Here is a 57,671-nt window from a genome sequence, read left to right as displayed (position 1 = left end):
TCACTCCCCGCCCAGAAGACATCGAGGTGGCCGCTGGTGCGGGCGACGGCCGCGAGGCCGGTGCCGGATGCGGCGGGTACGGGGAAGGAGGCGGCGATGGGGAAGGCGCCGTGGTCGTACCAGCCGAAGCCGGTCTGCTGGTCCCACCAGTTGCTCCAGATCTTCCCGTCGCTCCCCGCCCAGAAGACGTCCAGGTGTCCGGAGGTTCGGGCGACGGACGTCACCGCGGTGCCGGAGGCGGCCCGCACCGGGAAGTCGCGGGCGATGGGGAAGGCGCCGTGGTCGTACCAGCCCATGCCGCCGCCCTGGTCCCACCAGTTGCTCCAGATCTTGCCGTCGGTCCCCGCCCAGAAGACGTCCAGGTGACCGGCGGTCCGGGCGGTGGAGGCGATGCCCGTCCCCGGAGCGGCGGGAGCGGGGAACTCGCGGGCGATGGGGAAGGCGCCGTGGTCGTACCAGCTCATCCCGCCGCCCTGGTCCCACCAGTTGCTCCAGATCCTGCCGTCCGTGCCCGCCCAGAAGACGTCGAGATGGCCGGAGGTCCGGGCGACGGAGGTGACCCCCGTGTCGTGGGCCGCCGGTACCGGCCAGTCCCGGGCGATCGGGAACGCTCCGTGGTCACCCCAGCCCATTCCGGCCTGCTGGTCCCACCAGTTGCTCCACACCTTCCCGTCGGAGTTCACCCAGAAGACGTCCAGGTGGCCCGAGGTCCGTGCCACCGAGGTGACCCTGTCGGCGGGGAGCCTGGGCAGCAGCGTCTGTCGGATCCGGCGCTGGCACACCGCGCAGAACGGCCGGCCCAGCACCCGCATCCGGCAGTCGTACTGCGGCCGGTACGCCGCGCAGTGGTAGTAGTCGGCCCCCTCGAACGCGCCGACCGTGGCCTCGCCCACCGGGTTCGGCTGGGGGTCGCACACCGCACAGTTCGCGTTCCTCGTCGTCGGCATGGCCGTGGCCGGGGCGACCAGGTCCCGCCACTTGTTGGTCGCCTTGTTGGCGTCGATGGTGACGTTGGGCTGCGCCGGCTCGACCGGCGGATGGGTGTTGCGGTCGGTGTCGACCCCGCAGCCGAGGTAGTACTCGTACTCGTCCGCGAGCCCGAACGCGGTGTGGCCCATCTCGTGCAGGCCGATCTCGTTGGCGTTGGGCGCGAGGGAGAACACCGCGACCGACCCGCCGGAGCCGCCGTACACGGTGGAGTTGACGATGACCATCACCATGCTCCACTGCGGCACCTGCTGCCCCGCCACCGTCAGGGCGGTGCTCGCGTTGACCGTCAGCAGCCGGCGCGTCCCGTTGTTGCAGAACGCCGCGTCGAAGTACGTGTTCGGCGCCGCCCCCGTGCCGCCGCAGGCCGTCGGGTCGTCCGCGCCGCTGTCGGCCGAGCGGACGTCCACCCGGTAGACGTTGATCGCCGGGCGGAGGGCGGTGAAGGGCGCGGTGGCGAACAGGGTGTCGACGAAGCTCTGCGCGTGCCCGGCGAACCGGCCGAGCTCGGCGCTCCGGTAGCCGTCGCCCATGATGACCAGGTTCCAGCGGGCGTTCGCCGGACCGTTGTCGACGATCTTGGTGGTGCCGACGACCGCTCCGTCCCCCGTACCCATCTCAGCGGCCCCCCTCGTGTGGTCCGTCGGTTCCGTCCGTGTCGCCGGTGTCGCCGGTGTCGCCGGTGTCGCCGGTGCTGTCCGGGGCGTTGGTGCCGCTCGTGCCTTCCGCGGCGTCCGTGGAGTCCGTGCCGTCCGCTTCCGCGTCAGGTCGCAGGGCGAAGCGCGCCACCTCGGCCGCGGGAGCCAGGGCCGGCCCCGGGGCGAGCGGGCTGCTCACCAGCGCGACGTGATCGGCTTCCGCGAGCTCGGGGACCAGCACGGCGAAGGCCCCCTTCGGCTCCTCCACCGGCACCCGGGCGAGCGAGCGCTCCGGGTCGTCGGAGAACACCTCGGCGTCGTGCCGTACCGGCGGGTGCATGACGCGCCGGTAGAGCGGCTGGTGCCGCGCGTCCCGGATCTCCACCCAGAAGCCGGCGGCATCGGGGCGCTCTGCTTGGCCGGTGTCTCCGGCGGGGCCGGTGAGATCGTCACCGGGCGGAGGCGCCGCCTCCACCCGCTGCCGGGAGACGAGCCGGATGTCCGACCCCTCGTACTCGAAGATCAGCCGGACGGCGGCCGGGCCGGCCGGTCCTGAACCGGTGTGCTGTGCGGGAGTCACGGTCGTTCATCCCCACTTCCAGGGCTCTCGGGGCTGCCGGGGTGGTGTCCGGGACGATTCCCGGTCACGGTTCGGGCGCCAGACGGCGAACGCCGAAAGGCGCGTGCCGACGGGCGAACGTCGAAAGGCGGGCGACGGGCGTCGGGCGGGGCTCGGGCACCCGGGGCGCCGACGCGCACGGAGGCGAAGAGGAATCGAGAGGGAAAGAGGGAGAGGAAGCCCCCGGGAAGGGGAGGGAGGGGCGTCGCCCCTTCGGCCCTTCGCGGACGGCGCGGGCCCGTCCACGACCGGACGGGCGGAGGGCGGGACCGGCGCGCCACGCGTAGGAGGACGGGGGACCGGCCACGTCACACGACCCGCACCCGGCCCGCGCACCGCTCACGCCCCGACGGTGCCGCCCGGGGATTGCCCGGCGCCGCCACTCGTCATGGTGAGGGCGCTCGGGCACCCGCGCAATACCCCCGAACGAGTGATGCGGGGCGGGCGCGAGAGGCCCGGGTGAGGGCGACGGGAAGGTGCCGGGCGGGAGCCCGGTCTCCGCCCCGCCGCCCTGGATGATCGGCTGCTCTGTTCTCGTGGCGACTTGGTGACTTCCGGCTGGTGACTTTTGGCTGGTGTCTTCCGATCGGTGTCTTCGGATCGGTGTCTTCCGGGGCAGGTCGCTCCGCTTCGGGGGGCGGACCTGCCGGTGCCGGACCGTGGATCCGGTGCGGGCCCGCTCAGCAGCGGCGGCGGCGCAGGCCGGCCACGCCCACTCCGGCCGCCACCGCCGCCAGGGCCAGGGCGCCGCGGTGGCGGGAGGCCCACGGCTGGACGGCCCGGACGACCGTCTTGTCGTCGAAGAGGCCGTGGGCGCCGAAGTCGTGGCCGCCCTCGTCGTCCTCCGGATGCCAGAGGTTGACGGGCAGGCCCTCCTCCGAGGGCATCGACGTCTGCTGGGCGGAGAAGCCGGTCCTGGCGAGGTAGCGGTCCAGCAGGCCCGGCGCCACCGCGTTCGCGAGCAGGGTGCCGACGGTGCTGCCGCCGACCCAGTACTCGCGCCGGCGCGGGTGGTCCGCCGCGTAGACGACGGCCCGGGCGGCGACCTCCGGCTGGTAGATCGGCGGTACGGGCTGGGGGCGGCGCGGCATCCGGGAGAGCGCCCAGCGGAACTGCGGCGTGTTCACGGCCGGCAACTGGACCATCGTCGTCCGCACCCGGCTGCCCTCGTGCAGCAGCTCGCAGCGCAGCGACTCGTTCATGCCCTGGATGGCGTGCTTCGCGCCGCAGTAGGCCGACTGCAGGGGGATACCGCGATAGGCGAGGGCCGAGCCGACCTGCACGATCGTGCCGTGGTCGCGGGGCAGCATCCGGGAGAGGGCGGCCTGGGTGCCGTACACGTACCCCAGATAGGTGACCTCCGTCGTCCGCCGGAACTCGTCGGGCTGGATCTCGACGAAGGGCGCGAAGACGGTGGCGAAGGCGTTGTTCACCCAGACGTCGACCGGCCCGAACTCCTCCTCGACCCGGTTGGCCGCCTCCCGCACGGCCTGCGCGTCGGCCATGTCCACGGGGATGGCCAGCGCCCTCCCCCCGGCCTTCTCGACTTCCCGGACGGCGGCGTCGAGCCCCTTCCGTCCGCGTGCCAACAGGGCGACGCTGTCTCCGCGAGCGGCGAACGCCCGGGCGGTCGCCCGCCCGACTCCGCCGCTCGCTCCGGTCACCACGACGACTTTCGGCCTCCTGCGGATACTCACCGCCGCCGGGTACCCGGCCGGGCGGGCCACAAACGGGCCACGGCCGGGGAGCGCTCCGTCGACCCGGCCGACCTGCCCGACGGCTGCGACCGGCCCTGATGACAGCTCCGCCCACATCTGCCCGCCTCTCCGGCTCCCCGCCCACGCCTGTCCGCCTCCCCGCTCGTCCGAGGTGCGAGGCGTGCCGGGTCCGCCATGCTCGGCGTATGCGAAGCCACCGCGCACCGACACTCGCCCTGCTCGTCGTCGCCGCCCTGGCGGCCGCGCCCGTACCGTCCGCACCGGGCGCGAGCGCCGCCGGTCTCCCGGGAGCGGGAAGGGATGTGAGAGCCGAGGGGCCCGCGCGGGCCGAGCCCGCCGCCGTGAAGGGAGCGGCGGACGCCGGGCCGGTGGAGCGGCTCTACGGTTCCGAGAACCGCACCTTCCCGACGACCCGGCGGGAGGTGGCCCTCACCTTCAACGCGGCCTGGGACGAGTCCGGTCTGGCGGACGTCCTGCGCACCCTCGACCGGCACCGGGCGCCCGCCACCTTCTTCCCCACCGGCCGGTTCGCCGAGCGCCACCCCGACGCCGTACGGGCGATGGCCCGGCACCACGGCATCGGCAGTCACTCGCACACCCACCCGCCCTTCTCCCGTCTCACCCGCGCGGAGGTGGAGGAGGAGGTGACGTCCGCCGACCGCGCCCTCCGCGCCACGGGCGTCGTCCCGCTCCCCTTCTTCCGCTTCCCCTACGGCGAGACCACCCCCCGGACGATCGCCCAGGTCAACTCCCTCGGCCTCGCCGACATCGAGTGGACGACCGACACCAAGGGCTACCTCGGCACGGCCGGGGGAATGACCGTCCGGCAGGCGGTCAAGCGCGTCGCCGACGTCCTTCGTCCCGGCGCCATCATCCAGATGCACGTCGGCTCGGCCGACGGCTCCGGCGAGGTCCTGGACGCGGAAGCGCTGTCACAGATCGTGGACTTGGTGCGGGCTCGCGGGTACGAGATCGCCGACCTGGGGGCGTTGGCGCGGGGAGCGTGACGGAAGGGTGTTGTTCCGGGTGTGGTCGGCTGTGCCCCGGCGGTCAGAGGCCGTGACCGCCGCCGTCTCGCGGACCAAGCGCGCGGTACGCGGCCTGCGTGGCCGCGGCGCCGCCGCCGTCCACCCGGGAACGCGGACTACGCGGCGGGACGCGGCGCGCCCTCGTGGAGCGTTCGGAGGAACGCCCGGACCAGGGAAGAGCTGCCGGCGCGAGGCCAGATGGGGGCGTACTCGATGCGAGGGAGGTGGGGGAAGGGCAGCCAGACGACGTCGGGGCGGCCGTGGTACTGCTCGGCTCGCGCGGACGCGAAGGTGACGCCCTTGCCCGCGCCGACCATGGCCAGTGCCTCATGCCAGTGCCGGGCCGCGAAATGGGGGACCGGCACGCCCGAGGGCGTCCGGCGCGGAAAGTGGTACTCCTGCCAGTACGCGAGCGTGGCCGCGGCGAAGGTGATGAGGGTGGCGGCGGCCAGGTCCTCCAACGTCACCGCCGGGCGGCGGGTGAACGGGTGCTCGTGGTGGGCCAGCAGCCGGCGGTCCTCGGCGATGAGGACCGGACCGACGGCCAGGTCGTCCTCCGCCACGGGCAGTTCGGTGACCTGGAGGTGCACCTGGCCGCTGCGGATCGGCCCCAGGGGGTCGGAGAGCTGGATCTCCTGGATCCGGACCTCCGCGTCGGGACGGTGGGCGGCGAACCGGTCGGCGGCGGCGAGGACGAACTCGGCCGCCATCGGGCTGGAGTAGCCCACCCGCAGCACTTCACGCGTCCCGCGCGCCGAGGCCGTGGCGTGGGCGACGGCCCGTTGTATCTGCCGGTAGGCGGGCAGCAGGTCGTCGCGTAGTTGCTCACCCACCGGGGTCAGGGCCACCTTCCGGCTCGTGCGCTCGAACAACGGCGCCCCGATGCGGCGTTCCAGCCTCCGGATGGTCTGACTGACCCGGCCCTGAGCGAGCCCGAGCCGCTCCGTGGTGCGCCGGAAGTGGAGTTCCTCGGCCAGCGTCAGGAAGGCCTCCATCTCATGCCGTTCCACTGCCGTCCCCCTGAGTGTCCTCGATTGGTGAGCGTGACGCACCGATCGTAGGTGATCTCGCTGTTGATCATGGTCGGGCGGGCGGGGAGAGTGGAGGACCAGGGGGGATTCGCGACGGCGAACCAAGGCGTGGCCACGCGTCGTACACACGCGTACCGCGAACCGGCGACATTCCGCCGCCTATTCCGGCGCGTGAACGGAGTGCCGTCACGCCCCCCGCCCGGAAAAACCACAAAGGGCTCGCCGCCTCGCATGCGAGGGCGGAGCCCGTATCGGCCAGAGGGAAACAATGAAACGCAAGATAGCGAGTGCGGTGGCTTCCGTCGGCGTCCTCTTCGCGACGGCGTCCACGGTGTCCGTCATCACGGCGGCTCCCGCCTCGGCGGTGACGGACCAGTGCGTCAGCTACCTGCAGAGCAAGAACTACGTGCCCACGAGCGAGCGGGTCGGGGGCTGTTACACGGGCGGGCACTTCAGCGGCGACCAGAGCAAGTCCATCAGTTTCCAGGCCTGCCAGTTCACGCTGCGGGGCTCGGGAGTGAGCTACTCGGACGCCATAACGGCGTGTAGGTACGCCCAGGCCAACGTCTGACGCGCTTCCGGTACGGCTCACCGGCGCCCGGCCGGCGTCGAGTTCGCACACCGAATTCGGGTCGGCCGGGGCTCCGGCGTTCCGGGCACCGGACACGCCTTTCGAGACCCCTGCGCCGACCCGAGCGGACAACGTATTCAAATGAAAACGCAGGAAACGTCTTGAAGCGCAGACACAGAAGAAAACCATGGGCCGCGACCACTCTCCTCGCGGCCTCCGGAATGCTGCTCACCCTCGTGCAGGCCCCGGCGTGGGCGGACGCCCGGCCCGAGGACGACCTCCCCGCCCGCTCGGCCGCCGCGACGGCGGACCACCCGGACGAGGTGGCTCCCGCCCAGCGCGAACGGGTGCTGGGCAAGAACTGGAAGAAGACCGGTGACCGGGCGTGGACCACCACCTCGGACGCGGACGGCTTCCACCTGCTCGTCGCCGACGCCCGTCAGGGCTACTCCTGGCGCACGGCCGCCACGCTGCGCGAGCCCGGCTTCGACACCGACGCGTGGATCGGCAACGCCTGTGTGACCGGCTCCGGCCGCAGGGCCGTCGTGGTGTACGCGCCGCGTACGTTCACCAACAAGAGCGACCTGTTCGCGCGAGGCGCGTTCACGGCGGTGGTCGACCTGGAGACCGGGGACGTCGACAAACTGCAACTCCGGTCCACCCTCGCCTACTTCAACCCGGGCTGCGGTGCCGACGAGACCGCCGTCCTGACCCAGAGCGGCGACGAGAAGCTCCCCCGTACCCGGCTGGTGCGCCTGGACGCCGCGACCGGCAGGCTCGCCGCCCCGGTCGAGACGCCCGGCCAGGTGACGTCGGCGGTACCGGTGGCCGGCGGAGACGTGGTCGCCGCACACCGCGACGGAGTGGTGAAGGTGGACGGGCACGGCAAGCGCACCCGGCTCGCCGCGGCCGACGGCTTCCCGTTCCAGCTCGCGCCGGACGCCGACGGCGGCGTGGTCTACATGGACCGGACCGGACGGGACACCGCGCGCTTCAACCGCCTGCCGGTGGCCGGCGTCCGCGCACCCGGTGCGCGCGGGACGCGGCCCCAGGTGCTGGCCGAGGGGCCGCTGACCGGAGTCGACCTCACCAGGGGCGCGGGCGGCAAGGTGTACCTCACCGGCAAGCTCGACAAGCTCGCGGCGAAGCTGCCGGCCTCCGTCGAGCCGCTGCGGGGCGTCCCGGCGGACGCCCGGGTCTCCACGCGCGGCAAGGCGGTGCTGACCAGGACCGTCTTCGCCGACGGCAAGGACCCGCGGGTGAACACCGCCACGACGGCGCGCCCGGCCGCCATCGACATGACGGTGCGTGACACGCGCGAGCGGGTGTCCTTCACCGTCGCCCCGGCGAACAGGACCGGCGCCAAGGCGGCGGAAGGGCTCACAGCCTCGCCCGCCCTGGGCACGCCGGACGCACAGGCCCCCAAGCGGGCGCGGAAAGCGGCCGTCCGTTCGTCGGCGGTCGCCGAGGGCCCGGACCAGCGGTACTGCGCGGTCCCGCGCAACGACCCCGCCAACCAGGCCATGCAGCCCAAGCCACGGCAGGTGGAATGGGCCGTCGACCAGGCGGTCATGGGCACCCTTGACCAGAACATCAGCCGCCCGGCCAACTGGAAGAACCTGGGGATGCCGGCCTACTCCCCGCAGAAGCTCTTCCCGAAGGTCGAACTGGACGGTGGCGGCCACGTGCCGGCGCAGGTGATGCTGGGCATCACCGCCCAGGAGTCCAACCTGTGGCAGGCGTCCCGCGTCGTGGTTCCCGGCGCGACCGGCAACCCGCTGGTCGGCAGCTTCTACGGGCAGAAGTTCAAGCCCGGGCAGGGCGAAAGCGTCTGGGACATCCACTGGGACAAGGCCGACTGCGGATACGGCGTCACCCAGGTCACCGACGGCATGCGGCTCGCCGGCAAGGAGAAGCCGGGGGAGACGGCCCTTCCGTACCAGACCCAGCGCGCCGTAGCCCTGGACTACGCCACCAACATCGCCGCGGGACTGCGGATCGTCAGCGACAAGTGGAACCAGATACGCCGGGCCGGCATGACCGCCAACAACGGCGACCCCAAGCGGCCGGAGAGCTGGTTCTACGCGCTGTGGGCCTACAACTCCGGTTTCTACCCCGAGAGCGACAAGGGCAAAAACGCCGGCGCCTGGGGCCTGGGCTGGGCCAACAACCCGGCCAACCCCGTCTACAAGGTCAACCGCATGCCGTTCATGGCCTCCGGCGCGCGGGACGCGGCCCATCCGCAGGACTGGCCGTACCAGGAGAAGGTCCTCGGCTTCGCCGCCTACCCGCCGGACGCCCTGGAGGCACCGGGCAAGCTCGTGGCCGCCTTCCGGGCCGCCTGGTGGATGTCGGACTCCGCGCGCAACGGCCTCAAGCCCCTGGTCAGCGACTTCTGCAAGAAGGACAAGAACGACTGCGACCCCGGCAGGATCGCCTCCAGCGAGGGACAGAACGGCCCGGGCGCCTGCACGCGGGACGACTTCAAGTGCTGGTGGCACGACTCCGTCGAGTGGCACAAGCCGTGTGCCGAGATGTGCGGGAACGAACTCCTGCGCTTCGACTCCTCCTACAAGGAAGAGGCCGACGGCACCGCCTACCAGCCCGAATGCGGCACCGCGCACCTGCCCAAGGGCGCACTCGTCGTCGACGACGTCCCGGACGGCACCCCCATCGTGCGGCCCGGCTGCTATCCGATGAAGCAGAACGGCTCCTTCAGCCTCGACTTCGCGTCCGACTCCGCGAAAGTCGACTTCCAGCAGATCGGGGGAGGGTACGGCGGTCACTTCTGGTTCGCCCACACCCGGAAGGCCGGTGACGAAGGCGGCCGGATGAAGGTCACCGGCACCTGGAAGTTCGACGACCCGCTCAACCAGTGGGGCCGTGTGCTGGTGCACACCCCGGACCACGGCGCGCACACCCGGCAGGCGCGTTACGACATCCACACCGGCAAGGCGACGAAGTCCCGGGTGATGCCCCAGCGCACACAGAAGAACGCCTGGGTGTCCCTCGGCGTCTTCGAGTTCGCGGGCACGCCCAGGATCTCCCTCGACTCGGAAACCCCGGACGGCGCCGGCGAGGAGGACATCGCCTTCGACGCCGTGGCCATCGAGCCGCTGCCGGGCAAGCCCCGGAACGTGGTCGTCGCCCTCGGCGACTCGTACTCCTCGGGCGAGGGCGCGTCGGTCTCCGGCGGCGGCGATTACTACCCGGAAACCGATGTCGACGGCAAGAAGGGCGACCCCTGGCGCGACGCCTGTCACCGCTCGCGGTACGCGTGGTCCCGTCAGGCGTCCCTCGCCGACTCCGGGAAGTCCATCGGCGAGCGCGCCGACGATCTGGACCAGAGCATGGACTACCACCTGCTCGCGTGCTCGGGCGCGAAGACCGAGAACGTCCTTCCCGGCGGGAAGTCGCAGCACGGCGAACTCCCGCAACTGGACCAGGGATACCTCGACGACAGCACCACGCTGGTGACCATGTCCATCGGCGGCAACGACGCCGACTTCAGCAAGGTCTTCAAGGCCTGCCTGATCGGGACCCCGGTCAACTGCGCGGACACCCGGTCCGGCGGGAAGACCTACCGGGCCGCGGAGCGGGAGCTGATCCACGACACGGTCCGGCCGGCCATCGCCACCACCCTGAAGAAGATCCACGAACTGGCGCCCAACGCCCGGATCGTCCTCATGGGCTACCCGCCGCTCATCAGCGGGGACGCCAAGTGCCTGCACTGGACCTCGCCGACGGGCCCGCTGGGCGGCGATTTCGACATCAACGCCGACGAGGCGAAGTGGCTCAACGAGGTGGCCGTCGACCTCGCCGAGCAGATGGAGGGCGCCGCCAAGGACGCCTTCCAGCAGTCGGGCGCTCCGGTCTACTTCTCCAACCCCGCGAAGTTCTTCCAGGGGAAGGCGATCTGCGGCGATCCGGAAACGATCCACGGCATCGTGACGGACAAGACCCCCGGTGACGATCCCGACCAGCCGGTTTCGGCCCAGTCCTTCCACCCGAAGATCGCGGGAGCCCGGCTCTACGCGGACTCCCTCGAGGGGACCCTCCGGTCCATGGGGCTGTAAGGCCCGGGCCTCGCCCGGACGACGCGACGCCACGGCGGCGGGCCGCCCCGCAGGGGGCACGGCCCGCCGCCGCGGCCTTCGCCGCTCACGCCCCGGGGAACCCCGCCGGTGGCCGCCACTCGTGCTCCAGGATCGCGTGGACGACGGAGTCGCGCCACGCGCCGTCCACGAAGAACTGCTCCCGGATCCGGCCCTCCTCCGTCAGCCCCGCCTTCGCCAGGGTCTTGCCCGACGCGACGTTGGACGGGGACCGGGTCGCCCAGATCCGGTGCAGTCCCAGGTGCCGGAAGCCGAGCGCGCACAGCAGGTGAACCGTTTCCGTGCCCAGGCCGGCGCCCCAGGTGTCCGGGTGGAGCATGAAGCCGATGGTGGCGGCCTTCTCGGAGAACGGGTCCAGGTCGAGGTCGGCCCGCCCGACCAACCGCCCGTCGGCCGAACGGACCACGCCGAGCATGTAGACGGCCCGCGGCACCACGTCCGCGTGCGCCGCCGCCCGGGACACCGAGCCCGCGACCTCCTCCCGCGTCTGCGCCCGGCCCCTCATGTGCCGTGCGACGTCGGTGTGGCCCTGGACGGCGTACAACGCGTCCAGGTCGGTACGACGGATTTCACGGAGGCGGAGCCGGGAGCCGGTGACGGTGATCGGGTGCATGGAGGAAAGGTAGCGGCGAACGCCCGCCGGGTCGCTCCCATTTCCGCGGGTCGACCGTGCGGTGCGGGCCGGCGGGCGTACGCGGCCCCCGGCCGCCCCCGGCCCCCCGGTCACCGCCCGAAGCGCGTCAGCCGCGCGTGCCCCCGCCCAGGGAGCTCAGGTCGTGCGCGTAGATGCCGACCGCGTGGGCGATGACGTCGATGTTGGTGTCGAACGCCTTGAGGTCGAGGTTCGACAGGTTGTCGCCCTTCGCGTGGTAGTTGGGGTCGTACGCGACGCCGGCCGTGCCGCCGAACTTGGCTGCCTGTTCCTTGGTCTTGATGCCCTCGGCGCCGGTGAAGGTGCCGCCGGCGGGAATGCCGGTGGCGATGAACGGGCCGTAGTCGGAACGGCCGTCGAAGTCGGTGCCCTCGTGCGGCTTGCCCTTGCGGTCGAGGTAGCCGTTGATCAGCTTCTCGATCTCCGCCGAGCCCTTGGGGCCGGCGCCGGAGCCCTTGTGGTCGGAGTCGTCACCGTCGTAGACGAGCTGCGCCGGGTTGGGCGAGGCGATCATGTCGAAGTTGAGGTAGAGGGCGATCTTCTTGCGGTCGGCCTCGGACAGCTTCGCCACATAGTGCTCGGAACCCAGCAGACCCAGCTCCTCGCCGGACCACCAGGCGAAACGGACCTTGTTGGTGGGCTGCTGACCGCTGCGGCGGGTGCGGTCCGCGAGCTTGAGGGCGACCTCCAGCAGGCCGGCGGAGCCGGACCCGTTGTCGTTGATGCCCGGGCCCTCCGGGACGGAGTCGAGGTGACTGCCGAGGGCGACGACGTGGCGCGGGTCGCCGCCGCGGGTCTCGGCGATCACGTTCGGGGTGCGGTGCTTGATGTGCTTCTGCTGAATGTTCAGGTCGACCCGCACCTCACCCTTGGCCACCGCCGCGGCCAGCGCCTCGCCGTCGGCCAGGGAGATGCCGGCCGTGGGCACCTTGCCCTCGGCCGGGCTGCCGAACGACGGCTTCGCCACGCCGGTCGCCGCGTTGTTGTAGATGATCGTGCCGACGGCGCCCGCCTCCGCGGCGGCCTTCTGCTTCTCCGCGAACGTGCAGCCGCCGCGCTTGACGAGCGCGATCCGGCCGGTGAAGGCACCAGCGGCGTAGTCGTCGGCCGTGCAGCCGGGGGTGGCGTCCACCCGCGCCGCCGCCAGCGCCGCGCGCAGGCCGGACTGCGGCGTCGACGGCGAGAACCTCGCCGCCGCGACCTTCAGGTCCCGGGCGTCGGGGGAGACGACGGACAGCTTCTCCGTCAGCGTCTTCGCCTCCCAGACGTCGAACCACTGGTACGAGACGCGGTAGCCGGCCTGCCGCAGCAGCCGGTGGACGTACGCGGCCGACGCCTCGTGACCGGGCGTGCCCGCGGCCCGGTTCCCGCCGTTGGCCTCCGCGATGCGCTGCAGCGCCCGCAGATGGCGGTACGCGCCCTTCGCCGACGCGTCCCGCTCCAACTGTCTCGCGAGCCGTTCGGCCTTCTGGTGCCGGCCGGCCGGTCCGTCGGCGGGCCGGGCGTCGGCCGGGGCGGCGGAGAGCAGCACGGGGGCGGCGACGGCGGTGGATATGAGAGCGGCCAGTGCTTTACCGCGACGGTTGCGGAGAGGGAGACGCACGGGGGAGGGGTCCTTTCTCGGGACGGAAGGGTTTCGGGTGGGCGGGCGGGCGGTCCGGATACGTCGTGGGCTGATGCCCGGCGCTCGACGTCACCCGGGTCGGGGTCGGGCGGATCGTGGCGGATCGGATCGGTCGGATCGGTCGGATCGGACAGGACGGTGTGACGTCTCCCCACGCGGCGCGTGACGCGTGGGGAGACGTGGTGGTACGGACCTTAAGGAGGTCCACCTGGCCTACGGGAGTCCTCGTCGGCATCCGACACAAGATCGCCACATGCCGGTCATGCGGCGCGGGCGAAGGCCGTCGGTTGCCGGAGTCCCGGCGCACGGAGGAATGGTCACGGTGCGGCCGACGGTCCGAACGGGCTTGGCGCGCCGGGCAGTCGGGGCGGCCGGTGGCGCGGGCCCGGACCGGCTTCCTTCTCTTGGGCACGCGCCCGGGCCGGGCCCCGCGTCGGCCGGCTTCCGTCGGCCGGCTTCCGTCGGCCGGGATCCGCCAGCCGGGATCCGTCGTTCGGAAGCCGGCTCCCCGGCGCGGCGGCACCGGGCAGGAGACGTCATGCCGTCGTGCGGTCGTGCCGGGGAGCCGTCGTGCTGTCGTGCCGTCATGCCGCTGTGCTGTCGTGTCGCCGTGCCGAGGCTCGACGGGTCCTCGTCACGGCCGGGCGGGGACGGCGGTGTGCCCCCGCCCGGCCCCGCCGCGGCCGCTTCACCGGCCGGACCGCCTCGGGAGGTCCTCCGCGTCACGGACGCGCCGCCCCCGAGGCGACCGCCTCACCCCGCCTGAGCCTGGTCGTACAGCGTCTTGGCGACGTCGCCGAAGTACGGCCCGAACATGGTGTTCGGCAGGAAGGTGTAGCCGAAGCTGTTCACCGACGCCTGGAGGCCTGTGCCGGTGGCCTCGTCGAACGAGGTGAACCAGGGGCCGCCGCTGGAGCCGCCGGTCATGTTGCAGGCGAGGCCGTGGTCCTTGGTGAGGAGGAAGTCCTTGCTGGTGTTCCCGCTGCAGTGGATGAGCTTCGTCCCGTCGTACGGCGCGGCGGCCGGGAAGCCGAAGGAGTACATGGGCTTGTTGTAACCGCCGTTGAAGTCCAGCCCCTGGCCGCCGACGACCTCCGTGAGCCGCTTGCCGTCGAGCGGGCCGACGACGGCGGCGCCGACGTCGTTGTTCATGTCCTCGCTCGCCGTCCACTGCGGGGTGGAGAGCGTCTTGGTCGCCGCCCAGGTGCCGTACGGGGCCTGTCCGTCGTGGTAGCCGGGGACGAACGTCCAGTTGGTGTGCCAGTTGCCCTGGTACTTGACGCAGTGCCCCGCGGTGATGACGGTGCTCCGGTTGCCGCTGGTGACCGCGTCGCCGGAGCAGGACGCCGTCCGGCCCTGCATGGTGAAGAACACCCGGCCGGACGTCTTGAGCACCGCGCCGCCGCCCGTCCACGGGCCGCCGGCCTGCGGGAAGGAGCGGACGGCGGCCGGGGCGCGGGTCGTGGCGGCGGGGGTGGGGGCGACGGTGGTGTGCCGGCCGCGGTCCGGCACGAGGGCGGACGCGCGTGCGGCGTGGCCGGTGGTGACGTCGAGCGGGGTGGCCGACCGCATCCGTTCCGGCGTCCAGAAGGCGGCGGCCTGCTGCCGCGCCTCCGCCGAGGCGGCCTGCGTGTGCTCGGTGTCCGGCGGGGGCGCGGCCCCGGCGGCGCCGGTCCCGAGGCCGGGTACGGCCAGGGAACAGGCGGCCAGCAGTGCGCCCGTGGCGATGACGGTCGTGCGGGGGTGTCGTCTCACGCGTACTCCCTCTGCCGTGGCCGGCGCGCGTGCGCGGGCCGTGTGGGGGCCGGGCCGGGGATGTGCGGCCCGGGCAGACGAGCGGTGCGGTGCGACGTGCGGGTGCTGTGTGCGGGTGCTGTGTGCGGGTGCTGTGCGCGGGTCCTCCGTGCGGGTGTCCCGTGCGGGTGTTCCGTGCGATGAGCGGCGTACGACGTGCGATGTGCGGTGGACGAGCGCGTGGCGGACGTGCGGTGGTGCGTGCCGCGTTCGCCGCCCGGCGACCGGTGGTGCGTTTCGCCGTGCGGTGTCCGTGGGCCATGTGACACCCGGCGGCCTGTGTGTGGTGCGGTGCGACGTGCGCCGCCGAGTCGTTGCGGTGGGCCGTGGCGCGGAGGCGTCCGAGAAGGTCACGTCGGAAAACCCCGGGACGCCCCTGCCGGAGGAACCGATGAGGACGTGCGTCGGCAAGCGTGCCACGAGCCCGCCCGGTTTGACAGGGGCGCGTCAAGTCAAAGTGTCGCCGTTCCCGGCGGCGCCCGAGGCTTTTCCCCGACCCGCCCTCAGCCGAGGTCGAACGCGTTGGGCAGCCCCAGGCGCAGGCGTACCTCGTCCTGCCGTTTGGCGGCCTCCAGCTCCGGTGCCCGGTAGAGCGGCGTGACCGTGCAGCGCTTCGCTGCCGAACCGTCCTCGTCGAGCAGGGCGTTGACGGCCGCCCGGGCCGACGCGTTGGCGCCCTCCATCGTCGCCAGGTCGATGTCCGTGGCCACGTAGTCGCCGGCGAGGAAGAGGTTGGGGATCGCCGTCCGGGCCTCCGGGCGGTTGCCCCAGGTGCCCACGGGGTGGATGAGGAGCTGTTCGTCGTTGGTGACTTCCGGGCCGCCGAGACGGACCGCCGGGTCGAGGAACCAGGAGTGCAGCGCCGAGTCCCTGAGCACCGTCCGGCCGGTGTCGTTCAGACTCGCCTTGAGCTGCGCCCACACCTCGCGCGCCACCTCCTCCCGGGTGCACTGCTTGGCGGTCCGCCCGTAGAGGATGCCCGGCTTGTCCCACTCCGAGACGTCGCAGGACAGGCAGTCGGCGACCGTACCGTCCCCGTAGTCCCGCTGGACGTCCCGCCCGCGCCAGAACTGCGCCTGGGACACGGACGTGATCGACCACGGCGAGTCGATGTGGTTGACGTGACCGTGGATCACCGGGGTCGGTTCGGTGAGGTAGAACTGGATTCCCGTCATCCAGTCCGTCCGGAGCGCGTCGCAGCGCGCCAGTCGCGGGTCGGCCGCCCGTACCTCCGCGTTCCAGGTCGTGCGGGCGTGCTCGACGGGCATGGCGGAGACGAAGTGGTCGGCCGTGACGGTCCGTCGCGTGCCGCGCGCGTCCCCGAGTACGGCCTCGGCGATGCGTCCGCCGGCCGGCCGCAGGTCACGCACCTCCCATCCGGTGCGGAACTCCACCCCGAGCGACGTCAAGTGCGTCACCCACGGGTCGATCCACGCCTCGTTGGTCGGGGCGTTGAGCAGCCGGTCGGGCGGGCCGTCCGCGCCCCGGCCGAGCAGGTTGAAGAGGAAGGCCTCGGCGCAGGTCGCCACCGTCTTGGCGCTCGCCACCTCGGCCTTGGTGGCGACGATGTTGCGGGTCAGGCCGATGCACAGCAGCCGCTGGTAGTCCGCCGACATGCGCGCCGCGCGCGTGAACTCCCACCACGGCGTACGCTCCCACTCCGTGCGCCGCCGCCGCTCGCAACTGGTGAACCAGACCAGCAACCGGCCCGCGAAATAGGCGATCTCGCGGGGCGGGACGCCGGTGAAGGTCTCCAGTAGGGCCGTCAGCGCGCGCCGGAGTTCGTCCGGGGTGAGGACCGGCGGCGGAGTGCCGGGGTTGGCGAACGGGAGCCGGATGTCCTCCCGGCCGGTGCGCGCGATCAGCATCTCGCCGGGGGAGAGGAGGTTGTCGTGGCAGCCGTTGCGGTTGCCGGGGAACGGGATGCGGCGGAGGGTGTCGGGCAGGTTGTGGTAGATCCCGGGGATGAAGCGGAAGCCGTGCTCCCCGGGGAGGGGTCTCCGGCCGCCGCGCGCGCTGCCCGGCACGTCCATGCTGCGGGCCTTGCCGCCGAGCGCGTCCTTGCGCTCGTACACCGTCACCCGGTAGCCCCGCTCGGCCAGTTCGTGCGCGGCGGTGAGGCCGGCGACGCCGCCGCCGAGCACCGCGACCGTCCGCCCGCCCGCCCCCAGGCGCCCGGCTCCCCGCCCGGCGGAGCCGGGTCGCGGCGACGCGGCCGCGGCCCGAGCCGTACCGCCGAGCGCGGAGACCGCGGCGGCGGCTGTGACGCCGCCGATGAACACTCTGCGGGTGTTGCCGGTGTGCTGCGCCGGGTCGGTCGCGTCCGTCGCGGCGGTCGGGGCCGCCGGGACGGACGTGTGCGTCGCGGCGGTCGTGCGCGTCCCGGCGGTCGGGTACGGCGTGACAGTCGGGTGTGGTGTGACGGCCGGGTGCGGGGTGACGGCCGGATGTGGTGTGACGGCCGGGTCCGGGGTGCCGGACGCGATCACCGCGTCGGCCACTCCCGTTCCACCCACCGCATCCATCGTGTCCATCGCACCCACCGCATGTACCGGAATGGTCATACCGGTCGCGCCAGTCTCACCGGTCACACCTGTCGTATCGGGTAAGTCGGCCGCACTCGCCATACCCGCCGCACCCGTCGCAGCCGCCCCGTCCACTGAGTCCACGGACATCACGCCCTCCTGCCCCTACCGTCGGTAACCCTTGTGTGGCGCAGGAGCATAAGGGCGCCTTTCCGTTCCCGACCCCGGCCGGACGCCAACCGCCGCCCGTCCACGGCAGGATGGCCGGAACCCACCGTCGGGGTGATTGAAAGGCCCCTCCGGCGGCCTCGACCATGGAGGGGACCGGTGACGGGCGCGAGTGCCCGGGGAACCGGGCGGGAGGCAAGTCTGTGGGACTGCGTATCCATTTCGGCAGTGACGACGTCGTCCGCACGCGGCTGGCACAGACGCCGGACCCGATGTGGGAGGTGCTGCTGAGCCTGCACATGCTCCAGACCACCGACGGGCCGCTGGTGTTCGACCAGTGGCGCCGTGACGTCCGGGGCCGACTGGACGCCGGGGCGCGGCGGCTGCTGGCGCTGGCCCCGCCGCGCGGCTACTCGCCGGACTTCCTCACCCCGGCGGCCGGCGCGGGCGGCCTCGACCTGGGGATCAGCGCCCTGATGTCCACGCCCCGCGGCAGGTTGCGGGACGACCTCACGCAGTTCGCCGTCTCCCACGGGCAGGTGCCGCCCTGGATGCGCGGGCTCGCCGACGGCGACCTGGACGCGGTGAAGGGGCTGGGGGAGGCCGTTCGGTCGTACTACCGGGTGGCCCTCGCACCCCACTGGTCCCGGGTGCGTGCCGAGGTCACCGCCGACCTGGCCGCGCGCGCCCGGATGACGCGGACCGTGGCCGACCTGCCGTCCGGCGCCTTCGATCACCTGTTGCGGACCCTGCACCCCACCCTGGAGTGGTCACCGCCGGTACTGATCATGCACGGCCCGCACGTCGAGGGGGACCTCCACCTCGACGGACGCGGGCTGTTGCTGCTCCCCTCCTTCTTCTGCTGGCGGAAGCCGACGGTGCTGCGCAGCCGCGACCTGCCGCCGGTCGTGGTCTACCCGATCGAACACACCCCGTCCCAACTGACCGTCGTGCGGGAGGCGCCCGGGCGCCGCCAGGGGCTGGTGGCGCTGCTCGGCCGGACGCGGGCGGTGCTGCTGGAGGCCGCCGCCGAGGGCCGTACCACCACCGAACTGGCCCGCACGGCGGACATCGCCGCCGCCACCGCGAGCCACCACGTGTCCGTCCTCCGCGAGGCGGGCCTGCTGATCACCCGCCGGGTGGGCGGCGCCGCCCACCACACGCTGACCCCGCTCGGCGTCCAACTCCTCAACGGACGCCGGGTGGCGTGATCAGGTCAACCGCCTGACCTGGCGGTTTCGAACCCCCTCGAATGTGGTGGCCGGTCCGTCCGCCGTACCGGACACTCAGATCCAGGGGGATGCGGGGGAGAGACGGGGGGCCCGACGTGACAGGACGTGAGCCGTTCGGTGCCGGAGGGGCGTGCGTGCCATGAGCGGGGCACGTTCCGCCGGCCCACAGGTGCCGACGGGGGTGAGCGCGGGAGTCGTCGTGTACGACCGCGACTCGGGCACCTGCGCCGAACGGCTCGCACCGGACGCGCGGTTCCGGTCGGCGTCAGTGGTGAAGCTGCTGATCGCGCTCGACCATCTGTGGGACCGCGGTCCGGTGGACGCCCTGCCGCCGGACGACCGCTCCCGGCTGGACGCGATGCTCGCCCGCAGCGACGACGACGCGGCCGGCCACTATTGGGAGCGGAACGGGGGATCCGGCGTGATCACGCGCATGGTCTCCCGTCTCGGACTCACGCACACGGCCGGACCGCCGGCCGGATTCCCGGGCTACTGGGGATATTCGGCCATCACGGCGGCCGACACCGTCCGCGTCTACCGTTACCTGCTGGACGCGGCGCCGGAGCCCGTCCGCACGGCCGTGCTGGGGCCGTTGCGGCGGGCGACCCGGCTCGGCGCCGACGGATTCGATCAGTTCTTCGGCATACCGTCCGCCTTCCCGCGCCCCTGGGCGGTGAAGCAGGGCTGGTCCGGCTACCCGCCGGCGGTACCGGGACGAGGCGAGGTCGCGGGGGTGGATCTCGGCCGTCCCGCCCTGCACACGACGGGGGTGGTGGGGCCGGCCGACCGCTGGATCGTGGCCGTCCTGACCCTGCACCCGGCCGGAACGCCGTACGCGGCGGCGGGCGAGGCGGTGACGGGGATCGCGCGGTCACTGGGGGTGGCGTGAGGCCCCTCCCGCCGTAGGAGGGACCGGCGACCGGCAACCGGCCGCCCGACACCGACCCCGGGCGGCGGGCACCGAATCGGCCGCCCGGCACCGACCCGGACGGCGGGTGGCGACGGTCGGACCGCAGGCCGTGCCCGGTGGAGCTGCCGCAGGGGCCCGTGGCGCGTTCCGGGCCCCTGCGGCCCCGGGCCGACGGGCGCGCGGCACGCGGCGGGGCGGCGCGAGCCGTCTCGGACGACCGCTCCCCGTACCCGGCCGGAGCGCCGGCCCGACACCCGCACCGCCATCCGGGCCCGTGGCCGAGCCGCCCTCCTACCGGGACGACTCCGCCAGAGCCATCTCGATCATGGCGCGGACCGGATCGTGCCCGGCGTCGGCGGAGTCCGCGTGGTCTTCCTCGGCGGCGGCCGCGGCGCTGCGGGGGAACAGGGCCTCCTCGTACCGGGCGAGCGCGGCCTCGACGTCGCCGGGGTGTGCGGCGAGAGCCGTGCCGAGTTCGGCGCCGTCGAGCATGGCCAGGTTGGCGCCTTCGCCGTTCGGGGCCGCGAGGTGGGCGGCGTCGCCGAGCAGCGTCACCCCCGGTACGCGGTCCCACCGGTGGTCGACCGGCAGCGCGTAGAGCGGGCGCAGGACCGGCGGGACGTCGCCGTCGGTGATCAGGGCGGTGAGCTCCGGCGCCCACCCCGCGAACTCGCGCGCGATCCGTGCGGTGGCCGCGGCGGTGTCGCCGAAGTCGACGGCGTCGAACCAGTCCCGCGGTTCCGCCAGTCCCACGTAGGCGTGCAGCGTGTCGCCCTTCTCCCGGTGGGCGAAGATCTCCCTGCCCGGCCTCAGGGCCATCATCGCCCCGTTGCCGACCGCCTTCGCGGCGGCGGGGTGCCGGGTGTCGGAATCGAACAGGTAGGTTTCGACGACCGACTTGCCGGTGTACTCGGGCGTGGCGGCGGAGAGCAGCGGGCGGACCCGGGACCACGCGCCGTCCGCGCCGACGAGCAGGCTGGTGACGACGGTGCCGCCGTCGGCGAACGTCACCTCGTGCCGGCCCTCGCCGAGGGCACGGACGCCGGTGACCTTGTGTCCCCACCGGATGGTGCCGGCCGGAAGCGAGTCGAGCAGGATCCGCCGCAGGTCGCCGCGCTGGACCTCGGGGCGGCCTCCCGTGCCGTCGTCGGCCTTGTCGAACAGCACGGTCCCGTTCGGGTCGAGGAGACGCATCGCCTGGCGGCCCTCGAGGACGATGCCGCGGAACTCGTCCATCAAGCCGGCCGCTTCGAGGGCCAGTTGTCCGTTGTAGTCATGGATGTCGAGCATCCCGCCCTGTGAGCGCGCGGTCGGAGAGGATTCCGCTTCGTAGACCGTGACCGGTATGCCGTGCAGATGCAGGACGCGGGCGAGCGTGAGGCCGCCGAGTCCGGCGCCGATGATCGTGACGTCAGTGGTCATGGGGATTCGTCCTTCGTGCTCGTGGAACGTGGGGAGGGCCGGTCGGACCCCCGGCGGGCCGCTCCGGAGGCGCCGTGGCGGTCCGGTCGGGATGCCGCGATGCCGGGGCGCCGCGGTGCCGGGGTGGTCGGGCGGCCGGTGACCGATGCGGTCCGATCGGTCGGCGCGACCGATGCCAATCTCCCGCCGCCCGATGACAGATCACCGACAGACCGCCGACAGGCCACCCCCACCGCCGACAATCGGCCGACAGCGGCCTGTCCCGATCCGAATGCCCCGGGGGCCGGGCTGCGCTTAAACGCGGCCCGCCGAGAAAAGCGCTGTCCGAAAGGCGGTGCCGTGTCCGGTCAACGGTTGAAGCACCGTTGACGGGCGAGTGCACGGACCCAAAGATGTGACCCGCATCATTCGTGAGGTGTCGGCAAGGGAGGGAAGTCCGTGAGAATACGTCGAATGGCTCTCGCCGTGAGCGCGGTATCCGTTCTCGCTTTGAGCGGGGTCGTGGCGGCCGTTCCGGCGAACGCCGCCTACGGCGGCTGTCCGGACCAGTACTTCTGCACTTACGCCGGAAACAACGGGGAGGGCAGTCCGAACATGAAGCTCAAGGACACCAACCCGGACTGGCGAGCGTTCGGCGGCGTGGGGCGTGACGGCTCCGCCGTCAATCGGGGCACCTCGGGCCTGGGGGTCGCCGTTTACGACAAGTGGGGCAACTGGGACTACTGCGTCCCGTGGCACGGGCACGTTTCGAACGCCGGTCATGTCGGCGGGTCCAATTTCTGGACCAACACCTGCTGATCCGGCTCTGCGGCCCTGCCCCGGATGTGCCGCACATCCGGGGCAGGGCCTCGGCGGTCCGCGACCGGTGGAATGCCGGAAGCGGCAGCGCTTTATGGCCGGCGACCTCGGGTGGATCTTTTGGGAGGTGTGATGCCGACGGACGGCGGTGACGGGCGGGATCCGAACCCGAGCCCCGAGCCGAACCCGAACACCGAGCCGGACCCGCGCGCCCGGCGAAGGCGGAGGCAACTCCTGCCGCTTCTCGGTCTCGTGGCGGCTCTGTCCGGCAGTGCCGCCTGTGGTACCGACAGCCCCGACTCCACCGCGCACCACGACGTCTCACAGGCCCCGTCCATCAAGGGCGCTCCGACGGACCGGCAGCGGGAGTCCGTCAGGCTGGCCGAGCAGATCCTGGTGCGGGACTGCATGGAGAAGGCCGGTTTCCGCTACCGGATCTTCGGAACCGACGACGGCCGTCCGCCGCCCGTCGTGACAGCCCCTTTCGGCCAGACGGAGGCCAAGGCGCGGGAAAAGGGTTTCGGAGGACCGGCGGTCCTCGCCGGGGGCGCCGCGAAGGACGACCTCAACACCCGCTATGTGAAGTCCCTGCCGGCCCGGCGGCAGGCGGAATACCGCACCGCTTTGGAGGGGAGCGAATCCGACGGTGTGGAGCGGGAGCGACTGGCCGGTGGCGCGGAATGGAGTGTCGCCCGCGGAGGCTGCAAGTCGTCCGCCGACGACCGCCTCTACGGGAGTGTCAAGAGGTATGTGCACTACATGGCCTTCTCGGGCAATGTCATGGAGGCGGCTGCGAAGGAAGCCGAACGTGACCCTTCCTACGGGAAAGCCCGGGAAGAGTGGCGGCGTTGCATCGCCGCGAAAGGGCACCGGGCGGAAAGCCCCACCGATCTGATGCGCCAGGCGCTCGACCGGTACAGGGACGCGAAAAGCGACCGGGACGCGGTACGGTCCCACGAAATCGCGTCCGCCGTCGACCAGGCCGTGTGCAACCGGGGAAGCGGCCTGACCGAGGCGTACGACCGGGCGAAGCAGCGCGGCATCGACCGGCTGGTCGAACTCAATCACGAGGGATACCAGTCGTTCGTGAAGACCGGCAGGGAGGCGACGGAGCGCGCCGAGCGCATACTGCGCGCCACCAAGTGAGGAATGACGGTACGAAGGGTGACGGTACGAAAGGCCGGGCATCGGCACGGGCCCGCGCGGCAGGCGCCGAGTCTGCCAAGGGCCGGCCGTGATTGTCGACCGTCGGCCCTGACTCCTCGGACCTGGTGCCGGCATCCCGAGAAGGCAGCGGGGGCAAACAAGCTGTCCTGCTCGCCGTGACGGCGGGCCGGCGGCCCGCCGCACCGCCGCCGCGCGGTCCTGAAAGCTCACGCCGTCCGGTGGGCCCTCGTCTCGGCCTGCGGCCGCGCGCCGCTCCTCCCGCACCGGTTCCGGTCGCCGGGGCCTCCGGCGGGGTCATCGGATGGCAGCCAGCATCAGGTGGCGGTCATCAGGCGGCGGTCATCAGGTGGCGGTCATCGGGCGGCGGCGAGCCCGTCGAGGAGCCGGCCGAGCTGCGCCGGCGCCTGGAGGTGGGCCAGGTGCCCCTGGCCGGGGAGTAGGTGGACGCCGGCCCGAGGGGCGAGCTTCCGGACGTGGTCGAACGACGTCCCGTAGGGGGCCTGCCCGTGGTTGTGCTCGCCGACGATCAGGTCGACGCGGGCGGCTCGTCCCGCCACCCCGTCGACCGGTGGCGCCGCGTTCAGCGCGGCGAGTTCGGCGTACGCCGGCCTGCTCAAGAGGCACAGTGCCGCCCATGTCCGACGGTCCGCCCGCAGGGCCTCGACCTGGGCCGGGTCGAGGCCGGCTATCCGCCGGTTCACCGTCTCGACGGTGGCGTCCCAGTCCGCCGCCTCCTCGGCGGCCTTCAGGTCCGGCAGCGCGTGAACGCCGAAGGGGCGTATCACCGGTTCGTAGGCGATCACGTGGGGGAGCGGTCGCTCGTCGGCGGCGAGCAGGGCGATCAACCCGCCGTAGCTCCATCCGAACAACGCCTCGACGCCGGGGAGTTCGTCGAGGACCACGCCGAGGTCCTCGATCTCCGCCCGCAGCGAGTACGTGCTCGTCAACGGGCCCGAAGGGGCGCGGCCCCGCCGGTTGACGACCGTCACCGACGGCCAGGCGCCGACGGCGGCGGCCACGTGGCGCCACGCGTGCGCGTCACTGAACGCGCCGGGGACGACGACGAGTCCCGGAGCGTCCGGGTCTCCATGGATGTCGACGGTCACCCAACTGTCACCGTCGCCGACTGTCAGCCTTTTCTGGATCGTTTGCTCCATAAGGTGATTATGGAGCACGCGCTCTACAATGCAAGAGTGACCACCCGACCGACCCGCGGCCGGCCCCGGGCCTTCGACCGCGACCGCGCACTTCTCGACGCCGCCCGCCTCTTCTGGCGGTCCGGCTACTCGGGCACGTCCACCCGCGCCCTCACCGCGGCCCTCGGCCTCTCCACCTCCAGCCTCTACGCGGCCTTCGGCAGCAAGGCCGGGCTCTTCGAGGAAGCGGTGCGGACCTACGCCGAGCGCTACCGGGAGATCTACCGGCGGGCCGTGGCCGAGGACGACCTCCGGGCCGTCGTCGAGCACGTCCTCGTCGGCTCGGTCGACGAGTTCACCCAGCCCGACGACACCCACCCGGGCTGCCTGCTCAGCAGCGCCGCGATGACCGACAGCACGAGCACGCTCGACACCAGCGCCTACTACGCCGAACTGCACGACTGGAACGAGCGGACGCTCCGCGCGCGCGTCGAACGGGCCGTCCGGGAGGGGGAGATCGCCGCCGGCACCGACGCGGCGGCCCTGGCCGGCCTCGTGCAATCCATCGTCCACGGCCTGTCGGTACGGGCGCGCCTCGGTGCGGACCGCGAGGATCTGTTCGTGACGGCACGGCTCGCGTACGAGCTGATCCGCGGGCACCTCACGTCCCCGCCGGGCGCGTCCGCGGCCGGATGACGAGACAGGCCACAAGGAGTGTGCACACCGTGGACCACGAAAGCGTGAGCGCCACCCGGACCCTCGCCGCGCCCGCCGCGAGGGTGTTCGCGGTACTGGCCGACCCGACCGCCCATTCCGCGATCGACGGCACCGGCTGGGTGCGGGAAGCCGTCGACCGGGCGCCGCTGACCGAGGTGGGGCAGGTCTTCCGGGTGGACATGTACCACCCCGGCCATCCGGACGGCGACTACCGCGTGGCCAACAAGGTCCACGTCCTCGACCCGCCCCACGCCATCGGCTGGCTGACCGGCCAGGACAAGGGCGGCGGCCGACTGGAGTTCGGCGGCTGGTTCTGGCGCTACGACCTCACGCCGCTCGGCCCGTCCGCCACCGAGGTCACGCTCACCTACGACTGGTCGGCGGTTCCCCCGTCCATCCGGGAGTACCTGAGCTTCCCGCCGTTCGGCCCCTACCACCTCGCCGGTTCGCTGCGGCATCTGGACGGACTCGTCTGCGGTGGGTGAGGGGCCGGTTGGCGGCACTTCCCCGCGGTCCTGAAGTCGTCGTTGACCGTGACTGCGGGGGTGAACAGGCCTGAATACGGCGTCAATTGATGGTTGACGGCCGGGTGGCGTCAATCTACGGTTGACGCATGAGTCCACTCGACATCAGTCTCGCCGACCTGATCGCACGGCTCGACGAGGAACTTCCCGAGGCCGGTGAACTGGCCCGTATCAGTGAGGCGCGGCTGCGTGCGCAGACGCTGTCCGACCTCGGTGATCAGCTCATCGACCACTACGTCGGCGAGGCCAAGCGCAACGGCGCGTCGTGGACGGAGATCGGCGACGCCATCGGAGTGTCCAAACAGGCCGCCCAACAGCGCCACTCACCCACCCCGTTCGAGCGGTTCACCCAGTCGAACCGACACGGCATCGTGCTGGCGCAGGAGGCCGCCCGCACGCACAAGCACGACTTCATCGGCACGGAACACCTGTTGCTCGGCCTGCTCGGCGAGCCGAGGGGGCTGGCACACGGAATGCTGGTGGCCAAGGCCGGGTCCGAGCAGCGGGTCCGTGACGTGATCACGGCGGTGCTGCCGCCGGCCGGGGTGAAGGCGCCACGGGGGCACATCGCGTTCCGGCCGGAGAGCAAGGAGGCCATCGAGCAGGCGCGCCGCGCGTCGGACGACCTGGGGCACGACCGGGTCGGCACGGAACACCTGCTGCTGGGCCTGATCCGCGTCGAGGAGAGCCCGGCCGCGCGGGTACTGCGTGACCTCGGGTTCACACCGGAGGAGCTGCGCGAGACGGTCAGGACCGAGGCCGCCCGACGGCTCGGCACGCACGACGAGCCGTAACGAGGAGGACTTCCCGGCGGGACGGGGGTGGCGCGCGGGCACCGCCCCCGCACTCGCCTTCCCCCGGAGCGACCTGCCGGCGGTCAAGGCCGGGCAGGTCGTCCCGTGGGACAACGAGGCGCAGTTCTCCCACGCGGGCTACGCCCCGCTGATGGAACGGCTCGCCCGAGGCGTCGGACAAGGGGAGGAGGGTCGGCTGAGCCGGTCCCCACCGCCACCCGGGCGGCCCCGGCGATCGGCCTCCGCGACCGGCCGCCGCGTCGTCAGACGCCCAGCACCCCGTCCAGGATGTGCCGGACGCCGCGTTCGTAGGTGTAGCGCGCCTCCAGGTCCCGTGAGTCCTCGGTGTAGGAGGTGACGTGCGGGTACTGGGCCGCGGTCTCCCGGGCGGCGGTGGTCTCGGGGTAGTGGCGGCCCGTGCCGTCGTCGTCGCGGACGAGGCGCGGCGGGGTGGCGAGGGCCCGGCCCGCGGTGTAGTACCAGATGGTCTGGTGCGCCCAGAACGCCTCCTCGCGGTCGAGTCCGCAGGCGGTGAGGGCCTTGAGGATCTCCTCGGTCATCCAGACCGCCGATATGCCGACGAGTTCGCCGCGCGCCACGATCGGCACCACCCACGGGTGCTCGGCGAACGCCTGGTGCATCAGGCCGCAGACGACCACCAGCCGGTCCTTCGGGTCCTCGGGCAGCGGGGGGCGGGGGAGGGTGCGGGCGACGTGCTCCAGGACGAGCGCGAGCAGTTCGTCCTTGTCCCGCACGTGGTGGTAGACGGCCATGGCGGTGCTGCCCAGCGCCGCCGCCAGCCGACGCATCGTCAGGTGTTCGGCGCCCTCCTTGAGGATGATCTCGTAAGCCGCCGCCACGATGTGCTCGCGGGAGAGCCGGGCCGGCCGGCCCCGCCTGCCGCCGCTGGAAGTGCTGTTGCCGGCCAGTGTTCCGCCCTCTTTCCGCGCCCGTGTTCCGTGCTCGTGTTCCGTGCTCGTGTTCCGTGCCGGTGTTCCGTGCCGGTGTTCTGTGCTCGCTCGTGCCGGCGGCGGTGGCCCGATGGTTCCCGCTACCGCCTGCGAGACCTTGAGCCTAGCGTTTTTATACATGTAAGGTAACCGCCTGTTCGAAGACTTGAGAGTTCGAGGAGCACGACCCACGGAAACGAGGTGCCGCCGATGAGGCGAGCCGAGGGGAGCACGCCCGAGCGGCTCCCGCGCGCCCGGATCGATACCTGCCTGGCCCCGCTGCTGGGGGCCACCCCGCTCACCCCCCGCATGCTGCGGCTTCACCTCGGCGGCGAGGCCCTGCGCGGCTTCGCGGCCGGCCGTGCCGCCGCCGAGCGGATCAAACTGTTCTTCCCCGCGCCGGGCGAACGGGCGCCGGCCCTGCCGGAGATCGGCCCCGCCGGCATGCGCTACCCCGAGGGCGCCACCGTCCCGCACGCCAGGACGTACACGGTGCGCTCCTTCGACCCGGCCGTCCTGCGACTCGACGTCGACTTCGTCGTCCACGGCGACGGCCGCGCCGTCGACTGGGCCCTCCGGGCCCGCCCCGGCGACCTGCTCGGCATCGCCGGGCCGACGGGCGGCCGGACCCCCGACCCCACCGCCGACGTCCATCTGTTCGCCGGCGACGAGACCGCCCTGCCGGCCATCGCCACCCTGCTGGAGCGCGTCCCGGCCGGCGGCCGGGCCCTGGTGATCGCCGAAGTGGCGGACGCGGCGGAGGAGCGGTACCTGACGGCGCCCGCCGGCACGGAGATCCGCTGGGTGCACCGCGGTCCCGACGGGTGGCGCGCGCCGACACCGCTGGAGCACGCGGTCCGCGAACTGGCCTGGCCCGAGGGGGTGGTCCACGCCTGGGTCGCCGGGGAGGCGAGCGCCGTCCGCGCCGTCCGGCGGCACCTGCTGCGGGAGCGCGGGCTGGACCGGAGGGCCCTCGACGCCTCCGGTTACTGGCGGCACGGCATGACGGTCGAGCAATGGGTCGCCACCGAGGGTGACGACGTGAACGCGGACGACCGGGCGGACAGCCGGGACGGAACCGGCGGGCCCGGCGGACCCGGCGGCTCTGCCGACTCTGCCGGCTCTGACGGTCCTGACGGTGCGACAGACACGGCAGGTGGCCCGGCCGCCCCGGCCTTCCAGGGCGACGGAAGCTCCGGCGAAGCCGCCCCCCAGACCGTCCGGCCGGGCGTCTGACAGGAGAGTGACGTGCGGGACGACGACATGCCGGCCGTGACCGGGAAGAACGGCATCCGGTACGGCTGGGTGCTGGCGGTGGTGGTGGCCGTCCAGTTCATGGTGACGCTGGACGCCTCCGTGGTGAACGTGGCCCTGGCGGCCATGCGCGAGGACCTGGGCTTCACCGAGTCCGGGCTGCTGTGGGTGGTGAACGCCTACACCCTCGCCTTCGGCGGGTGTCTGCTGCTCGGCGGCCGGATCGCCGACCTCTACGGGCGCCGGCTGGTCCTCTGGTGGGGGCTCGGACTGTTCGGCGCGGCGAGCCTTGCCGGCGGGATCGCCCAGACGCCGGGCCAACTGGTCGCCGCCCGCGCGGTGCAGGGGCTGGGGGCGGCCGTGCTGGCCCCCGCGGCCCTGACGATCGTCACCACCTGCTTCCCGGAAGGGGCGGCGCGCGGACGGGCGCTGGGCTGGTGGAGCGCGGCCGGTTCGGCGGGCGGCGCGGCCGGGGTGCTCATCGGCGGGGTGCTCACCGAGTACTTGGACTGGCGCTGGGTGCTGCTGATCAACGTGCCGGTCGTGGTGCCGGCCGCCGCGGCCGGACGCATGGTCCCCGACGGCCGGCCCGAGCGCCGCGGCCGGCTCGACGTGGGCGGCGCACTGCTCGCCACCACCGGCCTGGCCGCCCTGGTGTACGGGGTGGGGCGCACCGGCGACCACCCGCTGTCCTCCCCGTTGATGCTCGGCCTGCTCGGCGCCGCCGTCGTGCTGCTGGGCGGCTTCGTCGGGTACGAGTCCCGGGCCGCCCGCAACCCGCTGGTGCGGCTCGGGCTGTTCGCGAGCCGGACGGTCGGCGGGGCGAACGTGACGATGCTGCTGCTGGCTGCCGGCCAGTTCGCGAGCTTCTACTTCGTTTCGCTCTACCTCCAGCGGGTCCTGGACTACAGCCCCGCCGTCGCGGGCCTGGCGTTCATCCCCTTCTGCCTCGGCTTCGTCACCAGTGCCCTGCTCACCGGGCGGATCTCCGCCAGGACCGGCCCCCGGGTGCCCGCGGCGGCCGGCGCGCTGGTCGGGGCGCTGGGACTGTTCTGGTTCAGCCGCATCGGCGCCGACGGCGGTTTCCTCACCGATGTCCTGGGCCCGTCGCTGGTCACCAGCATGGGCATCGGCGCGTGCGTGGTCCCGCTGGCCGCCGCCGCGACCGCGGGCGTACCCGCGGCCGACGCGGGAATGGCCTCCGGCATCCTCAACAGCGCCCAACAGGTGGGCGGTTCCCTGGGCCTGGCCGTCACCGTGAGCGTGGCGACGAGCCGGACGGCGACACTGACCGGCCGCGGCGACGCACCGCCGGTCGCACTGAACGGCGGCTACGGTCTCGCCCTGCTGGCGGGCGCGGGACTGCTGGCGCTGGCGGCGCTGCTGACGGCCGCCCTGCCGGGCCGGGCACGGCGGGGTGCGGAGGCACCGGCGGAAGCGGACCTGCCGGCGGAGCCGGCGCGGAGGCGGGTGTCTTGAGGGCGGGGCTCTGAGACCGGTGTCCCGAGACCGGTGCCGCTGGGGGCGGCTTGCTGAGGGCGGGGCCGGGGGCCGTTGGGGGGCGGCCTCAAGGAGCGATGCCGGGCTGGCGCGGCGGGGTGGGGTGGGGGCGTCGGCGGCGGGATCGGATCTGTCGGCGGAGCCGGCGCGGAAGCGGGTGTCTTGGGGCCGGTGTCCTGAGACCGGTGCCCTAAGACCGGTGTCCTGATACCGGTGCCCGGAGGCCGATGTCCTGAGGCCGGGGCCGGGGCATGGCGAGGCGGGCATCAGAGATCAAGGGGTGGGCGGCGGGAAGGGCCGTAGAGCGGCGGGGAGGGGCGAGGGGGCGGCGTCCGCGCATCTCCGCTCCGGCCTTTCGGCCGGCCGGACCCCGGCGGGTCCACCCGCCGATCCCGTCCGCGCCACCGACCGCGACGGCGGCGGCCGAGTACCCGCGGCCTGCTTTCAGCCGGCTGGCCGGGCCGGCCGGGGCGTCGGCCCGGCCGCGCCGCGCACGGAAGGACGGCGGCGCCGCCCGCCGCGCCGTGAAGCCCCCGCCTCGCCGCTGGCCGCTTCCCGCCCCTCCGACGCGCCCGCCGGGCGGGTGTGGTTGGCAGGCCACCGGCGGGTGCGCATACTCGTAGGGCCCTGCCCGACGGCGCGTCCGGTGCCCGTACGGCCGCCCGCCCGTCGGCACCTTCGGTGGGGAGGGAGTCGGTTGGCGTGACGGAGGAGACACTCCTCGTCCTGGGCTGTACCGCCCTGACGCCGTGGGCCCGCGATCAGTTGCGGCGGCTGTGCGAGCAGGCCGGACGCCGCGGGCTCGCCCTGACCGGCGCCGACACCCCCGCCAACCTGCGGACGGCGACACCGGACGAGCTCGCCCGCTACGACACGGTACTGCCGCTCGACGTCCACGACGCCGACGCCTGCCGCGCCTGGGCCGCCGGCCTACGCGCCGGCCCGGGCGCTCGCCACCCCGCCGCCCCGGCCGTCTCCGCCGTGGTCACCATCCGCGAACTGTCCGTCCTCCCCGCCGCCGTGATCGCCCGCGAGCTGGGCATCGCGGGGAACGACCCGGAGGCCGTGCGCCGGGTCCGCAACAAGGATCTGTGCCGGGACCGGCTGCGCGCGGCGGGCTTCGCGCAGCCCCGGACCGCCCTCTGCGCCGGTCCGGCCGACGCCGAGCGGTTCCTGCGGGCGAACGGGCCGGGCCCGTGGGTGGTGAAGCCGCGCGACGGCCTGGCCGGCATCGGCGTCTCCCTGATCGACCGGCCGGACCAACTGCCGCGAGCGATCGCGGCGTTCGGGTCACCGCCCGCGGCCATGGGGGCGCTGCCCACGTCCGCCGGTTTCCTGGTGGAGACCTTCGTGGAGGGCGACGAGTACTCCGCCGAGGGCGTCCTCGTCGGCGGCGTCCCCCGGATCCTGGCGCTCACCCGCAAGGGGACCGGCGAGGGGTTCGTGGAGACCAGCCAGCGGGTGCCCTCCGGACTGGACGAGGCGACGGCCGGGGAGGCCGCCGACGCGGTCGCCCGCGCGCTCACGGCCGTCGGGGTCACCCGGGGCGTCTTCCACGTCGAGTTCTGGGTGACCCCCGACGGCGTCGTCCTCGGGGAGCTGCACGACCGCGGCGGCGGCGACTACATCCACGCCCTCGTCGAACACACCCGGCCCGGGCTGGAGTTGTACGGCACCCTCGTCGACGATCTGCTCGGCCGCGCCCCGGCCCCCGTGCCCGGGGCGTCGGGCGCGGCACGCGCCGAGTTCCCGCTCGCGTCGCCCGGCAAGCTGCGCGCCGTCCACGGCTGGGACGACGTCCGCCGTCATCCGGCCGTGCTCGCGGCCCACCTCCGGGTCGCGCCCGGGGACGTCATCGGGCCCGCCCGGGACTCCTACTCCCGGCCGGCGGTCTTCGTCGCCGCAGCCCCGGACGCGGACGCCCTGGACACCCTGGTGGCCGGGCTGGCGGCGGGGATCACCTTCGAGACCGAGCCGGCGGGCACCGCCGTGTGAGAGGCAGCGATGGACCCTCTGCTGAGCAACCTGCTCTACGACCACCCGGAGCTGTACGAGGGGTTGTACCCGGGGACGGAGAAGGACATCCCCCGGTTCTGCGAACGGCTGTTCGCCGAGCACGCCGACCGCACCGACCGGGTCCCCGGCGGCATCCGGACGCTGCTCGACGCCGGCTGCGGTACCGGCCGGCACGTCGCCTACTTCACCGAGGCGGGGGTGGACTGCGTCGGCTTCGACTGCCAGGAGGGCATGCTCGCCTTCGCCCGCGACCGGCGTCCCGGCCCGGATTACCGCACCGGCGACATGCGGAACCTGCGGCTGGGCCGGACCTTCGACGCCGTCACCTGCTTCGGCTGGGCCCTGTCCAATCTGCACGCCAACGACGACGTCTCCCGCGCGGTGGAGACTTTCGCCGCCCACTCCCGGCCCGGCACACTGCTCTTCCTGCACGTACCCAACCCGCTCGCCGACCCCATCGACGCCGCGTTCCCGCGTCACTTCAGCCTCACCACCCCCACCGTCACCGCCACCGCCGAGGCCGCATACACCCTCGACCGCCGCCGCCAACTCCTCACCCGCAGACGGCTGTGGCGCGTCGCCGACCGCGAGCCGGTGACGGATCACGTCCGCTTCCGGCTGCTGTACCCGATGGAGCTGGAGCACCACCTGACGCGGCACGGCTTCCGGGTCCTCGGGATGTACGACCACACGGAAACCACCGATGGCGACCTGTCCGGCCCCGCCCTGTTCACCCTGGCCCGCTTCACGGGCGCCTGACGTCCGCCGGCACGGCTCGGCGAGACGCGCGGGAGGCGTGGCGCGCGGCCGTACCGCGGCCCCGGTGGCGTTTCCCCGCCTCTCCCGGCCCCTCCGGACTGCCGGGGCCGCTTGCGGGGCAACCGCTGTCGCGAACCACACGGCCTTGACGGACCAGGGGGATACTGCTCTTTCAAGAGTTCCGGCAGGCGCGTTCGAGTGAATTTGGGGCGCGCGTGACGGGAGTTGTGCGCCCTTGCGCCCCCTGCGGGTCAGTGATCCCCGCCCGTGACCGTGGCACACGCCGGTATGAATTGTTGACGTGCCCCGAGCAAGACGCACAACGGGGGGAAACGGGAAGGGTGGGACGGAATCCGTGACGCGAGTTCTCCTGGTGCACGACACTTCTCTGCTGCGCACCGCCCTCATGGAACTGATCGGAAGAGAGCCGGAGTTCGAGGTGCACGCCGCACCGTGGCGCCGGGCGGTGGTCACCGCGCGGACGGTGCGGCCGCGGGTCTGCGTCGTCGACATGGACAGCCCCCACGCGACCGGAGCGGGCCTGCGGGAGCTGTCGGGCGGGTGTGGCGAGAGGGACGCGCGTCCGGCCCTGCTCGCGCTGGCGAGCGCGGAGCGGCCGGGGCCCCTGCGCCGGGCGTACGAGGAGCGGGCCTTGGGGTACCTGAGCAAAAACGCTTCGCCCGACCGGCTGGTCGAGGGCATCAGACACGTCGCCAAGGGGGAGCGCTACATCGACGAATCCCTCGGCTTCGGCTTCCTGGAGGCCTCCGAGATCCCGCTCACCCGCCGTGAGCTCACCGTCCTGTCACTCGCCGCCGAGGGCGCCGGGGTCGGGGAGATCGCCCGCAGCCTGCACCTGTCGAACGGGACCGTGCGCAACTACATGTCAGCGATCACGCGGAAGACCGGCGCCCGCAACCGGGTGGACGCCATAAGAGTCGCCCAGGGAGCCGGCTGGGTGTGACGGGCCGGCCGGGGCGCCCGGGCAGTCCGGGCCGTCCGGCCGGGCGTCCGCCATCAGGTCGCGGTACAGCGGGGACACGCGGAGCAGCTCCGCGTGGTCCCCGCACACCGTGTGGGGACCGTCCATGACCAGGATCCGGTCCGCGCGCAGCGCCGACGCGGCGCGGTGCGCGACGACGACCAGCGTGCCGCCCGGCCGGCGGGCGAACGCGTCCTCGGCGCGGGCCTCGGCGGCCGGGTCGAGGTGGCAGGTCGCCTCGTCCAGCAGGGCCAGGGGCGCCGGCGACAGACAGGCCCGGGCCAGCGCGATCCACTGGCGCTCGCCCGCGGAGAGACCCGCGGGCGCCACCGATGCCCCGAACCCGCCGATCCGCTCGACGAGTTCCGTCATGCCGACGGCGTGCGTCGCCGCCCACAGCTCGTCCTCGGGGACCGGTTCCGGCCGCAGATAGCCGAGGTTCTCCGCCAGCGTGCCCGAGAACACGTACGCCTCCTGCGGGATCAGCACCCGTCCGGCCCGCGCCGCCGCGTCCCGGGCGGGCAGCCCCCCGACGGTGACGTCACCGCACCCGGGCACCAGCAGCCCGGCCGCCAGCCCGGTGAGGGTCGACTTCCCGATCCCGCTCGGCCCGACGACGGCGAGCCGGGCCCCCGGCGGGACGCTCAGGTCGAGCGACCGGACGACGGGGGCGGCGTGCGGGCCGTAGGCGAAGGTGACGCCGCGGAACTCCAGCGCCGGGGCGGCGGGACCCGGCCCGAACCCGCGCGACGCGGCGGTCGCCGTCGCCTCGGGGCGGCCTGCCCGGGGCGCGGGCGACGGACCGCGTGTGACCACCGGCTCCGCCGTGCCGTTCGGCGCTGTCGTGCCTGTCGTGCCTGTCGTGCCTGTCGTGCCTGTCGCGCTCGTCGCGGGTGTGTCCGAGGTCGCGGCGGACGAGGGGCGGCGTACGGCGCCACGGGCCGTTCGCGCCGTCCGGCCGGTGGCGGCGGCCGGGTCCGGAGCGGACGTCCCCCGGGGATCGCCCGCTTCCGGAGCGCGGGGGCGGCCGGTGTCGTCCGCCGCTCCCGCCGTCAACCGCCGTATGACCACCGCGAGCCGGGCTCCGCTCGCGCCCAGGCCGTGGACGAGGTCCTGGACCGCCGGGAGGAGGGACTGGGTCACGTACGCCAGCGCCCCGACGAAGGCGCCGGGGGTGACGCCGCGGCCCAGGAGCCAGGGGGCCAGGACGAGCAGCAGCACGATCGGAAGGCGGCCCGCCAGGGCCAGGGCGGCGACCCGCACGAGCGACCAGCGGGCCAGGGCGCGGGCCGCGTCGCGTTCGGCGTCGACGAGCGCGCCGGTCGCGGCGGCGACACGCCGTTCCGCGCCGCCCGCCGTGATGTCGCGCAGCCCGCGCGCCACTTCGTCGAGGGAGCGCGCGAGGGCCTCGTCGGCGATCAGGACGGCCTCCTGGCGGCGGGCGAGGACCCGTAGCGTCACCAGGAACAACAACAGCCCCAGCAGCAACGGCGGCACCACGGCGAGGAGGAGGGCGGGCGCCAGGGCGCACAGCCCGGCCAGCGCGCCGGCGGCCGTGAAGACGAAGGAGCGGGAGACCATCACCAGCCCGGCGAACGTGTCGCGGGCGATCTCCACCTGGTGGGTGAGACGGGAGACCGCCGCGCCGTCGCCGTCCACCAGCGCCCGGGCGACCACGCGCCGGACGAGGCCGTCACGCAACGGCTCGACCAGGTCCGCCGTGGCGCGGTAGGTGCGCCCGGTGCCGTACGCCCCGGCGAGGACGGCGAGCGCCGCCAGGCCGAGCCAGCCCAGGCCGGTGGCCGCCCGGCCGGCGAGGAAACCGCCGTCCAGGGCCCGGGCCAGCGCGTAGCCCAGCGCGAAGGTGTGCCCGGCCTCCAGCACCGACCAGCCGGCGAGCCGGGCCAGGGCGCCCCGCCGGGCGGCGAGGAAGCGCAGCCCCCGCCGGGCGGTGGACGGTGTCCGGCCCGGCTCAGGCACCGAACACCGCCCGGTACTCGGGCAGCCGCCACAGCTCCGCGTGCGGCCCGGCCGCCCGCACCCGGCCGTCGTCCAGCCAGACGACGCGGTCCGCGCGGGCGGCCGTCGACGCGCGGTGGGCGACGATCAGCCGGGTACGGGCGGCGACGTCGTGCAACAGCGCCCGGCCGACCTCGCGTTCGGTGGGGGAGTCCAGGCTGGACGTGGCGTCGTCCAGCACGAGGACGCGTTCCGCGTGCGCGAACGCCCGTGCCAGGCCCAGGCGTTGCGCCTCGCCGCCGGACAGGGGCGCCGCCGCGCACGGCGTCGCGTACCCCTCCGGCAGCCGGCGGACGAAACCGTCCGCGCACGCCGCCCGGGCGGCGGCGGTCACCGCCTCGTGCCCCGGGTCGACCGCGCCGAACGCGATCGTGCCGCCGATCGTGCCGCCGAGGAGGGCGGGCCGCTCGAAGGCGTAGCCGACGGAGTGCCGCAGCGCGTCGTGGCTCAGCTCCGGCAGCGGGACGCCGTCCAGCGCGACCGTTCCCGCGTCCGGGTCGGCGAGCCGCCCGGCGAGCGCCGCCAGCACCGACTTGCCGGTGCCGGACCGGCCCACGACGGCCACCGAGGTGCCGCCCCGGACGGTGAGGTCCACGTCGCGCAGGACGGTCCGGTCGCCGCGCACCGCGGTGACGCCGCGCAGTTCCAGGGTGCCGTCGCCGGGCGGCGCCGGCCGGGACCCGTACGCGGGAGCCGGGACGGCGAGCACCTCGGCCAGCCGGCCCGCGGCGGCCCGGGCCCGCACCAGGCCGCCCAACTGGCCGACGAGCATGCCCACTCCGGTGGCGAGCACCGCGTACCGGGAGGCCGCCAGGACGTCGCCCACGCTGATCCGCCCCTGCGACAGCCGCAGCCCGGCGACGGCCAGGACTGCGATCTGGAGCAGCGGTACGAGGGTGACGGCACGGGCGGCGGCCCGGCCCTGGACCCGCCAGACCCGGTGCCCCTGCCGCGACAGGCCGCCCAACGGCCGCAGAATCCGGGCGCGTTCGCGGTCCGCCGTGCCCGCGGCGGCGATGGTCCTGGCCCCCGTCAGGGCCTCGGCCAGCCGTCCCGCGATGTCGCCCTGAAGCCGCTGGTAGCGGGCGGAGCAGTCGGTGGAGGCGCGGGCGAACGCGCGGAGAAGGAGAACGAGCAGAGGCGCGCCCGCCAGGAACGCGGCGGCGAGCCAGGGATCGATGAGGGCGAGGGCGACGACGCCGCCCAGCGGGCCGGCCACCGACGCGACGGCGGCGGCGAGGGCGCCCGGCGCGGCGCCCGCGTCGGCGGTGTTGCCGACGAGACGCGTCACCAGGTCGCCGGGTGGGGTGTCGGCGGTGGCGCGGGGGCCGGTGGCCAGGATGTGCCGCACGAGCTTGTGGCGGAGCCAGGCGGTGGAGCGGGCGGTGGTCGTGCCGGCCAGCAGGTCGGCGAGGGCGTCGAGGGCGGCGGGCGCGGCGAGCAGCGCGGCGCACAGGGCCACCCAGCGGGTGGCTCCGCCGTCGTGAGCCAGGAGCAGGTCCACGGCCCGGCCGAGGGCGGCGGGGAGGAGCAGGGCGGCTCCGGCCGAGGTGAGGCTGAGTGCGGTCAGGGCGGTGGCTCGGGCCGCGCTGTGGCGTGTGGTGGCCAGGAGGAGCCGGTTGCCGGGCGTCATGGGGTCACCGCCTTGGGATGGTCGGGTGGGGTGGGGTGCCCCGGTCCCTCCCCCAGAGGGGGGACCCCCATTTCACCGTTTCCTGGGGCTGCGCCCCAGACCCCGCCTTTCGCGGCTTCGCCGCTCGTCCTCAAGCGCCGGACGGGCTGGTTTCAGCCCGTCCGGCGCTTGAGGACAGCGCGCGCAGCGCGCTTCGGGGGTGCGGGGGCTCCGCCCCCGCAGGAAACGGTGGGGGCGGGACCGGGGCACCCCCATCGCTTACGGCCGGACCCCGGCCGGCCCCGTGGAGGGGACCGGCCGGGGTCTCAGACCCGTCGCGTCACAGACAGACGAGAACGCTCGCCGCGCTGACGCAGGAGAGCAGGCTCACGGTGCTCTGCCCGCCGCCACCGCCGTGCAGCTCGTCGGACTCCATGTTCTGCAGGTCGAGGAGTGCCATGATGATGTCCTTTCTCGGGGACTGTCGGTGCTGTGCTACGGCTCCGCCGAGCGGCGGTGCCGGGTTCAGGGGCCCGTGACCGGGCGGGGGCCCGGGAGGGGCGGGAGGAACGGCAGGTGGGCGGCCGGGCGGTCGCCGTGGGCGGCGGCCAGGGCCAGCAGGCAGCCGGCCGTTCCGGTGGCGAGGTCCATGGAGAGCCGCATCATCTGGTGGCCGGGGAAGGCGAGTTCGCCGCGGTAGCCCATGGCGTACCAGTCCAGCGCGTCGACTTGGGCGGCCACCTGCCCGGGCGTGACGCCCGGCGCGGTGGTGCGGGCGAGGTGCAGGATCATGCCGGCGCGGCCCTGGAACAGGCCGGGCTGGGCGTAGAAGCGGGACCGGGCCGCGGCGGTGATGCCGTCGCGGGCGGCGGCCAGAGCCGGGTCGTCGTCGCCCGCCGCCGCGAGGAAGTCGTCGAGCACCATGCCGATGCCCACGCTCCCGTCCCCGGCGTACGGCATGGTGCGCCAGCCCTCGTCGACCTCCAGCGTGCCGTTGGCCGTGGTGACGCACCGGGCCAGGTCCGCGCGGAGTGCCCGTCCGGCCAGGTCCAGCAGGTCGGGCGCGCCCGTCCGGTCGTACAGCCGGAGGAAGAGGAGGGCGGGTCCGGTCGCGCCGCGCAGCAGTCCGGCGCGGCGGCCGGCCGCCGGTCCGCCGGCGTCGCCGGGCTCGTCGGCCGTGAGGCGGTCGGCGAGGACCTGCGCGGCCCGGACGGCGTGGTCGCGCAGGGTGGTGTCGCCGGTGGCGGCGGCGAGGTGGTCGAAGAGGAGGCCGAGCCCGGCCAGGCCGCCGCGCAGGTCGGAGGAGAGCCGCCGCCAGTTCTCGCGCAGTACGGCCTCGGTGAGGTCGAGGGCGCGCCCGGTGTGGCCGAGCCGGTCGAGGACGAGGGCGGCGCCGGCGACACCGTCGTAGAGGCCGAGCGGGGTGCCGGGCGGCAGCGGGTCGGTGTGGTCGAGCAGCCACCGTTCGCCCTCCTCGTAGCGGGGCGCGCCCGCCTCTTCGAGGGCGTACAGCACCCCGGCCGCGCCGTGTGCGAGGCCGAGCCCGCCGCCGTCGCCGAACTGGGCGACGTCGCCCGGGAAGAGGCGGTCGTCCCGCTCGGGCGTGGCGGAGGCGAGGAGGGCGCGGACCATGGAGTCGCGGCTCGCCGGCCAGTCGCCGGGCCGGGGTGGCCGGGCCGTGGAGCGCGGGGCCGGGGAGCGCGGGGCCGCAACGGCCGCCGCGTCGCGGGTGATCTCCGCCACCGCCTCGTCCAGGAACTCCCTCGGTACCGGGAACTGCGAGGCGATCACCTCCGCCAGGTGTGCGGCGTGCCCCCGGTCGATGACGAAGAGGGTGGTGACCGGCAGGAACAGGGCCAGCCGTAGGCACGCCAGCGCGTACCGGTCGACGTCCCGGCCCCGGCGGTCCGGCGGGGCGAAGAAGCCGGGGTGGGCGACGACCTGCCGGCCGTGTTCGCTCGCCGGCGCGGCGGCCTCGAAGTCGATGAGGGTGACCGACCGTTCGTCGGGTGCCACCATGATGTTGAACATGTGCAGGTCGTTGAAGACCAGCCCGCGGGAGTGGACGGCCTCGACGGCCTCCTCCACCGCCCGGTGGATCCGCAGCGCCCAGGTGGTGTACGCGGCGGTGGCGGCCGGGTCGGGTTCGGCGGTGAGCAGGGGATGGCGTTCGGCGAAGAAGGAGTTGAGCGGTCTGCCCTCGACGAAGTCCATCACCAGGAAGCTGTGCTCGCCGAGGGTGAACCAGTCGCGCAGTCCGGGCGCGGCGTCCAGGCCGGCGAGCCGGTCCAGCGCGTCGCGCTCGCGCTCCAGCCGGGTGACGGCGTCCGCCCCGTCGGCCGCGAGTCCGGCGTGCGGCCTGCCCTCCTTGAGGACGACCTGCCGCCCGTCGCGGGTGTCGGTGCCCCGGTAGACGCCGCCGCCGTTGGAGAAATGGAGCGCCTTCTCGATGCGGTACGGCAGGTCGGCCACCGTGGTCGCGTTGCGCGCCGCGAGGTGGGGTGCGAGGAACGCCGGGAGGGTCACCCAGGACGGCACCCGGAACGCCGGGTCCCGGGAGTCGGGGACGAGCCGGCCCGTACCGTCCTCGATCGCCGGGACGAGCGTGCCGCGCTCGTCGACGCAGAAGCGGCGGGCGAACGCGCCGTACCGGACGTAGAGCGGCCCCTCGTTCCAGCGGAGGTCGGTGAGGACGTACGGACCCGGCCGGCCGCCGAGGAGCGCGTCCAGCTCCTCCAGCGTCGTGCGCAGTTGCTCCTCGTCCGCCGGGTAGACGGTGACGAACTTGCCGCTGTGGTCGCGGCCGGCGTACTTGGTGTTGCGCAGATGCAGCAGGTGCGGCCCGGGCACGAACTTGAACGGGATGCCCCGGGGGACGCAGTAGTCCCAGACGTCGGCCGCCGTCTTGTCCGCCGTGCCGGCGGTCGCGGAGACGTGGATCTTCCAGCCCTGGAGCGGCTGTCCGGGGAGCGGGCCGCCGTCCGGGCCGGCCGGGAAGAGGTTCAGCCAGTCGCCGTTGCGGGCGGTGGCCCAGTTGTCCGGCACCGGCCGCCGGGCGGTCTCGAACAGACCGTCCTCGGTGGTGGTCCCGGCGAGGACGGGCAGGCGGTCCGGGGTCTCGTAGAAGTGCCGGTCGGCCAGGCAGTAGACCTCGTACCGCTTGTCCATGTGATCCCCCTCGGCTGTGATGCGTCGAGATTTCCACGCCGGGGGGAGCCGGACCAGTCACACGTGTCACCAACGGGCCGTGTGAAACGCATGGTTGGAGGGAGGCACTCCGGTGCCACTTCGGGGCACTTCGATGTCACTTTCGTGACGCTTCCGTGCGCTCGGATGCACTCCGGGGCACCGGAGTGTCACTCCAGGGCGACGGTGACGGTCTTGGGCCGCTGGTACTCGGCGAGGGCCAGCACGCTCAGGTCCGTGCCCTGACCGGACTGCCGGCGGCCGCCGTGCGGGAGTTCGGCCGTCTGCTCCAGATGGCAGTTGACCCACACCTCGCCCGCGTCCAGCGCGCCCGCCAGGCGCAGGACGGTGGGCACGGCCTCGCCCCACACGCTCGCCGCCAGCGCGTGTGGCATGCCGTTGGCGGCCCTGACCAGCGCGTCGGTGTCCGGCACCGCCTGGACGGTGAGCACCGGACCGAACACCTCCTCGCGCACGGCCGGATCGTCGTCCTGCACGTCGGCGAGGAGCGTGGCCGGCCGCCAGTAGCCGTCCCGCTCGTCCTCGGCGGGCGCGACGGGCCCCACGTGCCGGACGCCGGCCCGGCTCGCCGTCAGCAGGTTGTCGAACCGCTTGAGCTGCTCGGGGTTGTTCAGCGGGCCGAAGTCGGCCCCGGCCCGGCGGGCGCCGAGCGCCGCGGCCAGGCCGCCTACCGTCCGCTCGAGGCAGGAGTGCGGGGTGAGCACCCGGGCCGGGGCCGCGCAGGACTGGCCGGCGTTGTACACACAGGCGGCGGCGAGCCGCTCCCAGGTGTACGCGGGGGCGTCCGGCAGCACCAACGCCGGGCAGTTGCCGCCCAGTTCGAGACTCACCCGGCGTACTCCCGCGCGGGCCGCCACGTCCAGCCCGCCGGCCCGGCTGCCGGTGAACGCGATCGCGTCCACGCCCTCGTGCCCGACGAGCAGCCGGCCGGTCTCCCGGCCGCCGGGCACGGCGGTCAGCACCCCGGGACCCAGCTCCTCGTCCGCGTGCCGGGCGGCCAGCAGCGCGCTGTCCGGCGTCGTCTCCGCCGGCTTGACGACGACGGTGTTGCCGGCCGCCAGCGCCGGGGCGAACCGCCAGACCGCCATCAGCAGCGGGTAGTTCCACGGCACGACGGCCGCGACCACGCCCAGCGGCTCCCAGCGGACCCAGCTCTCCCGGCCCGGCAGCCGCCGGCCCCCGGCGGGTACAAGATCCGCGCGGGCCGCCCCGGCGTAGAACCGGACGAGGTCGGCGCACTGCGCCACCTCGGCGGCGGCCTCGGCGAACGGCTTGCCCGTGCCCGCCCGTTCGGCCGCCGCGTACTCCCCGGCCGCGTCCTCCAGCACCGCCGCGAACCGCAGCAGCCGGCGGGCCCGCTCCCGGGCGGTGAGCCCGGACCAGTCGGGGAGCGCCCGCCTCGCCGCGGCCACGGCGGTGGCGACGGACTCCGCCGTGCCTCGTCCGCCGCCGGGCGGGGCGGGGTGCGGGCGGGTGCGGCCGGTCCGGGGGTCGGTGAGCACTCGGTCTCCTCTCCGGCGGGCCATGCCGGCCCGTTGGGGGTGCCCCCTCTGGGGGAGTTCGAGGACAACCGCGCGAAGCGCGGTTTCGGGGGCGGGGGGGGAGCCCCCGCAAGAAACGGCGGATGGGGGTGCCCCCTCCGGGGGAGGGAGAGGGGGCACCCCCAACGGGTCAAGCCGCCACGATCGCGTCCGTGATCGCCGTCCACAGCTCGGCCCGCGCGTGCAGCGCCGTCCGGACCGCGTCCGCGCACCGCTTCCACTTCCCGGTGTCGTCGCCGCACAGATCGACGAGCATGTGCATCGCCATCGGCGTGTGCTCGTCCGCGTCGACCTCGATGTGCCGCTCCAGGTAGTCCTTGAACAGGGTCAGCCGGCCGTCGGCGTCCTCGATCCGCACCACCTGCTCGAACATCTCCGGGATCAGGTCCTCGCGCCCGAACGCGAACACCGCCGCCTGGCAGTGCACGGGCGCCGTCTCCAGCACCGTCCAGGTGGCGTCGACGAACCGCGCCGACGGCTCCGGCACCCGCGCCGTACGCAGCGCCTCGGACACCGGCACGCCGGCCCGCAGCTCCCGGACGAAGGCGTCGAGGGGCCCGGTGTCCGCCCCGACGTCGTCCATCGCGGCCCGGTAGAGCTCGAAGTGGCTGATGAAGCCGTCGCCGTACTCGTCACTCTCCTCCACCAGCGTGATCTCGTTGATCAGCCGCCGGCTGGCGACCGGGCCGTGCGGCACCCAGGGCACCTCCACACAGGTCAACTGCCGTTGCAGGCTGGTGAGCAGGGACATGAAGTCCCAGACCGCGAAGACGTGGTGCTCCATGAAGACCCGGGCGGCGTCCGGGCTGGTGACGCTGTGGTACATCGGGTGGGCGAGGACGCCTTTGCGGGCGGGTTCGATCTCCGCCCTGAGCGCGGTCAGGCCCGGGTGGCTGACGTGGGTGTGGTAGCGCGAGACGGCCATGAACGGCTCCTGAGAGGCCGGAGACAAGGAAGGAAGGGAACAGCGCGCGGCCGGGAGGATCAGCGCCGGGACGCGTCCGGGACCGCGCAGTCGTGGCAGGGGCAGTGCGAGCACCCCACGTCGTGCAGATAGGCCGGCAGGTGGGACTTCAGATCGCAGATGAGGCAGTGCAGGTTGCCGATCTCGCTCAGCACCTCCTCGTAGACCACCACCTCCATCCGCCGCTCCGACTCCACCGGCATGTGCGGGGCGCCGATCGCCAGCAGGACGTGGTCCGAGATCGCGCCGACCGCGTGTGACACCGCGCCCTCGACCAGGTAGATCTGGCCCGCCTCGGTCGGGTGGACGCGTCCGTTGTAGGTGATGGTGCCGAGGCCGCCGAGGACCACCAGGACGTGGTGGCCGGGGTGGGTGTGCGGCGGGAAGCCCGCGCCCGCCGGCAGCCGGATGACGTCCGCCCCGATCGCGCCGTTGCTCACCAGCCCCAGCCCGGTGGCGTCCGCGCCGTGCATGTGCACCGGCCGCTCGCCGTGCGGGATGTGCAGCGAGGTGGCCGCATCGCCGATCTGCGCGTTGGCCCACCGGATGACGGACAGCTCGTCGGCCGCGGAACGCGCCGTCATCACGCCTCCGCCCGCTCGGTGAAGTAGTCGGCGTTGACGGCCGTGAAGTGCGTCCACTCCTCGGGCAATTCCTCCTCACGGAAGATCGCGTCCACCGGGCAGACGGTGGCGCACAGATCGCAGTCGACGCAGCGGGCGGGGTCGATGTAGAACTGCGGCGCTTCCGCCTCCGCGCCTTCGATGCAGTCGACGGGACAGACATCCACACAGGCGCCGTCCTTGACGTCGATACACGGCTCGGTGATCACGTACGTCATCCGCTTCCCTCCTCCGCTTCCGTCGCGCTGCCTTCCATCGCGTTGCCTTCCGCCGTGCCGTCCTCTGCCGCGCCGGCCTCTGCCGTGCCGCCCGCCGCCGCCCGTCCGGGCGCTTCCGGCTCGTGCCGCCGGACGGCCAGGTCGGCACACTGGGGGCCGCGCACCCGGTGACCGGTGCGCAGGTCGAAGGTGGCCCCGTGCCAGGGGCACTCCAGGAACGTGCCGGTCACCAGCCCGGCCGCGAGCGGCGCGCCGCGGTGCGGGCAGCGCGCCGGGACGCGCACCACCCGGTCGGCCAGCCGCACCAGGCACCACCGACCGCCGGGCAGCACCTCGACGGCCGCCCCGGCCGCGCCGGTCACCGCCTCGCCCGCCGCTCCGGTGCCGGCCGTCCCGTCCGCTGTGGCCGTGGTGGCCGCTGTGGCCGGGGTGGCCGGGGCGGTCCTCCCGGCCCGTGTCGTCGCCTCGCCCATCGCCGGCTCCGTCTTCACAGGTCGAGGTCCTTGACCTTGTCCGTCCACTTGTCGTCGAACATGAGGCCCCGCCGATACGTCGCGTCGGCCAGCCCCTTCGCCCAGCGCGTGTAGCGGTGTCCGAGCACCATGTCCCGCGGCCGGAACCGGTTCTCTCGGCTGTACGCCGACCGGTTCAGCCGGACGTCCGCCAGCCCGTTCCAGTCGCGGTCGCGGTACCGGACGGTGACGGGGAGCCGGCAGGCCAGCCGGATGCCCGCCGCGGCGTGGCCGCCGTGGAACGCGTCCTCCGCGACGGCGATGTCCGGCAGGTTGAACCCCTGCGGCGCGAACCGCATCACCGGCGCGTAGTTCTGCGCCTTCTTCACCGCGTTGTACCGCATCCGCTGGGCGATGACGTTGTACATCAGCAGCCGGCCGTTGGCGATGCCGAACTCCTCCGGGCGGAAGCCGGTGCGGAACCCCGTGAAGCAGAACAGGTCCGTGAACTCCATCGTCCACGGCTCGTCCAGCTTCCGGCCCACCGGAACCGTGAACACCGCCAGGTCCACCGGTAGGTCCTCGGCGTCCGCCGCCCAGTGCGCCACCGCCTGCAGTGCCCGGGTCGGCGAACTCCCCGCCTCCAGCACCCGTTCCAGGAAGGCGTCCCACTCCTCGGCGGATCCCGCGCGGCCGGTGTACTCGGCGCCCGTCTCGGCGTACAGCCGCTCCGGCAGCCCGTCGGGGACGCGCGCGCTGCGCCGGTAGACCGACAGCGGCAGCAGGAACTCGCGGCGCTCCCAGTTGCTGCCGTCGAAGTGCAGGCACCGCTCGTACCGCTCCTCGACCCGGGTGCGCAGCCCGGCCAGCCGGCGGGCCGCCGCCAGGACGTCGGGGGCGGTCGCGTCGGGCGGCTCGGCCTCGCCCAGCAACCGGGCGTAGCCGCGGGACTTGCGCAGCAGGAACAGGGCGAGCGCGGGGAAGGACAGCAGGGACTGGTTGAGTTCCTGGAGCACGAACCCGGCCTCCTGCCAGCACCGGAGCAGCGTCGCCAGCACCAGCCTGGTGCCGCTCCACTCCTCCGGCGGCAGGGCACGGCACGCGGCGACCTCCGCGGCGACGGCCCGGTTGTCGAGTTCCGTCTCGCCGGCCAGCAGCCGGACCCGCTCGACGGAGACGATCCGGCGCTCGAAACCCGCCAGCAGCGCGTCGCGTTCCTCGGCGGGCAGGGCGGACCAGGCGCGGCGGGCCCGGTCCGGCAGGCCGTCCAGGGCGGCGGGCGGCCCGAGCCACAGGGCGGCGTGGCCGCCCGTCGCCGGAGCGGACTCCCGGTCCGCGGTGACCACATGACGGCCGAGCGCCCGCCCGGCCGCCACGGCCGCGCGGACGTCGTCCACCGCCACCAGCGGCGCGTCCAGCCGGACGGCCGCCGTCAGGGCCCGCAGCCCGGCCGTCTCGTCCGCCGTGACGACCACCGCCTCCCCGGACAGCCCGGTGCCGGTGCCGGCGCGGGCGAGGACGTCCGGCGCGGGGCCGTGCAGCGCGGCCAGCCGGTCGCCCATCCGCTCCAGCGCCTCGTCCGCGGTGGCGCCGCGCCCGAGGGCCAGGCAGAACAACCGCCACCAGACCAGTGACGCGCGTGCGTACGGCACCTTGAAGTGGTACCAGAGCCGCTGGAAACGCGAGAATTCCTCGGCCGGAATTCCGTGGGCGGCGAGATCGAGCGGCCGGCCGGCGCCGGAACGGTCGTCGACGAGTTTCTCCAGGACGGCCGCGTCCACGATGCGCGCGGCCACCAGGCCGGCCACCACGACGAGATCGCCGTCATCGCCCAGCATGTCAAGACGGTCGTTCAGATCCTTTTCGATTTCATCCAGTACGGATAGGTCCGCGCCGGTGAAATCGGGGTGGGAGAGCAGGGGATCCGATGCCATACGGGCGCCTCCAGAGCGGGAATCCACAGTGCGCACGGCGTTGCGGGAGGAGAGGCACGGCAGTCGGCCGTCCCGGCCACTCCGGTTTTTCTCCGGAATGCGCCAGGGGACGGCCGGCGAGAGGCGGCGGCAAGAGAGCGCGCGCCCCGGAAAGCATGACGCCGACGACGCTAGGGAGCGCCGTTCCCCCTGTCAATCGACCGGCTCTGGCCGGAAGGCGTTCTCCGCCATGGGACGGCTGGGGCGGGCCGCCACCAGCGCCGCGCCCTGGACGGAAAACCCTTTGCCGGGCTCTTGCGGAATCCTTCCCGGGCGTGACCCCGAAATGCCGTACCAATGGCTCGACGAAGGATGGTTGCATGCTGAATATGCAAGCGGCATGGGGGCGCTGCGGCGATCCGCGGCCAGCCCGCCGGAATCCTTTTCGCGAGGGTGGCCGAAATACCGCCGACGCTTCCCCCGGGGCATCCGGCCCGTCGACGAGCGGTATCAGGGCCGGTCGCCCGCACGCTGTCCGGCCGATACGACACCCCTCCGGCCACCCTTCCCGGACCCCGGCGAACCGCTACGCTTCGTCAGGAATCCCTGCAATCCGATCGGTCGGTGAAGTGCCGGCCGGTCGCCGGAGTGGGATCGGTCGTCGGAATCCGATCAGTCGCCAGAGGGAAGTGAGCCGGTCGTATGGCAGATGTGACGCTCCTCGTCATGGGAAACACCGGAATGCCGGCCTGGGGCCAGGACCAGATCCGGCGGCTGAGCGAACAGGCCCGGCGCCGCGGCGTCACCCTGGTGGGCGCCGACACCCCGGAGAACCTGCGGTCCGCGACCGCCCGGGACCTCGCGTACGTGGACGAGGTGGTGGCCCTGGACGTCCACCACCCCGAGGCCTGCCGGGCCTGGGCCGCCACCCGGCCCCCCGTCGACGCGGTCCTCACCGTCCGCGAGCTCTCCGTCCTGCCGACCGCCGTCATCGCCCGGGAACTCGGCCTCGCGGGCAACGACCCCGACGCGGTACGGCGCGTCCGCACCAAGGACCTCTGCCGGCAGCGGCTCCGCGAGGCCGGCTTCCCCCAGCCCCACACCGCCGTCTGCGACAGCGTGGCCGACGCCGAGCGCTTCCTGGAGGAGACCGCCCCCGGCCCGTGGGTCGTCAAGCCGCGCGACGGCCTCGCCAGCATCGGCGTCTCCCTCGTCCACGGCCCCGGGCAACTGCCGGACGCCGTACGCAAGTTCCACCGGCCCTCGACGGCCATGAGCCCCTTGCCCGCCTCCCCGTACTTCCTCGTGGAGACCTTCGTCGCGGGGGACGAGTACTCGGCCGAGGGCATCGTGCTCGGCGGCGAACCCCGGGTGCTCGCCCTGACCCGGAAGGCCGTCACCGACGGCTTCATCTCCACCAGCCAGCAGCAGCCCGCCGGCCTCGACGAGGCCACGGACCGGCTCGCCCGCGACACGGTCGCCCGCGGGCTCAAGGCGGTGGGCATCACCCACGGCGTCTTCCACATCGAGCTCTGGGTGACACCCGCCGGCATCGTCCTGGGCGAGTTCCACTGCCGCGGCGGCGGCGACTTCATCCACGCCCTCGTCGAGCACACCCGGCCCGGACTGGAGCTCTACGGCACCCTCGTCGACGACCTGCTCGGCCGGACGCCCCCGCCGCTGCCCGAGCCGGGCCGGGCCGCCCGCGTCGACTTCCTCTTCGCCCCGCCCGGCCGGCTCCGCGCCGTCCGCGGCTGGGACGAACTCGCCGCCCACCCCGCCGTCCTCGCCGCCGACCTCCGGGTCCGCCCCGGTGACGTCATCCCGCCGGAGAAGGACTCCTTCACCCGCTCCGGGGTCTTCGTCACCGGCGCCGAGACGCCGGAGGAACGCGACGCCATCGCCACCCGACTGGCCGGGCAGGTCGTCTTCGACACCGAGGCGGACGAGCGGGGCGCGCCCCTGGCACTGGCGGCCGACGCCTGAACAGCGCGCCGAACGGCCGAGACCTGAACGGCAGAGACCTGAACGGCCGGGTCCGGCCGCCTGAGCCGTCGCCTCCGGCCGCCTGAGCCGTCGCCTCCGGCCGCCTGTGCCCGCGCGTCCGGCCGCCTGAGTGGGCGCGGAGGGACGGCTCGGCACGCGGGGACGGTCTGACGAGGGCGCACGTCCGGCCGCCGAGGTGCGCCCGGCCGCCCCAAGCGCGCACGGCTGTGCGAAGTGCGCCCAATGGCCGAGCAGGCCAAGCAGGCCAAGCAGGCACGGAAAGGGGCGCCGGGGCGCCGGTGGCGGCGGTCCGTAGGCCGGGCCCGGCGTACGGCGGTCGGTCGCCGGGCGGCCGGCCCGCGTCGTGCTGCGGCCCGGGCCGGCGTGGGAGCCCGGGGCCGGGAGCACGGCTCTGTACGCCCGGTACGCGACGGCCTGTAGGGGATGAGCCGGCCTGCGGTCCGACGGCCGTCCGAGCTCGCGCGGACGCCGTCCGCGCACGCGCCCCCGGGCGTTCGAGCACGCGCGGAGCTGCTGGGCGTCAGGCCAGTCGTCGGACCGGCTCGCCCCTCAGGTAGGCGGCGACGTCCTCCACGGCCTGGGTGAAGTACGCCGTGTAGTTGCGGTGGGTGACGTACCCCAGGTGCGGGGTGGCCAGCAGCCGGGGGAGTGTCCGGAACGGGTGGTCGGCGGGCAGCGGCTCCTGGTCGAAGACGTCGACCCCGGCGCCGGCGATCAGGCCGCCGCGCAGGGCGCCGGCGAGCGCGTCCTGGTCCACGATGGCCGCCCGCGAGGTGTTGACGAGATAGGCCGTCGGACGCATCAGCCGCAGTTCCGCCTCGCCGACCAGCCCGCGGGTCCGCTCGCCCAGCACGAGGTGGACGGAGACGAAGTCGCTGTCCGAGAAGAGCTCTTCCTTGGAGACGCGGACGGCGCCCGCCGCGGCGGCGCGCTCGTCGGTGAGGTTCGAACTCCAGGCGACCACCTCCATGTCGAACGCCCGCCCGATCCGCGCCATCCGGCTGCCGGTCTTCCCCAGCCCCAGCAACCCCAGCCGCCGGCCGTGCAGGTCCGTCCCGACGGTGCTCTGCCAGGGGCCGGCCTCGCGCAGCGCCGCGTTCTCCCGCACCAGGCCGCGGGCCAGCCCCAGGAGGAGCGCCCAGGCCAGCTCGACCGGCGGCTCGGGGTTGCTGTCCGTCCCGCACACGATGACACCGTGCCGGGCCGCCGCGTCGAGGTCGATGGACGCGTTCCGCATACCCGAGGTGATCAGCAGCCGCAGCTTCGGCAGTTGGGCGAACAACTCGGCGGGGAACGGGGTGCGTTCCCGCATGACGACGACGATCTCGCTGTCGGCCAGCTCCTCGACGAGCCGGCCGTGATCCGCGATGTGCTCGCGCGCGACCCTGACCTCGACGGCGTCGCCGAGGACCGACCAGTCGGCCGTGGAGAGGGCGACGCCCTGGTAGTCGTCGAGCACGGTGCAGCGGAGCGTCATCATGTCGTCCTTCGGTGCGGGGACTTCGGTGCGGAGATTTGGATGTGGGGGCTTGAGTGTGGGGGCTTGGGTACGGCGGTGGGGGGATGGAGTGGTGAGAGTGGTGAGCAAGGGATCGGCGTGACGGGTGGGACGGGGACACTCTGCCAGGAGCCCGCGCCGCGCCCGGCACGGGCCCTCCCGGGCCGTCGCGTTCAGGCCGCGACGGCCGCGCGCGCCGCACGGTCGCCGGTGTACGCGGCCATGCGGCCGTGGCGGTGCGCGGCCCGGTGGACGCCCCGGCGGCCCGGTGGACGCCGCGGAGTCCGATGTGCACGCGTTCCGGCCACATGCCCGGCGTGGCCGCAGCGCCCAGGGCGCCGGCATCGCCTCCGCCGGCCGGTCGGACCGGGCCGGGCCGGACCGGGAGTCGCCCGGCGCCGGGGAGCTCCGGGGGCACCGCCCCGCGGCCGTCGGCGGGCGACGTCCCGACCGGTGCGGTCCGGCGGAGGCCGCGGGTCCGCGGCGGGAGGCCTAGCCAACCCCCGTGGGGCTCCCTATCATTCGAACGCTCCCCGTCCCAGCGGGCCGTGAAGATTGTCATGGGCATGCCTTGTGATGCTCGTGACCTGCCCCTCCTCCGGCCCGGTACGTCATTCCGACACTGCGTCCCGCCGCCGGTCACCCCGTCGGCCCGCCGCCGGTGCGCCCCTTCCGCTCAAGGGGCTCCGGCGTCCGCCGGGCGGTCGTCCCGGACGGGTCCGCTCCCTGGGAATCCGGGGGTCGTGGTGCCGCGGAATGGTTCCCGCCGTCCCCTCGGGCCGCCCACGCCGCCCGAAGGCAACCGATTGGAGCACCATGCCCGCAGGTCTGGTCACCGCCGGAGCGCTCACGGCGCTGTTCGCCTCGGCGTTCGCCACCCAGCAGCCCTCCGTCATCACCAACCCGCCGCCGGACAAGATCGTCATCGAGATCGCGACGGTCAACGGCTCGGGCTGTCCGGCCGGTACCGCCGCCATCGCGGTGTCACCCGACAACACCGCCTTCACCGTCACCTACAGCGACTACCTGGCCCAGGTCGGATTGGGATCCAAGCCGACCGACTTCCGCAAGAACTGCCAGCTCAACCTGATCGTCCACGTCCCGCAGGGCTTCACCTACGCCATCGCCAGCGCCGACTACCGCGGTTACGCCAAGCTGGAGTCCGGGGCGAGCGGCACCGAGAAGGCCTCGTACTACTTCCAGGGCTCCTCGCAGACGACGCCCAGCTCCCACGGCTTCAGAGGCCCGTACGGCGACAACTGGCAGGCCACGGACTCGGTCCCGGTGGGTGCGCTGGTCTGGGCGCCCTGCGGTGAGCGGCGCAACTTCAACATCAACACCGAACTCCGCGTCAACGGCGGCACGTCCGACACCACCAAGACCAACAGCTTCATGACCATGGACTCCACGGACGGCAGCATCAACACCGTCTACCACCTCGCGTGGAAGGAGTGCCCGCGCACGTAGCGCGAACGGCGGCCGGGGCGGGTACGCGCGGGGCGGGGGCCGCACCCCCTCCCGGCCGGCTCCGCGCACCCGGCCCGGCCGCCCGCCGGCTCGCCCGCCCGTCCGCTCGGTCCGTGGAGAGTGCGGCTCACACCTCGCGTTCACCATGACTTTAGGTCGCGTTCAGCCCCCGTCACCTGCGAACATAGCGCTCCGCACGGCCACCGTGACCGAGAGGGTATAGACCTCTGGAGGAATTCGCGCCAGTGTGGGGAAGACCACCGCGAAGCCTGCGGCCCCCCACGGCCCCGCCTTCGCGTCCCCCCTCGATCGCACAGAGCCTCATGTCTGCTTCCAGCCGTGACATCCTGAGCCCCGCACCTCCGGCGGACGCCCTCCTCGGCGCCCCGGACGCGGTCGTTCCGCCGCCGGTCGTCCCGTGGTGCGGTCCCTGGGGCCGGCCCGTTCCGGCCGGTACCGCCGCCGACACCCGGCCCCGGGCCACCGCCTCGCACCGCCCGGCCCACGCGATCTCGCTCCCCGCCTCCCCCCGCTCCGTCGCGGCGGCCCGCGCCTTCTCCCGGCGCCTGCTGGCCGAGTGGGGCCTGGGCGAGCTGACCGACGACACCGCCCTCCTGCTCTCCGAACTGGTCACCAACGCGATCGTGCACGTCCCCGAGGGCACCGGTGACGTCGAGCTGTCCCTCTCCCGCACCCCCGCCCACCTGGTCGCGCGGGTCACCGACCGCGGGGGCGCCCTGCCGCGCTGCTCGCTCCCCGGGAAGGACAGCGAGAACGGCCGCGGCATGTGGCTGGTCGAGCAGATCGCCGAGCGCTGGGGACACCACGCCTCCCCGGCGGGCAAGACCGTGTGGTTCGCCCTCCGGCTCCCCGACGCCCCCCGCGCCCCCGACACCCCCGCCGCCCCCTCCGGCGTCCCGGCCCCGGCGGGCCCGACGGACGCCTGACCCGCTCCGTACCGCCCCCGCGCCCCCGCCGCCCCCACGCGGCGCGCCACACCCCGCGTCCCAGCGGCTGCGCGCCGCGCGGGATCCGAGGGACGATGGAGACCGCGGCGCGACGGACGGCGGCGCGAGCGGCGGTACCGGGCCGGGCCCGGCGCCACGCCACCGTGTCCGCACCCGTCGCGCGCGGGCGCAAGGAGGACCTCGCATGGGCACCACCGACGGATTCCGGACCGGCCCCGGCCGGTCCCGGCCCGCCTGGGACGAGGCGGGCGGCCTCCTCGACGTGCTCAGCGTGGCCGCCGTGGTCCTCGACCGTGAGGGCCGGATCATCCTGTGGAGCCCGCAGGCCCAGGATCTGTTCGGCTGGACCCCCGCCGAGGCGCTCGGCCAGTACGCCGCCCGGCTGCTGGTCGCCGAGGAGGACCTGGGCGTCGTCCTGGACCTGTTCGACCGGGTGATGGGCGAGGGCGAGAGCTGGGCCGGCGTCTTCCCCGTCCGCCACAAGGACGGCGGCCCCCGCCTGGTCGAGCTGCGCAACGTCCGGCTGGAGGGCCCGCACGGCAGCATGTACGCCCTCGGCATCGCCACCGACCGGGAGGTCCTGCGCGACCTGGAACGGGACCTGGCGCTCTCGCTGCGCCTGGTGGCCCAGTCCCCGATCGGCCTCGCCGTCATCGACACCGAGCTGCGCTACGTGATGGTCAACCCCGCCCTGGAGCGGATCCACGGCTTCCCCGCCGAGGAGCACCTGGGCCGCCGGATCGGCGAGGTGCTGCCGTTCGTGGACGTCGAGGCCAGCGAGGCCGCCATGCGCCGGGTGCTGGCCACCGGCGAGCCGGAACTCGACCGGTTCGTGACGGGCGGCCTCGGCGGGGGCGAGGACGACCGCGCCCGGCTGATCTCCTACTACCGGCTGGAGGACGCCGGCGGGCACATCCTCGGCGTCGCCGCGTCCGTCCTGGACGTCACCGACCGCCACCGCGCCGACCTGGCCGCCGCCGAGGCCCGGCGCAGGCTCGCCCTGATCGCCGACGCCTCCGTGCTCATCGGCACCACCCTCGACCTGGACCAGACCGCCCACGAGCTCGCCGAGGTCGTCGTCCCGGCCCTGGCCGACGTCGCCGCCGTCGACGTCCTGGACGCCGCCCTGGAGGGCAACCGCGCGCCCGAGAGCCGGGCGACCGCGATCCGGGCCCTCGCGGTGGCCTCGGCGGGCACCGCGGGCGCCGCCGACGCCGCCCGGGCCGCCGACCCGACCGGCGAACTCGCCCACTACCCGGCCGACCGGCTGGTCGCCGAGTGCGTGGCCACCGGCCGCCCCGTCCACCTGCCCCGCGTGGGCACCCGCGACCTCCCGCGCATCGCCCGCGACGCGACCGCGGCGGCCGTACTGGCCCGGGCCGGCCTCCACTCGTACATCGCCGTCCCGCTGATCGCCCGCGGCGAGGTGCTCGGCGCCCTGGACCTCAAGCGCACCGACAACCCCGCGCCCTTCACCGAGGACGACGTGGTGCTGGCCGGCGAGCTCGCCGCCCGCGCCGCCGTCTGCATCGACAACGCCCGCTGGTACCAGCGGGAACGCGCCGCCGTGCTGAGCCTCCAGCGCACCCTGCTGCCGCAGGCTCCCCCCAGCCCGCCGGGGCTGGCGGTCGCGTACCGCTACCAGCCGGCCGGCACGGCCGGGCAGGTGGGCGGCGACTGGTTCGACGTCGTCCCACAGGACGGCGGCAAGAGCGCCCTGGTCGTCGGCGACGTCATGGGCAGCGGCATCACCGCGGCCGCCGCCATGGGCCAGCTCCGCACCGCCGCCCGGACCCTCTCCGGGCTGGCCCTCGACCCGGCCCAGGTGCTCCGGCACCTCGACCGGGCCGCCACCGGTCTGGACCAGCAGATCGCCACCTGCGTCTACGCCGTCTACGATCCGGAGGCCGGCCGGTGCTGCGTGGCCAACGCCGGGCATCTGCCGCCGGTCCTGCTGCGCGACGGCGGCCCGCCCGTCCTGCTCGACCTGCCCACCGGGGCCCCGCTGGGCGTCGGCGGCGTGCCGTTCGAGAGCGTGGCCGTGGACCTCGCCCCGGGCGACCGGCTCGTCCTCTACACGGACGGCCTCGTGGAGACCCGCGACGAGGCCCTGGACGTCCGCCTCGCCGAGCTCGTCCGCGTCCTCGACGCCCCCAGGACCGGCCTGGAGGAGACCTGCGACCTGCTGCTCTCGGTGTTCCGCCGGGGGAGCGAGGACGACGTGGCGCTGCTGATCGCCGAGGTCGGCGGCTGACCGTCACCCGGACGACGGGCCGGGGCCCGGGCGGGGGCCGGACGGCGGGTCAGGCGCCGCCGTCGGGCGCGCTCCCGTCGGCGGGCAGGTCCCGTAAGGCGCACCGGGCCCGGGCGGCGGTGTCGAGGATGTCGTTGAGGAGGCGGGACACGTGGTCCACGCGGGCCGCCGGCGCCTCCGCCGCGGGCCCGTCGCCCGCCAGTTCCTTGTTGACCTGACGGAAGACCTGCTCGTCGAGGAAGTACGCGGCACGCGGGATGCCCAGACTGTCGCTCACCTTGAGCAGCGTCTCCAGGGTGAGGTTGGAGCCGTCCGCCGACTCCGCCTGGGACAGCGTCCGTTTGGAGACCCCGGCGCGCTCCGCCAACGCCGCGAGCGTGAACGGGCCTTCGGGGTGGTGGTGGCGCACGTACCGCAGCCGCCGGGCGACGTCCGCCTTGGCGGCGGTGATCCGCGCCGCCACGGACGGCCGCTCCCCGCCCTCCGCGGGCGCTCCCCCCTGCTGCATCGTCCACCCTCCCGCACACGCTCCGACCCCAGGACTCTAACCGGCGCGGGAACGGCGGAGCCATGGAAGTGCCCGGGAGGCAAAACCGTGTTCTGTAGGGCATTGCCTGATTTGTCGAGAGTGGAGACCGAGGGAAGACGGATATGGACCGACTTTAAGTGCAATACATTGCGACTTGGGGCAGCAAGTTGCCATGGCCTGATGCGGATGGCTAACGTCCGCGGTGATGCGGGCGGCGACCGCTCAAAGCCACGGGGGTGCTTTGAGGGCGGTCGCCGTCCGTGTCGTCGTGCGCCGGCCCGGTCCGGGCCGTGCGCGTGCGTGCCGACGGCCGGTCGAGGAGGCCGTCCGCCGTTCCCCAAGCGTCCAGCCGGAACCGGAAGTCGAACCGGGTCGCGGCTCCGAGCCCCGGAAGCGGCCCGAAGCCGCTCGTCCGGCGTCGGGCGCCGACGCGTTCTCCCCGCCGGCCCCCGGGTGATCCCGTGCGCCCTCCGGGTCCGTCCGTGCTCGTGGCCGGTCAACCGGGCCCGGATCGGCGTCGGTTCTCCGCCCGGCGGACGGATGTCCGGGCCGGCGGGTGCGGAGCGCCGAGGTTCCGCCCCCGGTGTTCCGGACGCCCGCGAACGTTCAGGACGCCTGCGCCGAAAGGCCGTTGATCTTTCTAGGTCGGATGACCTAGCCTCGGCGCCATGCATGACGACGACATACAGGCCGACCCCGCGGGCCCGGTGCTCGTGGCCGGTGGTTACGGAACGGTCGGCGCGGAACTGGCCCGACTGGCGGCGCCGCACTGGCCGTTGCTGCTCACCGGGCGTGAACCCGGCCGGGGACGGGAGGTGGCCGAGGCGACCGGGGCGGAGGTGCGCCGCTGGGACCTGTCGGACCCGGAGCCGTTCCGGGCCCGCGTCCGCGCCGTGGTCGGCGCGGTGAACGACCCCGACGACCGCATCCTGCGGGCCGCCCTGCGCGGCGGGGTGCCCTATGTGGACGTCACCCGCTGGACCGCCCGGCTCCAGCGCGCGCTGGCCCTCGCGGCCCTGACGCCGCCCCGGGCGCCGGTCCTGCTCTCGTCCGCCTGGATGGGAGGGGTGACCGCGCTGGTCGCCGCGGCGCTGGCGGACGGGCTGGGCGGTGCGGCGTCCGTCGAGATCGCCGTCCGCTACGACCTGAAGGACCGGGCGGGCGCCGACTCCGTGGAGTTCATGGACCGGCTGGGGCTGGACTACGAGGTCATGGAAGGTGGCCGGCGCCGCATGGCCGTGCCGTTGAGCGACGCCGGGACCGTCGCCATCGGCGGCCACCGCACGAAGGTGGCGCGGATCGACACGCCGGAGCAGTTCACCCTGCCGCTGTCGCTCGGAGTGGACACGGCGACCACCCGGATCGGCTTCGGTTCGGCCGCCTCGACCTCCGCCCTGCTGGCCCTCGGACGGACGGGCTTCTTCCGCTGGGGGCGCGGGGACCGGTTCACCAGGCTGCGGCGCTCGCTGCTCTACGCGCCGGGGGACGGGGGAGAGGCCCGCTTCCGGGTCGACGTACAGGGCCGGACGGGCGGGCACTGCTCGGCGGTGGTCTCCGACCCGGCGGGGCAGGCCCACCTCACCGCCGTGGGCGCCTGGTCCGGACTGCGCCGGGTGCTCGGCGCGGACGGCGCGCCGCCGCCCTCCGGTGTGGCCTTCCCCGAGACCACCCCGGCCCCGCACCACGTCCTCCCCGCCCTGGAGCGGGCCGGGGTGGAGGTGAGCGTCGCATGACCGGAAAGCTGACCCGGCAGGGCAGTGCCCGCCGGACGAGCCTGCTGGACGCCGCCGAGGCCGTGCTCGTCGCGAAGGGGAACGCGGACGCGTCCCTGCGGGCCGTCGCGGCCGAGGCGGGCGTCCGTCTCGGGCACCTCCAGCACTACTTCCCGACCCGGGCCGACCTGATCCGGGCGGTGCTGGAACGGGCCCTGGACCGCACGCTGGAGCGGCTGACCGGCCCGGCCGGCCTCGGCGGCCGGCCCGGTCCGGACCCCGCCGAGCCGCGTCACACCGCATCCGCCGAGCCGCGTCACACCGCATCCGCCGAACCGCGTCACGCCGGCCCCGCCGACGCCGTGGCCGTCCTCCTGGCCGAGCAGGAGGACCCTCACCTCGTCCGGCTGTTCGTCGAGATCTGGGCCCTCGCCGCACGGGACGAGACCATCGCGGAAGCGGTCCGCGCCTTCTACCGCCGTTACGCGGACCACGTGACCGCCTACGTCCGGGACCTCCGGCCGGACTGGCCCGCCGAACGCTGCCGGGGCCGCGCCGAGACCTTCGTGGCCCTGGTCGAGGGCGCGTCCCTGCTGCGCTCGGGCATCGCGGGCCACCGCTCGGCGGCGATGGACGCGTACCTCGTCGAGGCGGCGGTGGGGCTGCTGCGCGACTGACCCGGACGGGACCGGACGGGGTCCTGACCGGGCCGGAGGGCGGGCCGGTCCGGGGGCGTCAGGCCGCCACGCGGACCGGTTCGGGGCCGCCGGACGCGACCGGGCGCCGGCGGACGCGCCGCCGCTCCGCGGCCGGGCGGAACCGGAGGATCCGGGACACGCCGAAGGCCTGGACGGCGAAGACCGAGCAGAAGGCGATCCGGTAGTCGTCGCCGGTGGCGTCCAGCAGGACGCCGATCGCGAGCAGCGTCGCCATCGAGGCGACGAACCCGCCCATGTTGACGATGCCCGAGGCGGTGCCCTGCCGCTCCGGCGGGTTCGCGGGGCGCGCGCAGTCGAAGCCGACCACCGACGCCGGGCCGCACGCGCCGAGCACCAG

General features: G+C 74.0%; 45 protein-coding genes (2 of these 45 cut by a window edge). 21 read left to right on the top strand and 24 right to left on the bottom strand.

The features are described 5' to 3' along the window. The 3 genes from ACZ6X9_RS08230 to ACZ6X9_RS08220 all read right to left on the bottom strand — a co-directional run. Positions 1-1,604: part of a M64 family metallopeptidase coding region (locus ACZ6X9_RS08230; RefSeq protein ID WP_469777124.1), annotated on the bottom strand (this coding region is incomplete at its 3' end). Its footprint begins 93 nt before the window's first position; the window shows 1,604 of its 1,697 annotated nt. Between the two features lies 1 nt (position 1,605). Next, entirely contained in the window at positions 1,606-2,205 is a 600-nt protein-coding gene (locus ACZ6X9_RS08225) for a hypothetical protein (protein WP_469777123.1), read from the bottom strand. A gap of 719 nt (positions 2,206-2,924) precedes the next feature. Continuing rightward, positions 2,925-3,941: an SDR family oxidoreductase gene (locus ACZ6X9_RS08220; protein WP_469777122.1), complete on the bottom strand. Its 1,017-nt coding sequence runs from the start codon at positions 3,939-3,941 to the stop codon at positions 2,925-2,927. 206 nt (positions 3,942-4,147) lie between these two features. Here ACZ6X9_RS08220 and ACZ6X9_RS08215 point away from each other — a divergent pair, with 206 nt between their 5' ends. Then, the gene (locus ACZ6X9_RS08215; protein ID WP_469777121.1) at positions 4,148-4,969 is read left to right on the top strand and encodes a polysaccharide deacetylase family protein; all 822 of its coding nucleotides are present in this window, start codon (positions 4,148-4,150) and stop codon (positions 4,967-4,969) included. Positions 4,970-5,106: 137 nt separating this feature from the next. On the opposite strand, the gene ACZ6X9_RS08210 is transcribed toward ACZ6X9_RS08215, so the two are convergent. Beyond that, entirely contained in the window at positions 5,107-6,000 is an 894-nt protein-coding gene (locus ACZ6X9_RS08210) for a LysR family transcriptional regulator (protein WP_469777120.1), read from the bottom strand. Between the two features lie 289 nt (positions 6,001-6,289). Between ACZ6X9_RS08210 and ACZ6X9_RS08205 the strand changes: the two genes are divergently transcribed. Next, the gene (locus ACZ6X9_RS08205) at positions 6,290-6,592 is read left to right on the top strand and encodes a hypothetical protein (protein ID WP_469777119.1); all 303 of its coding nucleotides are present in this window, start codon (positions 6,290-6,292) and stop codon (positions 6,590-6,592) included. Between the two features lie 161 nt (positions 6,593-6,753). After that, positions 6,754-10,668 (top strand): GDSL-type esterase/lipase family protein, encoded by a 3,915-nt coding sequence (locus ACZ6X9_RS08200; RefSeq protein WP_469777118.1) that lies wholly within the window; start codon positions 6,754-6,756, stop codon positions 10,666-10,668. 85 nt (positions 10,669-10,753) lie between these two features. Here the strand turns inward: ACZ6X9_RS08200 and ACZ6X9_RS08195 are convergent, their stop codons facing one another. The 4 genes from ACZ6X9_RS08195 to ACZ6X9_RS08180 all read right to left on the bottom strand — a co-directional run bounded on the left by ACZ6X9_RS08195 (position 10,754) and on the right by ACZ6X9_RS08180 (position 17,053). Further along, entirely contained in the window at positions 10,754-11,320 is a 567-nt protein-coding gene (locus ACZ6X9_RS08195) for a GNAT family N-acetyltransferase (protein ID WP_469777117.1), read from the bottom strand. A 127-nt stretch (positions 11,321-11,447) separates the two neighbouring features. Further along, entirely contained in the window at positions 11,448-12,962 is a 1,515-nt protein-coding gene (locus tag ACZ6X9_RS08190; protein WP_469777116.1) for a M28 family metallopeptidase, read from the bottom strand. A 774-nt stretch (positions 12,963-13,736) separates the two neighbouring features. Then, entirely contained in the window at positions 13,737-14,738 is a 1,002-nt protein-coding gene (locus tag ACZ6X9_RS08185) for a trypsin-like serine peptidase (protein ID WP_469777115.1), read from the bottom strand. 542 nt (positions 14,739-15,280) lie between these two features. Next, complete coding sequence (locus ACZ6X9_RS08180; protein ID WP_469777652.1) at positions 15,281-17,053, bottom strand: hydroxysqualene dehydroxylase; 1,773 nt, start codon at positions 17,051-17,053, stop codon at positions 15,281-15,283. 620 nt (positions 17,054-17,673) lie between these two features. Between ACZ6X9_RS08180 and ACZ6X9_RS08175 the strand changes: the two genes are divergently transcribed. Both ACZ6X9_RS08175 and ACZ6X9_RS08170 read left to right on the top strand, forming a co-directional pair. Continuing rightward, complete coding sequence (locus tag ACZ6X9_RS08175; protein WP_469777114.1) at positions 17,674-18,681, top strand: ArsR/SmtB family transcription factor; 1,008 nt, start codon at positions 17,674-17,676, stop codon at positions 18,679-18,681. Between the two features lie 202 nt (positions 18,682-18,883). Then, the gene (locus ACZ6X9_RS08170) at positions 18,884-19,591 is read left to right on the top strand and encodes a serine hydrolase (RefSeq protein ID WP_469777113.1); all 708 of its coding nucleotides are present in this window, start codon (positions 18,884-18,886) and stop codon (positions 19,589-19,591) included. Between the two features lie 312 nt (positions 19,592-19,903). On the opposite strand, the gene ACZ6X9_RS08165 is transcribed toward ACZ6X9_RS08170, so the two are convergent. Continuing rightward, a complete protein-coding gene (locus ACZ6X9_RS08165) occupies positions 19,904-21,034 on the bottom strand; it encodes an FAD-dependent oxidoreductase (protein ID WP_469777112.1) in 1,131 nt (376 codons plus the stop codon). Between the two features lie 453 nt (positions 21,035-21,487). On the opposite strand from ACZ6X9_RS08165, the gene ACZ6X9_RS08160 reads away from it, so the two are divergent. After that, complete coding sequence (locus ACZ6X9_RS08160) at positions 21,488-21,832, top strand: peptidase inhibitor family I36 protein (RefSeq protein WP_469777111.1); 345 nt, start codon at positions 21,488-21,490, stop codon at positions 21,830-21,832. 252 nt (positions 21,833-22,084) lie between these two features. After that, positions 22,085-22,978 carry a hypothetical protein gene (locus tag ACZ6X9_RS08155; RefSeq protein WP_469777110.1) on the top strand — a complete coding sequence of 298 codons (894 nt, stop codon included), beginning with the start codon at positions 22,085-22,087 and terminating at the stop codon, positions 22,976-22,978. Between the two features lie 374 nt (positions 22,979-23,352). On the opposite strand, the gene ACZ6X9_RS08150 is transcribed toward ACZ6X9_RS08155, so the two are convergent. After that, entirely contained in the window at positions 23,353-24,156 is an 804-nt protein-coding gene (locus tag ACZ6X9_RS08150) for an alpha/beta fold hydrolase (RefSeq protein WP_469777109.1), read from the bottom strand. A gap of 36 nt (positions 24,157-24,192) precedes the next feature. Here ACZ6X9_RS08150 and ACZ6X9_RS08145 point away from each other — a divergent pair, with 36 nt between their 5' ends. The 3 genes from ACZ6X9_RS08145 to ACZ6X9_RS08135 all read left to right on the top strand — a co-directional run bounded on the left by ACZ6X9_RS08145 (position 24,193) and on the right by ACZ6X9_RS08135 (position 26,170). Next, entirely contained in the window at positions 24,193-24,831 is a 639-nt protein-coding gene (locus ACZ6X9_RS08145; RefSeq protein WP_469777108.1) for a TetR/AcrR family transcriptional regulator, read from the top strand. A gap of 29 nt (positions 24,832-24,860) precedes the next feature. Further along, complete coding sequence (locus ACZ6X9_RS08140; protein WP_469777107.1) at positions 24,861-25,337, top strand: SRPBCC family protein; 477 nt, start codon at positions 24,861-24,863, stop codon at positions 25,335-25,337. A gap of 128 nt (positions 25,338-25,465) precedes the next feature. Then, entirely contained in the window at positions 25,466-26,170 is a 705-nt protein-coding gene (locus tag ACZ6X9_RS08135; protein ID WP_469777106.1) for a Clp protease N-terminal domain-containing protein, read from the top strand. A gap of 263 nt (positions 26,171-26,433) precedes the next feature. Here ACZ6X9_RS08135 and ACZ6X9_RS08130 read toward each other — a convergent pair whose 3' ends face one another. After that, positions 26,434-27,030: a TetR/AcrR family transcriptional regulator gene (locus ACZ6X9_RS08130; RefSeq protein WP_469777105.1), complete on the bottom strand. Its 597-nt coding sequence runs from the start codon at positions 27,028-27,030 to the stop codon at positions 26,434-26,436. A gap of 300 nt (positions 27,031-27,330) precedes the next feature. On the opposite strand from ACZ6X9_RS08130, the gene ACZ6X9_RS08125 reads away from it, so the two are divergent. The 5 genes from ACZ6X9_RS08125 to ACZ6X9_RS08105 all read left to right on the top strand — a co-directional run bounded on the left by ACZ6X9_RS08125 (position 27,331) and on the right by ACZ6X9_RS08105 (position 33,613). Next, a complete protein-coding gene (locus ACZ6X9_RS08125; protein WP_469777104.1) occupies positions 27,331-28,356 on the top strand; it encodes a siderophore-interacting protein in 1,026 nt (341 codons plus the stop codon). Positions 28,357-28,368: 12 nt separating this feature from the next. Then, positions 28,369-29,853: an MFS transporter gene (locus ACZ6X9_RS08120; RefSeq protein WP_469777103.1), complete on the top strand. Its 1,485-nt coding sequence runs from the start codon at positions 28,369-28,371 to the stop codon at positions 29,851-29,853. A 723-nt stretch (positions 29,854-30,576) separates the two neighbouring features. Continuing rightward, positions 30,577-31,869: an ATP-grasp domain-containing protein gene (locus ACZ6X9_RS08115; protein ID WP_469777102.1), complete on the top strand. Its 1,293-nt coding sequence runs from the start codon at positions 30,577-30,579 to the stop codon at positions 31,867-31,869. A gap of 9 nt (positions 31,870-31,878) precedes the next feature. Then, the gene (locus ACZ6X9_RS08110) at positions 31,879-32,649 is read left to right on the top strand and encodes a class I SAM-dependent methyltransferase (protein ID WP_469777101.1); all 771 of its coding nucleotides are present in this window, start codon (positions 31,879-31,881) and stop codon (positions 32,647-32,649) included. A gap of 355 nt (positions 32,650-33,004) precedes the next feature. After that, entirely contained in the window at positions 33,005-33,613 is a 609-nt protein-coding gene (locus ACZ6X9_RS08105; protein WP_469777100.1) for a response regulator transcription factor, read from the top strand. Here ACZ6X9_RS08105 and ACZ6X9_RS08100 read toward each other — a convergent pair. From ACZ6X9_RS08100 to ACZ6X9_RS08055, 10 genes are all read right to left on the bottom strand, one after another. Then, the gene (locus tag ACZ6X9_RS08100) at positions 33,536-35,611 is read right to left on the bottom strand and encodes an ATP-binding cassette domain-containing protein (RefSeq protein WP_469777099.1); all 2,076 of its coding nucleotides are present in this window, start codon (positions 35,609-35,611) and stop codon (positions 33,536-33,538) included. The genes ACZ6X9_RS08105 and ACZ6X9_RS08100 overlap by 78 nt on opposite strands. Beyond that, complete coding sequence (locus ACZ6X9_RS08095; RefSeq protein WP_469777098.1) at positions 35,604-37,283, bottom strand: ABC transporter ATP-binding protein; 1,680 nt, start codon at positions 37,281-37,283, stop codon at positions 35,604-35,606. The genes ACZ6X9_RS08100 and ACZ6X9_RS08095 overlap by 8 nt, the downstream gene beginning before the upstream one ends. Positions 37,284-37,602: 319 nt before the next feature. After that, complete coding sequence (locus ACZ6X9_RS08090) at positions 37,603-37,722, bottom strand: SapB/AmfS family lanthipeptide (RefSeq protein WP_469777097.1); 120 nt, start codon at positions 37,720-37,722, stop codon at positions 37,603-37,605. Between the two features lie 65 nt (positions 37,723-37,787). Further along, positions 37,788-40,430: a class III lanthionine synthetase LanKC gene (lanKC, locus tag ACZ6X9_RS08085; protein ID WP_469777096.1), complete on the bottom strand. Its 2,643-nt coding sequence runs from the start codon at positions 40,428-40,430 to the stop codon at positions 37,788-37,790. A 188-nt stretch (positions 40,431-40,618) separates the two neighbouring features. Continuing rightward, positions 40,619-41,971, bottom strand: a complete 1,353-nt coding sequence (locus ACZ6X9_RS08080; protein ID WP_469777095.1) for an aldehyde dehydrogenase family protein — start codon at positions 41,969-41,971, stop codon at positions 40,619-40,621. A gap of 169 nt (positions 41,972-42,140) precedes the next feature. After that, positions 42,141-42,935: a DUF3050 domain-containing protein gene (locus ACZ6X9_RS08075; protein WP_469777094.1), complete on the bottom strand. Its 795-nt coding sequence runs from the start codon at positions 42,933-42,935 to the stop codon at positions 42,141-42,143. A gap of 59 nt (positions 42,936-42,994) precedes the next feature. Further along, entirely contained in the window at positions 42,995-43,558 is a 564-nt protein-coding gene (locus ACZ6X9_RS08070; protein ID WP_469777093.1) for a cupin domain-containing protein, read from the bottom strand. Next, on the bottom strand, positions 43,558-43,815 hold the full coding sequence (locus ACZ6X9_RS08065) for a ferredoxin family protein (protein WP_398271015.1): 258 nt from the start codon (positions 43,813-43,815) through the stop codon (positions 43,558-43,560). Before ACZ6X9_RS08065 ends, ACZ6X9_RS08070 begins: the two co-directional genes overlap by 1 nt. Then, positions 43,812-44,306, bottom strand: a complete 495-nt coding sequence (locus ACZ6X9_RS08060; protein WP_469777092.1) for a Rieske (2Fe-2S) protein — start codon at positions 44,304-44,306, stop codon at positions 43,812-43,814. The genes ACZ6X9_RS08065 and ACZ6X9_RS08060 overlap by 4 nt, the downstream gene beginning before the upstream one ends. Continuing rightward, positions 44,303-46,201, bottom strand: coding sequence for a hypothetical protein (locus ACZ6X9_RS08055; RefSeq protein WP_469777091.1), 1,899 nt, complete (start codon positions 46,199-46,201; stop codon positions 44,303-44,305). Before ACZ6X9_RS08055 ends, ACZ6X9_RS08060 begins: the two co-directional genes overlap by 4 nt. A gap of 705 nt (positions 46,202-46,906) precedes the next feature. Between ACZ6X9_RS08055 and ACZ6X9_RS08050 the strand changes: the two genes are divergently transcribed. Continuing rightward, entirely contained in the window at positions 46,907-48,166 is a 1,260-nt protein-coding gene (locus ACZ6X9_RS08050) for an ATP-grasp domain-containing protein (protein ID WP_469777090.1), read from the top strand. Between the two features lie 541 nt (positions 48,167-48,707). On the opposite strand, the gene ACZ6X9_RS08045 is transcribed toward ACZ6X9_RS08050, so the two are convergent. Next, positions 48,708-49,664: a D-2-hydroxyacid dehydrogenase family protein gene (locus tag ACZ6X9_RS08045; protein WP_469777651.1), complete on the bottom strand. Its 957-nt coding sequence runs from the start codon at positions 49,662-49,664 to the stop codon at positions 48,708-48,710. An 837-nt stretch (positions 49,665-50,501) separates the two neighbouring features. Between ACZ6X9_RS08045 and ACZ6X9_RS08040 the strand changes: the two genes are divergently transcribed. The 3 genes from ACZ6X9_RS08040 to ACZ6X9_RS08030 all read left to right on the top strand — a co-directional run bounded on the left by ACZ6X9_RS08040 (position 50,502) and on the right by ACZ6X9_RS08030 (position 54,374). Then, positions 50,502-51,152, top strand: a complete 651-nt coding sequence (locus ACZ6X9_RS08040; RefSeq protein WP_469777089.1) for a DUF4360 domain-containing protein — start codon at positions 50,502-50,504, stop codon at positions 51,150-51,152. Between the two features lie 323 nt (positions 51,153-51,475). After that, entirely contained in the window at positions 51,476-52,099 is a 624-nt protein-coding gene (locus tag ACZ6X9_RS08035) for an ATP-binding protein (RefSeq protein WP_469777088.1), read from the top strand. Between the two features lie 205 nt (positions 52,100-52,304). Next, the gene (locus ACZ6X9_RS08030) at positions 52,305-54,374 is read left to right on the top strand and encodes a SpoIIE family protein phosphatase (RefSeq protein WP_469777087.1); all 2,070 of its coding nucleotides are present in this window, start codon (positions 52,305-52,307) and stop codon (positions 54,372-54,374) included. A 49-nt stretch (positions 54,375-54,423) separates the two neighbouring features. Here the strand turns inward: ACZ6X9_RS08030 and ACZ6X9_RS08025 are convergent, their stop codons facing one another. Next, positions 54,424-54,882 (bottom strand): helix-turn-helix domain-containing protein, encoded by a 459-nt coding sequence (locus ACZ6X9_RS08025; protein WP_469777086.1) that lies wholly within the window; start codon positions 54,880-54,882, stop codon positions 54,424-54,426. A gap of 689 nt (positions 54,883-55,571) precedes the next feature. On the opposite strand from ACZ6X9_RS08025, the gene ACZ6X9_RS08020 reads away from it, so the two are divergent. Then, the gene (locus tag ACZ6X9_RS08020) at positions 55,572-56,636 is read left to right on the top strand and encodes a saccharopine dehydrogenase family protein (RefSeq protein ID WP_469777085.1); all 1,065 of its coding nucleotides are present in this window, start codon (positions 55,572-55,574) and stop codon (positions 56,634-56,636) included. Further along, positions 56,633-57,292 (top strand): TetR/AcrR family transcriptional regulator, encoded by a 660-nt coding sequence (locus tag ACZ6X9_RS08015; RefSeq protein WP_469777084.1) that lies wholly within the window; start codon positions 56,633-56,635, stop codon positions 57,290-57,292. The genes ACZ6X9_RS08020 and ACZ6X9_RS08015 overlap by 4 nt, the downstream gene beginning before the upstream one ends. 58 nt (positions 57,293-57,350) lie before the next feature. On the opposite strand, the gene ACZ6X9_RS08010 is transcribed toward ACZ6X9_RS08015, so the two are convergent. Further along, a protein-coding gene (locus ACZ6X9_RS08010; RefSeq protein WP_469777083.1) for an MFS transporter crosses the window boundary here: on the bottom strand, positions 57,351-57,671 show its 3' portion. The gene runs 1,053 nt beyond the window's last position; only the last 321 of its 1,374 coding nucleotides appear in the window; the start codon falls outside the window, past its right edge; it ends in the stop codon at positions 57,351-57,353.

This window comes from Streptomyces sp. NPDC052910, from assembly GCF_055585605.1.
The sequence above is the reverse complement of the archived record's forward strand: the minus strand, read 5'-3'. Positions and strand labels throughout refer to the sequence as shown.

Excerpts from the sequence above, each read along its gene's own strand:
- ACZ6X9_RS08090 (WP_469777097.1), bottom strand. The coding sequence starts at position 37,722 with ATGGCACTCCTCGACCTGCAGAACATGGAGTCCGACGAGCTGCACGGC.
- ACZ6X9_RS08040 (WP_469777089.1), top strand. The coding sequence starts at position 50,502 with ATGCCCGCAGGTCTGGTCACCGCCGGAGCGCTCACGGCGCTGTTCGCC.
- ACZ6X9_RS08165 (WP_469777112.1), bottom strand. The coding sequence starts at position 21,034 with ATGACCACTGACGTCACGATCATCGGCGCCGGACTCGGCGGCCTCACG.
- ACZ6X9_RS08035 (WP_469777088.1), top strand. The coding sequence starts at position 51,476 with ATGTCTGCTTCCAGCCGTGACATCCTGAGCCCCGCACCTCCGGCGGAC.
- ACZ6X9_RS08050 (WP_469777090.1), top strand. The coding sequence starts at position 46,907 with ATGGGAAACACCGGAATGCCGGCCTGGGGCCAGGACCAGATCCGGCGG.
- ACZ6X9_RS08075 (WP_469777094.1), bottom strand. The coding sequence starts at position 42,935 with ATGGCCGTCTCGCGCTACCACACCCACGTCAGCCACCCGGGCCTGACC.
- ACZ6X9_RS08065 (WP_398271015.1), bottom strand. The coding sequence starts at position 43,815 with ATGACGTACGTGATCACCGAGCCGTGTATCGACGTCAAGGACGGCGCC.
- ACZ6X9_RS08195 (WP_469777117.1), bottom strand. The coding sequence starts at position 11,320 with ATGCACCCGATCACCGTCACCGGCTCCCGGCTCCGCCTCCGTGAAATC.
- ACZ6X9_RS08020 (WP_469777085.1), top strand. The coding sequence starts at position 55,572 with ATGCATGACGACGACATACAGGCCGACCCCGCGGGCCCGGTGCTCGTG.
- ACZ6X9_RS08030 (WP_469777087.1), top strand. The coding sequence starts at position 52,305 with ATGGGCACCACCGACGGATTCCGGACCGGCCCCGGCCGGTCCCGGCCC.
- ACZ6X9_RS08015 (WP_469777084.1), top strand. The coding sequence starts at position 56,633 with ATGACCGGAAAGCTGACCCGGCAGGGCAGTGCCCGCCGGACGAGCCTG.
- ACZ6X9_RS08055 (WP_469777091.1), bottom strand. The coding sequence starts at position 46,201 with ATGGCATCGGATCCCCTGCTCTCCCACCCCGATTTCACCGGCGCGGAC.
- ACZ6X9_RS08045 (WP_469777651.1), bottom strand. The coding sequence starts at position 49,664 with ATGACGCTCCGCTGCACCGTGCTCGACGACTACCAGGGCGTCGCCCTC.
- ACZ6X9_RS08215 (WP_469777121.1), top strand. The coding sequence starts at position 4,148 with ATGCGAAGCCACCGCGCACCGACACTCGCCCTGCTCGTCGTCGCCGCC.
- ACZ6X9_RS08095 (WP_469777098.1), bottom strand. The coding sequence starts at position 37,283 with ATGACGCCCGGCAACCGGCTCCTCCTGGCCACCACACGCCACAGCGCG.
- ACZ6X9_RS08125 (WP_469777104.1), top strand. The coding sequence starts at position 27,331 with ATGAGGCGAGCCGAGGGGAGCACGCCCGAGCGGCTCCCGCGCGCCCGG.
- ACZ6X9_RS08135 (WP_469777106.1), top strand. The coding sequence starts at position 25,466 with ATGAGTCCACTCGACATCAGTCTCGCCGACCTGATCGCACGGCTCGAC.
- ACZ6X9_RS08025 (WP_469777086.1), bottom strand. The coding sequence starts at position 54,882 with ATGCAGCAGGGGGGAGCGCCCGCGGAGGGCGGGGAGCGGCCGTCCGTG.
- ACZ6X9_RS08160 (WP_469777111.1), top strand. The coding sequence starts at position 21,488 with ATGGCTCTCGCCGTGAGCGCGGTATCCGTTCTCGCTTTGAGCGGGGTC.
- lanKC (WP_469777096.1), bottom strand. The coding sequence starts at position 40,430 with ATGGACAAGCGGTACGAGGTCTACTGCCTGGCCGACCGGCACTTCTAC.
- ACZ6X9_RS08110 (WP_469777101.1), top strand. The coding sequence starts at position 31,879 with ATGGACCCTCTGCTGAGCAACCTGCTCTACGACCACCCGGAGCTGTAC.
- ACZ6X9_RS08205 (WP_469777119.1), top strand. The coding sequence starts at position 6,290 with ATGAAACGCAAGATAGCGAGTGCGGTGGCTTCCGTCGGCGTCCTCTTC.
- ACZ6X9_RS08070 (WP_469777093.1), bottom strand. The coding sequence starts at position 43,558 with ATGACGGCGCGTTCCGCGGCCGACGAGCTGTCCGTCATCCGGTGGGCC.
- ACZ6X9_RS08150 (WP_469777109.1), bottom strand. The coding sequence starts at position 24,156 with ATGGAGCAAACGATCCAGAAAAGGCTGACAGTCGGCGACGGTGACAGT.